The following is a 56,460-nucleotide window of genomic DNA, read 5'->3' on the forward strand; positions in this document are numbered from 1 at the left end:
GCGTGGTCGCCGATCCGCTCGATGTTCTTGGCGCAGAACATCAGATGGATGCAGAACGAGATGTTGCGCGGATCCTCCATCATGTAGGTGAGGAGCTCGCGGAACAGCGAGGTGCAGATCGCGTCGACTTCCTCGTCGCCCTTCCACACCGCCATCGCCGCCGGCAGATCGTGCGCGGCGTAGGCGTCCAGCACCGACTTGACCTGCTGCTGAACGAGGTCGGTCATGTGCTCCAGGCCGCGGAACAGTTTCAGCGGATGGAAATCCGTCTCCAGCGCGGCGACGCGCTTGCCCATGTTCTTGGCGAGGTCGCCGATGCGCTCGAGGTCGGTCGCAACGCGCATGGCGCCGACGATCTCGCGCAGATCGACCGCCATCGGCTGACGGCGGGCGATGGTGAGCACGGCGCGCTCCTCGATCTTCTTCTGCAGCGCGTCGAGTTCGGTGTCGATGGTGACGACGCGCTGGCCGAGCGCGACGTCGCGGCGGATCAGCGCGTCGACGGATTCGACGATCATGCGCTCGGCGATGCCGCCCATCTCGGCGACCAGTCGGGTGAGCTCCTGGAGGTCGGTGTCGAAAGCCTTTGCGGTATGTTCAGTACCCATGTCCCGTCTCCTCAGCCGAACCGGCCGGTGATGTAATCCTGCGTGCGCCGGTCGGTCGGCGACGTGAAGATCTTGCTGGTGTCGTCGAACTCGATCAGCTCGCCGAGATACATGAAGGCGGTCTTGTCGGAGACGCGCGCCGCCTGCTGCATGTTGTGGGTGACGATTGCGATCGTGTAGTTCTCGGACAGCTCCTGGATCAGCTCCTCGACCTTGGCGGTCGAGATCGGGTCCAGCGCCGAGCAGGGCTCGTCGAACAGGATCACCTCGGGCCGCACCGCGACGGTGCGGGCAATGCACAGGCGCTGCTGCTGGCCGCCGGAGAGCGACAGGCCGGAGGCGTTGAGCTTGTCCTTGACCTCGTTCCACAGCGCGCCGCCGCGCAGCGCCTTCTCGACGCGGCCGTCCATCTCGGACTTCGAGATCTTCTCGTAGAGACGGATGCCGAAGGCGATGTTCTCGTAGATCGTCATCGGGAACGGCGTCGGCTTCTGGAACACCATGCCGACCCGGGCGCGCAGCAGATTGAGGTCGAGCCGGGGGTCGAGGATGTTGGTCTGGTCGAGCATCAGCTGGCCGGTGGCGCGCTGGCCCGGATAGAGATCATACATCCGGTTGAAGATGCGCAGCAGGGTCGACTTGCCGCAACCGGACGGGCCAATGAAGGCCGTGACGCGGTTGGTGCCGAGCGCCAGATTGATGTTCTTCAGCGCGTGGTGCTCGCCGTAGTAGAAGTTGAGGTTGCGCGCGGTGACCTTGGCGGGTGCCTCGGGCAGCGGCTGCGAGCCGGGATGAACGGTCGGCGCGCTCACGGAAACAGACATTTCACTCATTTTGCAGTCCTCTCGGCGCCGATGATGCGCGCGCCAATGTTCAGGGCAAGCACGGTCAGGGTGATCAGCAGCGCGCCGCTCCAGGCGAGCTGCTTCCAATAGGCGTAGGGGCTCTGGACGAAATTGTTGATGGTGACCGGCAGGTTGGCCATCGTCTTGTCCAGGCCGAGGCTGAAGAACTGGTTCGACAGCGCGGTGAACAGCAGCGGCGCGGTCTCGCCGGCGACGCGGGCGGTGGCGAGCAGCACGCCGGTGATGAGGCCCGCGCGTGCCGCGCGATAGGCGATGCGCTTGATCACCAGCGAACGCGGGAGGCCCAATGCGCTGGCGGCTTCGCGCAACGGATTCGGCACCAGCAGCAGCATGTCCTCCGTGGTGCGCACCACGACCGGGATGACGATGACCGCGAGTGCCAGCGCTCCCGCGAGCGCCGAGAAGCCGCGCATCGGCACCACCACCGTGCCATAGATGAACAGGCCGATGATGATCGAGGGCGCCGACAAGAGGATGTCGTTGATGAAGCGGATCACCGAAGTCAGCCTGTCGTTGCGGCCGTACTCGGCAAGATAGGTGCCGGCGAACAGGCCGAGCGGCGCGCCGATGCCGACGCCGAGCACGGTCATGATGATCGAGCCGACGATGGCGTTGCGCAGGCCGCCTTCGGTCGAGCCGGGCGGCGGCGTGTCGGCGGTGAAGACCTGGAGGTTCAGGCCAGCCAGGCCGTTGTAGAGCAGCGTGATCAGGATCAGCGCGAGCCAGGTGACGCCGAAGGCGGCCGCGGCGATGCAGAGCCCGCGGATGACGATGTCCTTGCGGCGGCGGCGCGAATAGATCGGATTGAGGGCCATGACGTCAGTTCCCCGCTTTCTTGTCCAGCCGCATCAGCATCAGCCGCGCTGCGGCCAGCACGAAGAACGTCAACACGAACAGCAACAGGCCGAGCAGGATCAGGCCGGACTGGTGTAGGCCGTCGCTCTCGGCGAACTCGGAGGCGATCGCCGCCGAGATCGTGGTGCCGGGCGCGAAGATCGACGAGGAGATGCGGAACGAATTGCCGATGATGAACGTCACGGCCATGGTCTCGCCGAGCGCGCGGCCCAGCGCCAGCATGACGCCGCCGATGATGCCGACCCGGGTGTAGGGGATCACCACGCTGCGAACGACTTCCCAGGTGGTGCAGCCGACGCCGTAGGCGGCTTCCTTCAGCACCGGCGGCACCGTCTTGAACACGTCGACCGAGATCGAGGTGATGAAGGGCAGCACCATGATGGCGAGGATCAGCGCGGCGTTGAACGTGCTGAGATAGGACGGGGGACCTGCGAAGATCGCCCCGAGGACGGGAACGCCGTCGAAGACGCTGATCATGAAGGGCTGGAAGCTGTTGGCCAGGAACGGGCCCAGCACGAAGAAGCCCCACATGCCGTAGATGATCGAGGGAATTCCGGCGAGCAGCTCGACCGCCATGCCGATCGGCCGGCGCAGCCATTGCGGACAGAGCTCGGTGAGAAAGATCGCAATGCCGAGACCGACCGGAATGGCGATCAGCATCGCGATGAAGGAGGTGACGAGCGTGCCGTACATCGGCCCGAGCGCGCCGAGCACGGGCGGATCGGCCGACGGCGCCCAGCGCTGCGTCCACAGGAACGACACGCCGTATTCCTTCATCGCCGGGAACGCCCCGACGACCAGCGAAATGATGATGCCGCCGAGGATCAACAGCACCGAGATCGCGCTCAGCCGCGTGATCCAGTAGAAAGTGACGTCGCCGAGCTTGAACGCGCTCAAGGCCTTGGCGCGGTCATACGGTCCGGCATCGTCGATTACATCGCTCTGAACGGCCATCTCTGCCACGCCGATCCCCTGTGCCCGTTTTATATACGCTTGCTGTCGGTCTTGTTGCTGGTCTTGCGCCCCGGATGCGACGCGATGCAGATCCGGAGCGCAGGTCTCTTAGGGTCCCGGGCCGTGCCCGGGACAAGAGCGCGTTAGCTCTTGATCTCGGCAGCCCAGGTCTTCTCGATCTGCTTCACGACCGTGTCGGGCATCGGGATGTAGTCCAGCTCTTCGGCCATCTTGTCGCCCTTCTCGAAGGCCCACTTGAAGAACTTGATGGCCTCCTGGGACGCCGCCTTGTCGGTCGCATCCTTGTGCATCAGGATGAAGGTCGCGCCGGTAATCGGCCACGATGCTTCGCCCGGCTGGTCGGTCAGGATCACATAGTAGTTCTTGGATCCAGCCCAATCAGCGTTGGCAGCCGCAGCCTGGAAGGCCCCGACGGTCGGCTGCACGGTCTTGCCAGCCTTGTTGATCATTGCGCCGTAGGTCAGCTTGTTCTGCTTGGCATAGGCATACTCGACGTAACCGATCGAGTTCTTGGTCTGGCTGACATTGCCTGCGACGCCTTCATTGCCTTTGGCGCCAACACCCGTCGGCCACTCGACCGCAGTACCGGCACCGGCCTTCGTCTTCCACTCGGCATTGGATTTCGAAAGAAAATCGGTCCAGATGAACGTCGTGCCGGAGCCGTCCGACCGGCGCACGACGGTGATGGCATCCGAGGGGAGCTTCACATTGGGATTGAGCTTGGCGATCGCCGGGTCATTCCACGTCTTGACCTTGCCCAGGTAGATGTCGCCCAGCAGCTCGCCGGAGAAGACCAGCTCGCCCGGCTTGATTCCCTCGAGATTCAGGACGGGCACCAATGCACCCATCGCCTGCGGCCATTGAATCATGCCGTCCTTCTCGAGTTGCTCAGGCTTGAGGGGCATATCGCTGGCGCCGAAGGTCACGGTCTTGGCCTGGATCTGCTTGATGCCGCCGCCTGAGCCAATCGACTGGTAGTTCAGACCATTGCCGGTCTCTTTCTTGTAGGCGTCAGCCCATTTGGAATAGAGCGGGAACGGGAACGTCGCACCTGCACCGGTGATGTCGGCGGCAAAGGCCGCCGTCGCCGACGCGGCGACCAAGCCGGCTGCAACGATCGTTTTGAGGAAATTCATGCTGGTCTCCATACAGGGGAGCGAAGCGCCATCCGCGCCCGATCGCGCTCCCCACGCCGCCCCCTTTAGGAGCGGTCGGCTGTGCTTTTACGAAGGTTTCGTGACAGTCGGATGACAGGATCAAGCAGTTGATATCGCTTGATTTTCAGACCTGCGCCGGAGGCTTCGGTTGGGGAAAACAGGCGCTGAAAGTGGCGCCCTGCCGGGGCACGCTCTCGATCAAAAGCCGGCCGCGGTGACGGTTAAGAATATGTTTCACCAGCGATAATCCGAGCCCGGTCCCGCCTTGCGAGCGACTGTCGCCGATATCGACCCGGTAGAACCGCTCGGTCAGCCGCGGCAGGTGCTCGGGCGCGATGCCGGGGCCGAAATCGCGAACCAGGATCCGGATTTCCTGAGTTCCGTCAGCGGCCGCGCCCGAGGTCAGCGACACGATGACGCGTCCGCCGGAGGCGCCGTATTTGAGGGCGTTCTCGATCAAATTCTCGAACAGGCGGAGCAGCTCCTCGCGGTCACCCGCGATCATCACCGGGCTATCGGGCAAATGGATCTCGACCTCGACCTGCCGCTCGCGCGCCAGCGGCTCGAGCCCGTCGGCGACCTGACGGATGATCGGCAGCAGGTCGACCAGGGTGTCGGGCCGGACGTGAGCCGACAGCTCGACCCGCGACAGCGACAATAGATCGTCGATCAGGCGGGCCATCCGGGTGGCCTGGTTGTGCATGATGCCGAGGAAGCGCTCGCGCGCCTTGGGATCGTCCTTGGCCTGGCCCTGGAGGGTGTCGATGAAGCCCGACAGCGCAGCGAGCGGCGTGCGCAGCTCGTGGCTGGCATTGGCGACGAAGTCGGCACGCATCTCCTCGACCCGGCGCAGCGGCGTCTGGTCGTGAAAGGTCATCAGCATGCATTTGTCGGCGCCGCCGAAGCTGGTCGGCACCGGCACCGGCGTGATCATGAGCTCCATCCAGCGATCCACCGGGACGTGATCGAGATAGGTCGCGCGCCGCGGCTCGGTGGTCGCGATCGCTTCGCGCAGCGCGGTGATGATCTCCGGCGAGCGCAGCGCGAACTGGGCGAGCTCGTTCCGGCGCAGCGCCGGCGCGAGCTGGGCGGCCGCGGCATTGAGGTGGATGACGCGGCCGGCGCGGTCGAGCAGGACCGCCGGATCCGGCATGCCGGCGACGACCGCAGCCACCGCCGCGCTCTCGACCGGGTTGGTGCGCCTGACGTCGTCGCGCGAAGCTGCAGGATCATGCAGACGCCACGGGATCAGTGCAGCGGCGGCGATGCAGAGGAACACGATCGCGGCGTGCAGTGCCGTCAATTCGCCGAGGGAGACGACGACGGACAGCGCCAGCGCCGCAGCGATCAGGATGATGGTCGAGTGCCGGAGCCGGTCGGACCAGGGCCGGGCGGAGGGAGAAGATGGGGCGTCGATCGCCATCGGGGCGGACTTCTCCTGGAGGCTGGTCCCAAAGCTTGGCGCCGTCAGGCACCGCCGTCGCTGCGCTCTCTCACATAGGCGGCTTCACGCGCCGGACCGGGGTCGAGCTTGAGCGCCGCCTGCTGCAGGCGCTTCGATCGTGCGCCGATCATAACTTCGCGAAACGTCAGCAAGATTACAGATAGGATGAAGGGGGCCAGATAATAGAGGACGCGGAACAGCAGCATGCCGCCCAGAAGCTCCTCGCGGTCCATCTGCCAGAGGCCGACCAGCATGGCGGCGTCGAACACCCCGAGCCCGCCGGGCGAATGGCTGGCGAACCCGAGCAGCGTCGCCGAGACGAAGATCACCGCGACCACGACGAAGCCGAGATTGGGCTCGTCCGGGACCAGGACATACATCGCGAGCGCGCAGAAGCCGAGATCGATGATGCCGATCGCGATCTGGAGCAGCGTCAGGGGGCCGCCCGGCAGCACCACGGTCCAGGGCCCGCGGCCGACCACGCGCGGCCGGGTCCAGACCCAGACCACATAGCCGATCAGCCCCACGATGATCGTCAGCGCCAGCGTCCGGTTCAGCCACGGCGGAAGCTGGTCGATCGAGGCCGCGGCCTCTGGATGATAGGCGATGCCGAGGCCGAGCACGGCGGCGTTGCCGAGCCAGAAGGTCAGGCCGGCGAGGAAGCAGATCTTTGCGACGTCGATCGCATTCAGCCCGTAGGCCGAATAGATGCGGTAGCGCACCGCCCCGCCGGTGAAGACCGATGCACCGACATTGTGGCCGATCGAATAGCTGGTGAAGGCCGCGAGCGCGTTGATGCGGTAGGGCACATGGGCGTGGCCGATCGCGCGCGTGGCGAACAGGTCGTAGAAGGTCAGGGTGAAATAGCCCGCGGCGACGAACAGCGCCGCCATCGCGATCTGGCTCGGCTCGGTGCTCTTGATCGCTTCGAGGACCTCGTTGAAATCGATGCCTCGCAGCATGTGGTACAGCACATAGCAAGCGATGCCGATGACCGCGACGCTGATCACAACTCCAAGCTTATGCAGGATTTGCTTCTGGCGCAGAAACGTCGTCGCCCTGCGTATGGCTTCCAGCATCTAGACCTCGAACAACGCTTCAGCGACCAGGGTGGCCGGCGAACGGGCGGACGACGCACGGGCACTCAACGAACCTTCGCCGCCGGCTCCGGCATCGCGCATGCCCCCTGCCCCTCCACTAGCGCGTTTTCGGGCCGAGTGGAATTCGCCAATTCGAACAAAAACACGTGCATTCAATATTTTAGGCAGGGTTGCGGGCTCCTGATGCACGGTTTGGCGCCTTCGACGGCAGGACTTAAGTCGAATCTCCATGGCAATCCTGCGCAAGCGCCATGAAGGTTTGATGATTTCCGCCTTACAATGTTCCGTCACGCCTTAAGCCGACGTCAATCTATGGACGGCGTCTGCCTGTTGAAAGAGGGTGGCGACCCAGGCGTTGTTCACGGATATTCCGATGCGCCCGAAGGTCGCGGGGCGCTGACCAGCAGGGCAGCAGCGGCCAGACCGCCGCGCCGGCCTCCACCGGCCCGATCCCCGTGGGCTCAAGACTCAGGCCACCGGCATGCTGCGCGACACCACCCGATCCCGCAGCCAGGCGCCGATGGTGCAGCCGACCAGATAGCAGGCGAACATGATCAGGCCGAGGTCGAGCCAGTAGCCGAAGCGGCCAGGGACGACACGGGCGAACGAGGCCGCGACCAGGGCGGCGGCAAGCGCGGCGAGCCAGCGCGCCGTCACCTTCGAGGTGCCGTTGCCGCGCTGGACCACGGAGATCCAGCCCATGCAAAAGCCCAGCAACAGCGAGCCGATCAGCCAGCCCAGATGAAACGAGACGAGATAGGGCATCGTCACCTCACCAGAAATTCGATGCGGCGGTTCTTCGCCTTGCCGTCGTCGGTGTCGTTGCCGGCGACGGGCTGCGTGCTGCCATGGCCGACCGCGGTGAAGCGGCCGGGGGGCAGGCCGGCCTTGACCAGATAGTCGATCACCGCCTGCGCGCGCTTCTCTGAAAGAGCCTGGTTGAAGACGTCCTCGCCGTCGGCGTCGGTATGCCCGGCAACCTCGATATTGGTGGTGGGGCAGCGCAGCGCCGTCTCGATCAGATGATCGAGGATGGCGGCGGAGTCCGGATCGATTTCGGCGCGCTTGGCGGCGAAGCGGATCTTGCCCTTGGCCAGGAGGTCCGTGAACAATTGCTGGCACACGGTGCCGTCGACCGGCCCTGCGGCGGGCTTCACGGTGATCTCCGGCTTGTACTGCCAGTTCTTCGGGAAGTCCTTGCCGAGGCCTGCGCGGATGTCGTTGGCGGCCCCCTCGTAGAGCGCATCGCCCGACAGCTTCACTTCGCGGTCGGAGACGACGAGCGTGCCGGTCGACAGCCGCGACAGCGCGCCGAGCGCTGCGACCACGGCCGTGTTGAAGGTGCCGGGCGCGCCGATGCTGGCCTTGAGATTGTCGACGACCTTTTCGGTGAAGAATTTTCGCGAGGCGCTGGTTGCGATCGCCGCATGCACGTTGTTGTCCGGAACGTAGCCGGTCAGCGTCACCGTCGCGGCAACCGGATCCTTGTACGCCTGGAAGATATAGGGCGGCGCCTTGACGTCGTTGGCGGCGACCGAAAAGCCCTCGGGCAGGTTCTTCAGCGCGGCAGCGATCGCTTCGCGGCCGCCGAGCTCGCGTGCCATGCCCGACAGATTGACCTGGGTGTCCATGATCGTGATCTTGCCGTCCTTCAGCTTGCCGATCTGGTCCAGCAGCAGCGTGGCGGCGGCTTCGAACCGCGGCGGCGCACCGCGCGCCAGCCCCATCTGGTCTGCCACCTCGGCGCCGCCAACCTCCTTGCGGGCCGCCTCGGTCAGCCGGCCCTTCATCGAGGGCAAGGGCGCGGAGCCGGACAGCGTCACCCGCACCACGTCGCGCTCGGCGCTCCAGACGAAGGGTTTGGCCTCGGGAACAAGGCGGGTCCGGTCGTCGACCAGGCGCACGCCGGGCACGGTCTCGACCGCCGTCACGGCGTCGCGGCGCCCCTCCTCCGAGAAGGCTTCCGCGGCCAGGCCGACGTCCCGGCCGTCGACCGCGATCCGGGTCTTGTCCAGGACGGTCCCCTTGAGCGCGGCCGTGCTGCGGGCCGAAAGGTCGGCTTCGACCGGTAAAGTGTTATTCCAGCCCGCAAATCCCCACATGATGGCCAGGGGAATCAGCCCTGGCCACCATTTGCTGGCCCACCTGAAAAGCTTCTGCATTCGACGACCCGAACTCTGGAACCGGAGACAAAACAAACCCTTGGCAGGCTGTCAAACCGGAAATGGCGCCCTTCCGAAGGCACCGCCTGGACAATCGGAATAACTTTTTCTTCAAGGGTTCTTCCGTAAGTTGAAAGCGGAATGCGAGAGTCCGCCAGCCGGTCATGAAACAACTGCGTAACAACGTCATCCGCGCCGGGCTGGAAGCACTCTATTTCAGCGGCGCACACCATCTGCTGCGCCCGCTCTTGTCGGGCGTCGGCGCCATTTTCATGCTGCACCACGTTCGGCCGGCCCGCGAGGCCGCGTTCCAGCCGAACCGGCATCTCGAAGTCACCCCCGAATTCCTGCGCGAGACGCTGTGCCATTTGCGCTCGCGCGACATCGACATCGTCAGCATGGACGAGCTGCATGAGCGGCTGGTGCAGGGCCGGTTCGACCGCCGCTTCGCGGCCTTCACCTTCGACGACGGCTATCGCGACAATCTGGATCATGCCCTGCCCGTGCTGCGCGAATTCGACGCGCCCCTCGCTGTCTATGTCGCGAGCGACTTTGCGGAGGGTACCGGACGACTGTGGTGGGCGGCGCTGGAGGCTGTGATCGCCAAGGCCGAGCAGGTCGACGTCAGAATCGGTCATTCCGCGTTGCGGCTCGATGCGACGACGCCTGCGGCCAAGCAGGCAACATTCGACCGCCTGCACGACTGGCTGCGCGCGCTGCCGGGCGAGCACGACCTCAAGCGGGAGATCGAGGCGCTCTGCACGACGCACGACGTCGACATGGCCGCGCTGTGCCGCAGCCTCTGCCTGTCCTGGAACGAGGTGAAGACATTCGCCGCCGATCCGCTGGTCACGATCGGCGCCCACAGCGTCAGCCATTGCAACCTCGCCAAGGCGGCGGAAGACATCGCCGCGCAGGAATTGGCCACGAGCCGCGCGCGGATCGAGCAGGCGCTGGAGCGCCCCGTGTTGCATCTCGCCTATCCCTATGGCGACCGCGAGGCGGCGGGGGCGCGCGAATTCGGCCTTGCTGCAACGGCCGGGTTCAAGACCGCGGTGACCACGCGGCCCGGCATGCTGTTCGCCGAGAATGCCGGCCAGATGACGGCGCTGCCGCGCGTCTCGCTCAACGGCAATTACCAGGACGCGCGAATCCTGCCGGTGTTGACCTCGGGCGCCGCGACCGCGATGTGGAACGGCTTCCGCCGGATCGCGGCGGCATAGGCGCGCTCCAATCCCGCTGTCGTCCCTGCGAAAGCAGGGACCCGTACCGCGGAATTTATCGATCTCGGTTGGTAGCAGTCCCGATCGACGAATCTTCGCCAAACTACTCCCTGGGGTTATGGGTCCCCGCGTGCGCGGGGATGACATCGAGTGAGTCGAAGCGCCGTCGCGCCACGTTCCCCATCCCCTGCCCCTTCCTTGACTCCCCTCGCCTCCCCGCCCAAAACAGCGCCAACCAAGGGAGGCCCCATGTTCAACGACCTGTTTTCGCTCAAAGGCCGCGTCGCGCTGGTGACCGGCGGCTCGCGCGGCATCGGCAAGATGATTGCGGCGGGATTTCTCAGCGCCGGCGCCGCAAAGGTCTACATCACCGCGCGCAAGGCCGGACCGTGCGAGGCGACCGCCAAGGAGCTCAGCGCGCAATATGACGGCGAATGCATCGCGCTGCCGATCGACATCTCCACCGTCGAAGGTTGCGACAGGCTCGCCTCCGAAATCATCAAGCTGGAGCCGAAGCTCGACATCCTCGTCAACAATGCCGGAGCTGCCTGGGGCGCGGAGTTCGACGAGTTCCCCGAAAGCGGCTGGGACAAGGTGATGGACCTCAACGTCAAGTCGCTGTTCTTCCTGACCAAGGCCCTGGCGAAGCCGCTGCGCGCGGCCGCAAGCGCAGAACGTCCGGCGAAGGTGATCAACATCGCCTCGGTCGACGGCATCTTCGTCAATCCGGGCGAGACCTATTCCTACGCCGCCAGCAAGGCCGCCGTAATCCATCTGACGCGGCGCATGGCGACCAAGCTGATCAAGGACAACATCAACGTCACCGCGATCGCGCCGGGCGCGTTCAAGTCCGACATGAACCGGGCCGCGCGCGACCATTCGGACGAGGTCGCAAAGCGCATCCCGTCGCGGCGGATCGGAAGCGACGAGGACATGGCAGGGGTGGCGATCTATCTCGCCTCGCGTGCGGGCGATTACGTGGTCGGCAACACCATCGCCGTCGACGGCGGCGTGGTGTACGCGAATGCGGGGCTGGAGATCGCGGGGTAGAGGGCGGGGCTTGGCAAAGGCCACACCTCACACTCCGCTGTCATGCCCCGCGAAGGCGGGGCATCCAGTACGCCGCGGCCTACCGGGCTGAATTACGACTGTCTCTGGAATACTGGATCACCCGCTTTCGCGGGTGATGACACCGTTTGTGCGGCAAAAGCGTCTGCCCCTGACGCTTACGACTCGATCTTCACGTATTCGAAATCGCCGGGCTTGTTGTCGATGCCGACTTTCGGCGGCGAGATCCAGGAGGCGAACTTGCCGGTCTCGGTGACGGGCTGCATCAGGGAGGTAATGAAGTCCCCGTCGGCAGTCGAGGGCAGCCACTCGTCCTTGCGCTTGGCCCAGGTGGCATCGTCGATCAAAATGCCGTCCGGCGTCGCATGCACGTCCTTGAACTCGCCGATGTGGCGGTGGAAGGCGACGTTGGGCAAGGTCAGCTTGAAGTCGTAGCCGGCAGTCGAGATCACCTTGTTCCAGCGCAGCATGCCCTTGACGCAATCCTGGCTGTAATCGTCGCGCAGGCGCATGTTGAGGGCGGTCAGCGCCGGCTCGTCCACCAGCTTGATCTCGCCGTTGATGAACTTCAGCACCGGATAGGTGGCGTTCTTGAGCTGGTGATCGTCCTCGATCTGGGTCTCGTGATAGCGGCCCTTGATGCCGGCGTTGAAGGCGTTCGCCGCGTTGGTCGAAACCTCCGAACCAAAGAGATCAAGCGACAGCGTGTAGTGCAGATTCAGCTTCTTCTGGATGGTGGGCAGGTCGATCACCCCGAGCGCGCGGACCTTGGCGATGTCGGTGGGGTCGGTGATGCCGGCCTCGCGCATCGCATCGCAGGTGCGCTGCACGACGCGGGTGATGCCAGTCTCGCCGACGAACATGTGGTGCGCTTCTTCCGTCAGCATGAAGCGGCAGGTGCGCGACAGCGGATCGAAGCCGGACTGCGCCAGCGAGTGCAATTGCATCTTGCCGTCGCGGTCGGTGAAGTAGGTGAACATGAAGAAGGACAGCCAGTCCGGCGTCGCCTCGTTGAAGGCGCCGAGCATGCGCGGTGCGTCGGCATCACCGGAGCGGCGGCGCAGCAGATCGTCGGCCTCCTCGCGGCCGTCGCGGCCGAAGTACTTCTGGAGCAGATAGACCATCGCCCAGAGGTGGCGGCCTTCCTCGACATTGACCTGGAACAGATTGCGCATGTCGTAGAGCGAGGGCGCGGTCTTGCCGAGATGGCGCTGCTGCTCGACCGAGGCCGGCTCGGTGTCGCCCTGGATCACGATCAGGCGGCGCAGCATGGCGCGATGCTCGCCCGGGACTTCCTGCCAGGCCGGCTCGCCATAATGCTCGCCGAACGGCACCACGCGATTTTCTTCCTGCGGCGCAAGGAGAATACCCCAGCGATAGTCGGGCATGCGGACATAGTCGAACTTGGCCCAGCCGCGGGGATCGACCGAATACGCCGTGCGCAGATACACCAGCGATTCCTGGAAGCCTTCCGGCCCCATGTCGCTCCACCAATCCATGTAGCCGGGATGCCAACCCTCGAGTGCCTTCAGCACCTGGCGGTCCTCTGCGAGATTCACGTTGTTGGGAATCTTGGTCGAGTAGTCGACGTTCATGATGTTCATGTTCATGGCCGTGCTCCTTGCGATCTCTTTCCGTCATGCCCGGCCTTGTGCCGGGCATCCACGTTCTTGCTTGGTCGCGCCAGGGACGTGGATGGCCGGGACAAGCCCGGCCATGACGCAGTGAATGTCGTTACACCCGCGTCATATCGAATTTCGGCTTCTGGCCGCTGCCGTAGCGGCGCAGCGCGCCTTCCTCGCCGACCGCGTTGGGACGCTGGAAGATCCAGTTCTGCCAGGCGGTGAGGCGCGCGAAGATCTTTGATTCCATCGTCTCGGGGCCGACGAAGCGCAGGCTCGCCTCCATGCCGGTGAGGCTGTCGGGCGAGAAGCTGGCGCGCTCCTCGAGAAACACACGGACCTCATCGTCCCAGTCGATGTCGTCGAGCGCGAAGGTGACGAGGCCGAGCTCTTCGGCCTGTTCGGCATCGAGCGAGGTCCCGAGCGTGGCTTCCGCCCGCTCGATGTCGGCCGGATCGGCCTGGAAGCGCGACTGAAGCCGCGTCAGGCCATGGCTCATCGGGTAGGGGCCGAAGTTCATGGCGGAGAGTTCGATCGACGGGGGCGGACGGTTGTCGCCCTGGCGCGTGCCGATCAGCATGTAGGAGCGGTCGGCGGCGAAGACGAGCTCGGCGAGCGTGCCGGCAAAGCAGGAGCCGGGCTCGACCAGCGTCACCAGCGTGCGCGAGGTGACGTCGATGCGCTTGAGCACGCGCTTCCAGTAGTGGCGGATCTCATTGACCAGCCAGTGCGCCTTGTTGGCTTCGAGGAAGGCATCGCAGGCCAGCACATGAGCGCGATCGCCATGACTCTTGAACACCAGCATGGCAATCTCGAGCTCGTTGATGCGCAAGTGCAGGATGGCGTCGTCGATCTCGCGCGCGACCTGGAGCGGCCAGAACGAAGCCCCCTGCGCCATCATGCCGTCGATGTCGGCGGGCGGCGCGGTCTCCGGCGCCTTGATCGAGATCGTGGCGATGCGGGCCGTGCGATCGATGTCGACGGTGACGAAGCCGTAGTGGATGCTGGTCTGGTCGATCAGGCGCTTGAGCGGCGTCAGCGCGATGCCCTTGCCGCTGCCCTTGCGCTGCGATTGATCCGCGAATTCCCTAGCGCGCTCGGCGATCCTGGCCTCGAGCTTCGAGTTCGGCGCGATCTCGTCGACGAGGCGCCATTGCACGGCGCGCTTGCCCTTCACGCCCTCCTCGATGGTGCAGAAGAAATCGGCGTGGTCGCGGCGCACCTTGCGCTTGTCGACGACGCGCGTGAGTCCACCGGTGCCCGGCAGCACCGCGAGCAGCGGCACCTCGGGCAGCGCGACGGCGGAGGAGCCGTCGTCGGCGAGAATGATATGGTCGGTCGCAAGCGCCAGCTCGTAGCCCCCGCCAGCGGCGGAGCCGTTTACGACGGTGATGAAGCGCTGGCCGGAATTCTCCGAGGAGTCTTCCATGCCGTTGCGGGTCTCGTTGGTGAATTTGCAGAAATTGACCTTGTGGGCGTGCGTTGAGCCCGCGAGCATGCGGATGTTGGCGCCGGCGCAGAACACGCGGTTCTTGGCCGAGCGCATCACCACGACCTTCACCTCCGGATGCTCGAAGCGCAGCCGCTGGACCGCGTCGGCAAGCTCGATGTCGACGCCGAGATCATAGGAATTGAGCTTGAGCAGATAACCTTCGAACAGGCCGCCGTTCTCGTCGACGTCCATGGTCAGCGTCGCGACGTCGCCCTCGACCGCCAGCTTCCAGTGCTTGTAGCGGGACGGTTCGGTCTGGAAATCGATGAATGTCGCGCCGCCTGCGAGGCGCCGATCTTCCCCGGCCATGGGTCATCCCTGAGCTTGATTATTGCATTTCGCCGTAGCGTTAGATGCACAATAGTGCATCTTTTCGAGCGCGTCCAGCCCTTAACCAGGCTCACATGCATTTTGTTTCATGGCGCCTCAGGACCGCCCGGTCGCCCCGAGTGCGATCCAGTCCGCCTTGGAGAGCTGGGGACGGCCGAGCTTGGCTTGCAACAGCGCGACTAGGGCCGGGACAGGGAAGGTCTCCACGAAGCCGTCGCCGGCCGCAGCCGCCTTGCGGGAATTCAGCGTGCGCAGTTCGCCGAGCGCGTCCCCGAACAGCCGCGCGGCCGAGCGCGCGCGCTGCATCCGCAGCCGCAAATTGGCGTTGGCGATGTGGATGCAGGCGCGCAACAGAACGCGCTCGCGGCCGCCTTGGGGCGCGGCGGCCCATACCGCCTCCAGCACTTCCTGTGCTTCCCAGAAATAGCCGCGGTCGTTGAGTGCAAGCCCGTAGCGCAGCGCCGGATGGCGCGCCGGCACGTAGCCGCGGAAGGCCGATGGCACCATCGCCTTGGCCAGACCAAGCGTCTCGAAATCGGCATCCACCGCACCGGTCTCGCCCGGGACATAGGCCCATTGCGGCCACGGCAACGGGCGGGTCGCATGTGAAGGCACATTCATCGATGTGCCTCCGCATGGTCATGCCGCGCGTCCCTGGAGTCCCTGATCGTCGCGCAGGGCCGCTTTTGCAAATTGCTCAATCGCGTCAAGCGTCGCCCCCGGCGCTTCACGATGCGGGGAATGTCCCGCGTCTGAAATGACTTTAATATCTACCGGACAGTAACACTCTTCCTGCGCGATTTCGACCTGCCGCAATGTCCCATATTGGTCGTTTTCGCCTTGCAGGATCAGGACGGGAACGCGGATATAGGCAAGGTATTCCGAGATGTCCCAATCGCGGAACTCCGGATCGAGCCAGGCGCCGTTCCAGCCATAGAAGGCGTTGTCGACGTCCTTGTGCCAGCGCGCGAGCTTGGCCTTGAGGTCCGTGGTCTCGTAAGCAGTCTTGATCGCGGCGATGGACGCGACCGAGATGTCCTCGACGATGAAATGCGGCGCAATCAGCACGAGGCCGCTCAGGCGATGATCCTGGTGCGCGCCGGCATAGATCGTCGCGATCGAGGCGCCGTCGGAATGGCCGAGCAGCAGGCCGCACCTGAAGCCGATCGCATCGAGCAGCTTCGGCAGCACGTCCAGCGCCTCGCGCTGCATGTAATCCAGCGGTCGCGGCAACGTCACCTTGCTCGATTGGCCGTAGCCCGCACGCGAATAAGCGAAGATGCCGGCACCGGTGGCTTGCTGGAGCTTTTCCAGAAAGTCGCCCCACTGTCCGACCGAGCCGAGGCCTTCGTGGAGCATGACGATGGTGGGGGCGTCCGCAGAGGCCGGCGCCAGCCATTTGTATTCGAGGCTGGCGTTGCCGATGCTGAGGAAGCCGGTGGGGGTGAGGTTGGTCATGGTGTCACTCTTCTTCCGTCGTATCCAACGTGGGACGCAGTCACGCGCCACTCGCTCAGTGGTTCCCCTCCCCCTTGCGGGGGAGGGAGCGCAACGGAGTTTGCGGTGACCGCTCTCGGCACAGCATGTGCAATCTCAATTCGCGCCCTCACGCAATTTGAACCGCTGGATCTTCCCCGTCGCCGTTTTCGGCAGCGAGTCCACCACGTCGATCCAGCGCGGATATTTCCATGGGCCGATCTTCTGCTTGACGTGCTCCTTGAGCATGTCCTGCAGATCCGTCGTCGTCGCGCCAGGACGCAGCACGACGAAGGCCTTCGGCTTCAGCAATCCTTCCGGATCGGCCTCGGGCACGACGGCGGCTTCCAGCACGGCGGGATGGGTGATCAGCGCGCTTTCGACTTCGAACGGCGAGACCCAGATGCCGGAGACCTTGAACATGTCATCGGCGCGGCCGCAGAAGGTGTAGCGGCCCTCGCCGTCGCGGACATATTTGTCGCCGGTGCGGGTCCACGGCCCCTCGAAGGTGCGGCGGCTTTTGTGGCGCTGGTTCCAGTAGCCCTCGCCGGCCGACGGCGCATCGACCAGCAGCTCGCCGACCTCGCCGTCGGCGACGTCCTGGCCGGCCTCGTTGACGAGCCGCACCGCATAGCCCGGCACCGGCTTGCCTGATGAGCCGTATTTGATGTCCCCCGGCGCGTTCGACAGGAAGATGTGCAACAGCTCGGTGGAGCCGACGCCGTCGAGAATGTCGACGCCGAAACGCGCCTTCCAGCTGTTGCCGACGGATTCCGGCAGTGCCTCGCCGGCCGAGGTGCAGATGCGCAAGGCCTTGCCGCCGCGCTCGGCCTTCATCGTCTCGTCGTTGAGCATCGCCGCGAACAGCGTCGGCACGCCATAGAAGATCGAGGGGTTGTAGCGGTTCATCAGGTCGAACATGCGCGCCGGCGTCGGCCGCTCGCTGTTGAGGATCACGCTGGCGCCGACCGACATCGGGAAGGTCAGCGCGTTGCCGAGACCATAGGCGAAGAACAGCTTTGCGGCGGACAGACACACATCGCTCTCGCGGATGCCCAGCACCTGCTTGGCGTAGGTGTCCGCAGTCGCCTGCAAATTGGAATGGATATGGCGCACGCCCTTGGGCATGCCTGTCGACCCCGACGAGTAGAGCCAGAACGCGGGCTCGTCCGGATGCGTCACGGCGGTGGTGAATTGGTCGCTCTCGCCGGAGATCTCCTCAGCGAGCTGCTTGTGGCCGTTCTGCTTGGCGCCGGAGACCACGACATGCTCGAGATCGGGCATGCGGCCGACCACGTCCTTGATGACGGGATAGAGTGCTTCGGAGACGAACAGCACGCGCGCGCGGCAATCGGCGAGGATGTAGGCGTATTGATCCGCGGTCAGCAGCGTGTTGAGCGGCACCGGCACGATGCCGGCGCGGATCGCGCCCAGGAACACGATCGGGAAATCGACCGTATCGAGCATGATCATCGCCACGCGCTCCTCGCGGCGAACGCCGAGCCGGCGCAGCATGTTCGCCGCGCGGCGGGTCTGGCGCTGAAGCTCGCCATAGGTGAGCTGCGAAACGGTGTCGTCGAAGGCCAGCTTGTTGCCACGGCCCTCCTCGACGTTACGGTCGAGCAGCCAGGTCACCGCGTTATAGGATCCCTCGCTCACGGACGTCCCCCTCGAATTTAGAATTATAATTCATAGAAAGACACTGCGGCGGCTTGCTGTCAATGCCAGCAGGCATTATGTTTCATTAAAACGCGCCGCAGGACCTCCTTCAAGAAGACATCCCCTCAAAGAAGGCTCATGACCGACAGTCCCGACGCCGAATCCCGATTCCTCGAACAGCTCGGCCAACGCGTGCGCACCATGCGCGCGTTGCGCGGCATGTCGCGCAAGGTGCTCGCCAAGGTATCAGGAATCTCGGAGCGCTACATCGCGCAGCTCGAGAGCGGCAAGGGCAATGTCTCGATCGTGCTGCTCCGCCGCGTCTCCGACGCCATGGGCGCTCATCTCGAAGACTTGCTTCCCTCCGCCGAACCGACACCGGACTGGCAGATGTTTCGCGATCTGTTGCGCAAGGCAACGCCGGCGCAGATCGCGCAAGCAAAAGATCTGCTCGCGGGCGGCAGTGCAACCGCGCCGCGGCGCGCGCCGTTCTGCGGCATCGCGCTGATCGGCCTGCGCGGCGCCGGCAAATCGACGCTTGGCCGAATGCTGGCGAAGAAGATCGGCTGGAGCTTCGTCGAGCTCAACAAGGAGGTCGAGCAGCAGAACGGGCTCTCCGTCGCCGAGATCATCGCGCTCTACGGCCAGGAAGGCTTTCGCCGCATGGAGCAGGCGGCGCTGCAGCAGCTGCTCGCGCGCAACGAGCTGATGGTGCTGGCGACCGGCGGCGGCATCGTCTCGGAGCCCCTGACCTTCGACCAGATCCTGACCTCGTTCTACACCATCTGGCTGAAGGCCGAGCCGGAAGAGCACATGGCCCGCGTCCGCCGCCAGGGCGATTTGCGGCCGATGGCCGACGACCGCTCCGCGATGGCCGAGCTGCGCAACATCCTGCTCAGCCGCGAGCCGCTCTATTCGCGTGCGACGGCGGTGGTGGATACCGCGGGGCTCAGCGTCGATGCGGCCGCCGCGCGGTTGATCGATGCAGTGCGGCCGGTGCTGCAGAACGAAGCCCGCAGCTTCGGTCTGCGCAGCGTGGCGCTGTAGCGATGACCTCCACCGACGTCACCACCTCCATGTTCGAGCGGATCGGCGGGAGCAGCACGATCGACGCCCTCGTGGATCGCTTCTACGACCGCATGGATACGCTGCCGGAGGCGAAGCTCATCCGCGCCATGCATGCGGACGACCTCGGCCTGATCCGAGACGTGCTGAAGCGCTATCTCACCGAGTGGACCGGCGGTCCGCGGCTCTATACGCCCGAGAAGGGTCATCCGCGGCTGCGCCAGCGGCACATCGGCTTCGCCATCGGCGATGCCGAGCGCGATGCGTGGATGCTCTGCATGCGCGGCGCGATGGAGGAAACGGTGACAGATGCCGCCACGCGGCGGGAGCTCGACAAGGCGTTGTCAGGCCTCGCCGACTGGATGCGCAACCGGCAGTGAGATGGCTGCAGCGCCCCGGTGCCATTCGAAGGCGCGATGCACTCCATCCCGTCATTTGAGTTCCGCGGCGATCGCCTGCTAAGCTCTGGATATGACCGACATCCTTCCCGACACGATCCGCCGCCTCTACACCGATCCCGGCGAGTACATCGACAGCGATCATCCGGCCGTGCAGCAATTCGCCAACGCCTCCGTAGGTGCGGATGCGAGCCCACGCGAAAAGGCGAGCGTGCTCTACAAGGCGGTGCGCGACGGCATCCGCTATAATCCCTACGTCAGCATGCGCGTCGCGGAAACGTTTCGCGCCTCGAGCGTGCTCGCCGCAGGACAAGGCTATTGCGTCGGCAAGGCCGCGCTCTATGCCGCCGCCTGCCGCGTCCATGGCATCCCCGCCCGGGTCGGCTTTGCCGACGTGAAGAACCATCTCACCACCGAGAAGCTGCGCGCGAGCATGGGCACCGATATCTTCACCTGGCACGGCTTTACGGAGGTGCACGTGGATGGTGCCTGGCGCAAGGCGACTCCGACCTTCAACGACACGCTCTGCGCCAAGGTCGGCGTGGCCCCGCTCGATTTCGACGGCCACACCGACGCGCTGCTGCATCCATTCGACGGCGAGGGCCGCGCCTATATGCAATATGTCAACGACCGCGGCACCTATCATGACGTGCCGGCGAAATTCCTGATGCGCGAGATGGCGCGGGATTACGTCAACATGCAGGGCGAGGACCTGTCGGGCCGCGACATGGAGCGCGAGGCTGCGGAGCGATAGAGCACGATGGGCGCGCCTCCCGATGTCGTCCGTCGACCGGCCTCGCCGCTCCTCGCGCAGCTGGTGTCCAGCATCTCGTTCTATCGCGAGCGTGGCCTCGGCCTCGTTGCCTTCCGGCACGCCGCGCCGCTTGCGCTGCCTCTGCTGGTGAATTTGGGAACGCCGTTCCGCATTGCGCTCGGTCACCACCCCGACAGCGCCGACGCGCGGCCGAGTTTCGCGGCGGGTCTCTTTCCCGGCCCCGTCATGATCGAATCCGATGGGCGCGCCGAATGCGTTCAGGTCGATTTCACGCCGCTCGGGGCTTATCGCTTCTTCGGAGGAGCCGTGCCCGATCTGACCGCGCGCATGGTCGGCCTTGACGATATCCTTGGACAGGACGGCGAGAATCTCCGCGCCAGGGTGGCTGAAGCGGCGGGCTGGCAGCGACGCTTCGAGATCGTTGAAGACTTCGTGCTTCGGCGCGCCGTGCACGAGCCTTCGCCTGCGGTCGCGTTTGCCCTGGAGACGCTCTGGCGCGGCGCAGGGGCCGTCAGGATCGCCGACATCGCCGCCGATATCGGCTGGAGCCGCAAGCATCTCACGCGTCGCTTCCACAACGAGATCGGCGTTCCGCCAAAGACGCTGGCCCAGATGCTGCGCTTTCATCGCGCTTGCGTTCTGGCCCGAAGGGACGGCACAGGCGGCTGGGCGGCAATTGCCGCGGAGGCCGGCTATGCCGACCAGGCACATCTTGCCCGCGATTTCCGGGTATTGAGCGGCGAGACGCCGACCGGATGGGCCGCGCGGCTCGACGTCGTCGATCCACGTCTGATGCGAGACGGCGGGGGCTAGCGCCAGGGCGGCGCGCGACAGGGCCAGGTCCCATTTGTTCAAGCCGGCCACCATGATCCGAACTAGGATCGGCTTCGCAACGGGGCTTGCACCGAATCTGGAGAGTATCATGAACCAGCCGAACGGCTACGAAGCGCCGCGCCTCTACCACACCATGCGCTGCAAGGATGCGGAGGCGATGATCGCCTGGCTGACGAACGTTCTCGGCTTCACCGAACGCGTAGTGTATCGCAAGGACGACACTGTCGTTCACGCCGAGCTGGCATTCGGATCGTCGATCCTCATGCTGGGCGCGCATCGCGACGACGCCTACGCCAAGCAGGTCGGCGACATCGGCGGACGGCGGACGGATGCCGTCTATCTCGCCGTCGATGATCCCGACGCGCTCTACACGAAGGTGAAAGCCGCCGGTGCGCAGATCGAGATGGAACCCTACACGACCGATTATGGCAGCCGGGATTTTGCCGCACGCGATCCGGAGGGCGGCCTCTGGAGCTTTGGCACCTATTGGCCCAAGGCCGACGAGCAGCCGCTGCCGGGTTAGCGGGACTGCAGCTACAGAAGTTGCGACCGCAACGACGCCGCCCCTTCTTGCAGCAGCGGCAGGAAACGATCGATAAATTCATGTTCCGGCACGCGGTCGACATGGGCGCCCATGTTGATCGCGGCGATGATGACGCCGTCATAGCGGCGGACGGGAACGGAGATCGAGCGGAAATGCGGCTCGGCTTCGCGGTCGACCAGCGAATAACCCTGCACGCGGTCGGCCGTGATGCGCGCGAGCAGTGCTTTCGGGTCCGTCACCGTCTGCGGCGTGAGCGGCTCGCGCTTCATGGCCTTCAGGCGTGCGGCAAGCTCGGCATCGTCGAGCTGAGCGAGCATGGCGCGGCCGACCGAAGTGCAGAAGGCCGGCAGGCGATAGCCGATTTCGAGGCCGCCTGAGAACATCCGCGCCGGACTGCTGCGTGCGACGAACACGACGTCGTTGCCGTCGAGCACGGCGAGCGAAGAGATTTCGTTGGCCGCCGTCGCGACGCGATCAAGCACCGGCTGAAGCACCGCGACGAGCTGATTGGAGCGCAGATAGGACGCTGCCAGCGTCAATACATGCGGCGTCAGCGAGAACAGCTTTCCATCACCGGAGACGTAGCCGCCGCGCTGCAGCGTAAACAGCATGCGCCGGGCCGTCGCGCGCGGCAGATCGGCGGCACGAGCGAGATCGCTCAGCGTCATCTGGCCTGCCGTGGTGCCGAAGCATTGCAGCAGGCGGAGGCCACGATCGAGGCTCTCGACGAAATCCGTCGCGCGCTCCTCGCTCTCGTTCCGCTTCAGCTTGGGCATAGGGAGGGACAATCCTGCAAAATAGTGCTTGCTGACAATTCAAGTCATGTCATAATTCGCCCATTCGTTCAATAGGCGAACAATCGCCACTCCATAAGGATGCTACTGCCATGATGAGCCAGGAGCAGAACGACTTGATCACCCGCACCGGACCGAAAGACCCTTGCGGCAAGCTGATGCGGAGCTACTGGCAGCCGGCGGCGCTGGTGGATGAGCTGGAGGGCGCGCGGCCGATCCGTCCCGTCAAACTGCTCGGCGAGAATTTGGTGCTGTTCCGCGACGAGACCGGTCGCTACGGCCTGATCGACCGCCACTGCGCGCATCGCGGCGCCGACCTTGCCTTCGGGCGGTTGGAGCATGGCGGATTGCGCTGCGCCTTTCATGGCTGGCTGTTCGACGCGACCGGCCAGTGCATCGAGACGCCGGCCGAGCCGAAGGATTCGAAGCTCTGCCAGAACATCCGCCAGCGCTCCTATCCCGTGGTCGAGAAGAGCGGCATCCTCTGGGCTTATCTTGGCGAGGGCGCCCCGCCTGCATTCCCGGAGATCGACTGTTTCGTCGCCCCCGATACTCACACCTTCGCGTTCAAGGGCCACATGGCCTGCAACTGGCTGCAGGCTCTCGAAGTCGGTATCGATCCCGCGCACGCCTCCTATTTGCACCGCTTCTTCGAGGACGAGGACACCTCCACCGCCTACGGCAAGCAGTTTCGCGGCGCCTCGGCCGGCTCCGATCTGCCGATGACGAAAATCCTGCGCGAATACGACCGCCCAATCATCAATGTCGAGCACACTGAATATGGCCTGCGGCTGATTGCGCTGCGCGAGATCGACGAAGAGCGCACCCATGTGCGCGTCACCAACCAGCTCTTCCCCCACGGCTTCGTCATTCCCATGAGCACGGAGATGACGATCACGCAGTGGCACGTGCCTCTCGACGACGAGAACTGCTATTGGTACGCGATTTTCACCAGCTATTCGAACCCGGTCGACAAGAAGAAGATGCGCGACCAGCGGCTCGAGCTCTATGAGCTGCCCGACTACAAGTCGCGCAAGAACCGGGCTAACGATTACGGCTTCGATCCGCACGAGCAGCAGACCGCGACCTATACCGGCATGGGCACCGACATCAACGTCCACGATCAATGGGCGGTGGAATCGATGGGTGCGATCCAGGACCGCACCAAGGAGCATCTCGGCTCGAGCGACAAGGCGATCGTGCAGTACCGCCGATTGTTGCGGCAGGAGATCGAGAGGGTCTCGGGCGGCGAGAAGCCAATGCTCCATCTCGACGAGAGCAACGCTCGTTCGATCCAGGGACCGGCGACCATGGACGGCATCGGCCCGACGCGGGGCTGGGAAACCTACTGGATGGAGGTCGACGTCAAGCGCCGCCGCGGCGCGCCCTGGACCGCGCCGGTGCCGAAGGAGATCGCCGACAACGTGCACAAGCTGACGGCGGCGGAATAAGAGTGACGGCCCAACCTCGTCATTGCGAGCGCAGCGAAGCAATCCAGTCTTTCACCGCGTATGCATTTCTGGATTGCTTCGCTGCGCTCGCAATGACGGAGAATGTGGCAGGCGTCTTGCACATCGAGCATCGGTGACTGAGGAGCAACAAAAGTGACTTTCGTCGTGCGTCATGCGCTGTGGTCGGATGAGCAGAAGGACGCGGCGGCGCGCATGCGGCGCATCGTCGAGGAGAAAAATCTCGAGGTCCTCCGCCTCGCCTTCCCCGACCAGCACGGCATCTTGCGCGGCAAGACCATCATCGCCTCGGAGGCAATCGCCGCGCTGGAAAGCGGCTGCTCCATCACCACCACCATGCTCGCCAAGGACACCTCGCACCGCACGGTATTTCCGGTGTTCACGTCAGGCGGCGGCTTCGGCATGAAGGAGATGGAGGGCGCGGCCGACGTGCTGATGGTCGCCGATCCCACCACGTTTCGCGTCTTGCCCTGGGCGCCGGCCACCGGCTGGGTGCTGTGCGATCTCTATTTCAGTGACGGCCGTCCGGTGCCGTTCGCGACGCGCTCGCTCTATCGCAAGGTGCTCGACGAGCTCGCCGGCCGCGGCCACGACTTCGTCGCCGGCCTCGAGGTCGAGTTCCACATCTTTAGGCTCGACGACCCGCATATGCGGCCTGAGGATGCCGGCCAGCCCGGAACACCGCCGTCGGTGAGCCTGCTCAGCCACGGCTATCAATACCTCACCGAGCAGCGCTTCGATCAGATGGAGCCGGTGCTGGAGATCTTGCGTCGTGACATCGTCGCGCTCGGCCTGCCCTTGCGCTCGGTCGAGGTCGAGTTCGGACCGAGCCAGTGCGAATTCACCTTCGCACCGAGGAAGGGCCTGGAGCCCGCCGACAACATGGTGCTGTTCCGCTCCGCCGTGAAGCAGATCGCGCGCCGCCACGGCTATCACGCCACCTTCATGTGCCGGCCGAAGCTACCGAATGTGTTCGCCAGCGGCTGGCACCTGCATCAGTCCATCGTATCTCGTGCTACGGCTGAAAATCAGTTCATGGCGAAGGACGGCGGCGAGCCGCTCAGCGCGTTCGGCCGCGCATATCTCGCCGGCCTGCTCGACCACGCCCGCGCCTCCACCGTGTTCACGACGCCGACCATCAACGGCTACAAGCGCTACCGCTCCTATTCGCTGGCACCGGACCGCGCGATCTGGGGCCGCGATAATCGCGGCGTGATGATCCGCGTGCTCGGATCGGCCGGCGATGCCGCCACGCGCCTGGAAAACCGCATCGGCGAGCCCGCCGCCAATCCCTATCTCTACATGGCCTCGCAGATCCTCTCGGGCCTCGACGGCGTCGACCGCAAGCTCGATCCCGGCCCATCCGCCGACACGCCCTACGAGACCAAGGCGCCCCTGCTGCCGAAGAGCTTGCGCGATGCGGTCAGCGCGCTGAAGGACGACCCGTTCTTCCGCGAGAAGTTCGGACCTGAATTCGTCGACTACTACACCCACATCAAGAACGCCGAGATCGACCGCTTCCTGTCCGAGGTGACCGACTGGGAGCACCGCGAATATTTCGAGGTGTTTTGAGGGGTAAACATCTCACGCGGGCGTGAGGTGACTTCGTCCGGACTGTTCCGACGACATCACTCCGCTTGTCAACGAAGCCGTTTTCCCTGCACCTCGAAAACCGCTTGAAAGATGCGTGGTCTAGTTTGGCACCCATGATCAACAGTGGAGTTCGATCATGTTGGGTCAATTGTTCAGTCTGATCTATCGCCTGTCCTGCCGGGCCACCCTCATCGAAATCGGCACACATCGGCTGGCGCGTTAGCAGCCAAGCGGAGCCGATTTAGGTAAGGCGGATTGACCGGATATTGGGGATGGCCATGCGCAAACTCATCCTGATTGCCGTTATGTCGCTGCTCGCAAGCCAGGCCTGTGCCGGTGGCTCGCGCAGCCTGAGCCTTGCGGCGAGCCCGCCGGATCAACAGGCGACCGAGCAACCGGCAGCCGCGCAGCCGGCGACCACGCAAACGGCAACGACGACGCCGGCTGCACCCGCCGCAACCGCGTCAGCCGCATCGAGCCCGGCCGCGACCAAGCCGAAGCGCCGTCAGCCGTCCACCGAAGCCCGCGTGATCCGCGAACTGCACCGCCACGGGATCTATTGGTGATCGCTCACCAGCGATAGCCGAGCGTGGCGATGACGGTCAGCGGTGCGCCTCGGTAGCAATAGCCGACCTGGCATGTCGTGTAGTGCAGATTGAACAGGTTCTTGGCGTTGACCTGGAACGAGAGCCCCTTCAGCTCCCTCGCCGCCTGACCGAAATCATATTTCAACGCCGCATCGACCAGGGTCACCGAGCTGTTCTTGAACGTGTTCAGATCGTCGCCGTAGCTCCAGGACATGTGACGCGCGCCGCCACCGATGCTCAGCCCAGCAAACGGGCCTGCCAGCGGCAGGGCATAGTTCGCCCACAGCGTCGCTGTATGGGGCGGATTGCCCGACGGAAACTTGCCGACCAGCGAGCTGTCGCCGGCCTGCCTGGTGGCCATGTCGAGATAGGTGTACGACGAGGTGATGTCGAAACCGCCGCCGAGGCTCGCGAGCCCCTGCAATTCGAAGCCGCGGCTCTGGATCTCGCCGCGCTGGACTGTCACGCCCGTTCCCGTCGTCACCAGGCCGCCGTCCTGGGTCAGGTCGAACACCGCAGCGGTGATGAAGCTCCTCGTCCCCGGCGGCTGATATTTGACGCCGATTTCGGTCTGCTTGCCGGTGGTCGGCTTGAAGAACGCGCCCGAGGGATCGACGCCGAGATTGGGAAAGAACGAGGTCGAATAGGCGACGTAGGGTGCGATTCCGGAATCGAACACGTAGGTCAGCCCGGCCCGGCCGCTATAGGCCTGTTCGGACTGCTGCTGCCGGGTCAACGCGAACAGATTCTCACCGGAGGTGCTGACCCAGTCGCTGCGGCCACTCAGCGTCAGGATCCAGCGATCGAGCCTGGCCTGGTCCTGGATGTAAACTCCGGACTGGGTTTGCCGCTGCCGCGTCGAAGACGAGATCGCGGGATCGGGAATCGATTCCGGCACGTAGGCCGGCGCGGCCAGATTGAGATCGGAGACGCCGAAGCCGAATCCCTGCTTGTCGGTGAACTTCGACGAGGTGTAGTCGGTGCCGACCAGGAGCGTGTGCTGCACGGGCCCGGTTGCCAGCCTGGCCTCCATCTGGTTGTCCATGATGGCCGATTGCAGCGTGTCGTGGACGTAGCCGGTATAGCGCGAGACGACATTGCCGACGGGCGCGCCGAGAAAGCCGACATAGCGGGTGACCGCGTCGACATCGACGTAGCGGAATTTCTGGCGAACGGTCACCGCGTTGTTGAAGGCATGCTCGAACAAATAGCCGATGCGTCCCTGTTCCTGATCGAGCGAATTGTAGGACGGGCTGCCGGTGAAGATGTCGGTGGTCGTGCCGGTTCCCGTAGAGTAGGTGAACATGGATCCCGGCGTCTTCGATTTCTGATAGGCGCCGAGAATCGTGAGGGTCGTCGACTGATCCGGTTTCCAGGTGACGGCGGGCGCGACGTAGACGCGATTGTCCTTGCCGCCGGGCACGAACACATCGGCATCGCGCACGACGCCGGTCAGCCGGTAGGAAAACTGACCGTTGGGATCGACCGGCCCTGACAGATCGAAATTGCCCTGCACGCGATCGCGGTCGCCAAACAGCGTCTGCACCTCGTGGAACGGCTGGCTGGTCGGCAGCTTGCTCTGCAGGTCGATCAATCCGCCGGGCGAGCCGAGGCCGTAGAGCGCCGAACTCGGGCCGCGCACCACCGTGATGCTGTCGGCGCCATAAGGCTCGGTCTTGAACACGCCGAGACCGGCGCCGACCAGACGTAAGCCATCGAGATAGACGCCGTTATAGGTGATGTCGAAGCCGCGGATCGCAATGGCGTCGAAGCGCGGATCGTAGCCGGAGGCATCGATGCGGACGCCCGGTTGGTAGCCGACGGCTTCCGTCAGCGTCTGCACGGCGCGATCGTTGAGCTCCTTGCGCGTCACGACCGAAATCGACTGCGGCGTCTCGAGCAGCGGCGTATTCGTCTTCGTGCCCGCCGAGCTTCCGCTTGCAACATAGCTGTTCTCGCCCGACGCATTGGCAGGGCCGCCACCTGCCTCGCGCGTATCGGGGTTTCTGGCTTGGCCTGCTGCGGCATTGCGCGGCGGCGTGGCGCGGCCACGCTGCGATTGCGCGGCGCGCTGGGCAGATTGAGGCCGCGGACGCGCCTGGTTCGGCGCCTCGACCGTGACGGGAGGCAATGTCGCCGCGCTCGATCCCGAATTGGTCCCGGAAACCTGTGCGAGCGACGGCGTCGCATGCAGCATCACGCCCAAACCGGCCGCCCCCAGGCCGGCCATGCCCCGGCCAGCCTTCAGCATTCGTTCCCAGCCGGGCATTTGCCCGTCGTTGCGCCTCATCATCTTCCCCGAGTTCCGTAGTTTGATACCCGGGAGTAATCAGATCGAGACGCTCACCGCCTTTGCGCACGCGCAAATCACCTTTGATCGCGCGTGGAGGCTTTCGAGTTTACTGACAGCTCTTCGGCGAATGGCCGAAACGCCTGCGGAAGGCCGTCGCGAAATTGGCGGGATGGGCATAGCCGACCCGATAGGCCGCTTCGGTGATGGACAAGCACTGATGAATCAAAAGGGCACGTGCGGCATCGAGCCGCTGCGCCCGCAAATAGTCGATCGCGCTTGCGCCATACGCGATCTGGAATTTCTGGTTGAAGGACCTGCGGCTCAATCCTGCGCTCCGCGCCAGCTCGTCGATGCTCCAGGGGTAGGCGAGATCGGCATCCATCCGCTCCTTGACCGATTGCAACCGCATCCGTTGGAGGTCGGCAGCCGGGTCGAGCGCGATCCGGCCGCGCTCACTGAACAAGGCGTGGACGATGATCTCGGCGGCGTGCGCCGACAGCAACAATTGGCCGGCGTTTCCCGCGACCGGCAGCGAGAACATTTCTGCCGCGACGGCCTCGATGCGCGGCGATGCCGTCGAAGAGACGACGGCCGTGCCTGCCCCGCCGTTCTTGAACAGCGCCTCAAACTCGTTGCCGAGTCCAAGCTCAAAGATGGAGGCCCGGGGAACAGCAAGACCGATGGCAGAACGATCGCCAGGGCGTGCCGCGCGCCCGACGGTGCAGTCTCCGCGCACGGCAATTGCCGTCATTTGCCTTTCACCGCTGACAGCGCGCGCCAGAATGCCACGGCCGGCACTGTCGTCGAATGCCACGGAGACGAACAGGCCCGAAGCTGCGATCGCAGGGCCGCCCGCATCGGCGCGAAACTCGCCCCTGACAAAGACGCAGCCCGGAAAATCCAGCCACTGGCCCGCTGTCGAAGCGTCGGGCTGTGCGGAACCCATGTCGTCCTGAGGCCGTCCGACAATTTGCTCGTAGAAGTCCCGCATTGAATTCCGCTTGCGCAGCGGCCTCTTTGACGGCTGACGTCGCCGCACTCAAGAGTGAAGCGCGCAGTTTGGAGGATTTCGAAACTGGATTTGCTCGAAGAGGCTGCGCGGCTTGCGCGCGATGGCGGCGAACGCGTCAGATGCCCAGATATTTGTGCTGGAGATCCGGTTCCGCCATCAGCTCGTCAGAGGTGCCACTCCACACCGTCCTGCCGCGCTCGATGATGGTGTGGCGATCGCAGATGCGCGCGAGGTGGTCGACGTTCTTGTCGACGACCAGGATCGACTGGCCCCGGCTCTTGAGCAGCGACAGGCAGTTCCAGATTTCTTCGCGGATCAGCGGCGCGAGGCCCTCGGTCGCTTCGTCCAGAATCAGGAGCTTCGGGTTGGTCATCAGGGCGCGGCCGATCGCGAGCATCTGCTGCTCGCCGCCGGAGAGCTGGTTGCCCATGTTGGCCGCGCGCTCGGCGAGGCGCGGGAACAGCACATAGATCGCGGCCAGCGTCCAGGGATTGGGGCTGCCGAAACGATCGGCCGCGGCCGCGACCAGATTTTCGCGGACGGTGAGGTTCGGGAAGATCTGACGTCCCTCGGGGACCAGGCCGACGCCGAGTTTTGCAATTCTGTAGGACGGAAGCTGCCTGACCTCGGCGCCCGCGAAACGGATGCTGCCGGCGCGGGCCGGCGTCAGGCCCATGATGGAGCGGATCGTCGTGGTCTTGCCCATGCCGTTGCGTCCCATCAGCGAGACCATCTCGCCCGGCTTGATCGATAGCGACAGACCGAACAGCACCTGGGATACGCCGTAGCAGGTTTCGATGCCTTCGACGTCGAGCAGCGTGTCAGCCATGATGCGTCACCACGTGCTGATCGCCGAGATAGGCGCGCTTGACGTCCTCGTTCTGGCGGATCGCCGCGGGATCGCCGGAGGCGATGACGCGGCCATAGACCAGCACCGAGATGCGGTCGGCGAGCGCGAACACCGCCGCCATGTCGTGCTCGACAAGCACGATCGACACTTCCTTCCGCAGCTCCTGGAGCAGCTTCACCATGCGCTGGGATTCGGTAACACCCAAGCCGGCCATCGGCTCATCCAGCAGCAGCAGTTTCGGCTTGCTCGCGAGCGCGACCGCGAGCTCGAGCTCGCGACGCTCGCCATGGCTGAGCCTGGACACCACGACATCGGCGCGATGCAACAGGCCGACGCGATCGAGCGCGGCATGCGCGGCGTCGCGCAAACCTTTCTCCTTGCGCGCATTGGCGAAGAAGCGGAACGAGGTGCCGGCATGCGCCTGGGCTGCGAGCGCGACGTTGTCCGCGGCGGTGAAGTCGAGCAGCAACGAGGTGATCTGGAACGAACGCGCAAGGCCCAGCGCGCAGCGGCGATAGGCCGGCAGGTAGGTGATGTCGCGCCCGGCCAGCGAGACGCTGCCGGAATGCGGCTCGAGGTGCCCGGTGAGCTGGCTGATCAGCGTGGTCTTGCCGGCCCCGTTCGGGCCGATGATGGCGTGCAGCTCGCCGCTGGCGACGTCGAGCGAGACGTTGTCGGTTGCGATGATGCCGCCGAAGCGGCGCACCAGCTTTTCGACGCGGAGCAGGGGTTCAGCCACGGCCGGCCCTCCCGAGCATGCCCATGATGCCGCCGCGACCGAAAAGGACGATCAGCAGCAGCAGCGGGCCCATGATCAGCGCCCAATATTCGGTGATCTGCGACAGGAATTCTTCCAGCAGCAGGAACACGACCGAGCCCATGACCGGGCCGAACAGCGTGCCCATGCCGCCCAGGATCACCATGACCATGAGATCACCGGAGCGGGTCCAGTACATCACGGCCGGGCTGACGAAATCGGTGTTGTTGGCGAGCAGCGCGCCGGCGAGCCCGCACATGGTGCCCGAGATCACGAAGCAGACGAGCTGGTAGCGCTTGGCGGGGAAGCCGATCGCCTGCATGCGCTGCTCGTTGGAGCGCAGGCCCTGCACGACGAGGCCGAAGCGCGAATTGACGATGCGCCAGATCAGGAAGATGACGGCGAGCAGGCAGGCGAGGCAGAGATAATAGAACTGCGTGCGGTTGCCGAGATCGATCAGCCCGGAGAAGTCGCTGCGCTTGTAGACGGTGAGACCATCGTCGCCGCCGTAACGCGCGAGGCCCGAGGCGACGTAATAGGCCATCTGGGCGAAGGCCAATGTGATCATGATGAAATAGACGCCACGGGTGCGAAGGGAGAGCGCACCGATCACGAGCGCGTAGATCGCGGAAGCCGCGAGCGCGACCGGGAACTGGATGAAGCCGCTCCCTACGCCTTCCTGCGCGAGCATGCCGACCGCATAACCGCCGATGCCGAGATAGGCGGCGTGGCCAAAGCTCATCATGCCGCCGAAGCCCATGATGAGATTGAGGCTCGCGGCCGCCAGGGCCAGGATGATGATGCGGGTGAACAGCGTCAGGATGAAGATGTTGCCCGACATTTGCGAATAGAGCGGCAGCAGCACGAGGCCCGCCAGCACCAGGACCGTGACGGCCTTGCTCACCGTGAAAGCCTTCATCGACGGTTGGCCGGAAACAGCCCCTCCGGCCGAACCACCAGCACGATCGCCATGAGGAGATAGATCAGCATGGACGACAGCGCGGGCGCGGCGGTGGAGGCAGCGGCGCCGCTCAGCACCTGCCGCAGCAGATTGGGCAGGAAGGCGCGGCCGAGCGTGTCGATCATGCCGACGAAGATCGCGGCGAGGAAGGCGCCACGGATCGAGCCGATGCCGCCGATCACGATGATGACGAAGGCGAGGATCAGGATGTTCTCGCCCATGCCGATCTGCACGGTGAGGATCGGCGCCTGCATCAGCCCGGCAAGGCCGGCGAGCGCGGCGCCAAGCCCGAACACCAGCGTGTAGAGCAGCTTGATGTTGATGCCGAGCGCGCCGATCATCTCGCGGTTGGAGGCGCCGGCCCGGATCAACATGCCGATGCGGGTGCGCATCACGCCGAGATAGAGCAGCAGCGCGACCAGCAGCGCGACGACGATGATGGCAAGGCGATAGGCGGGATAATGGATGCCGGGCAGGATCGGCACCGGCACGGTGAGCCAGGCCGGCAGCGGCAGCGCCAGGCCCGCCGGGCCCCAGATCAGCCGCACGGCCTCGTTGAAGAACAGGATCAGGCCGAAGGTCGCGAGCACGTGGTCGAGATGGTCGCGGCCGTAGAGATGCCGCAGGGCCGACACTTCGAGCACGATGCCGAGCACGAGCGTGGCCCCTAACGCCATCAGCGCACCGAGCAGGAAGCTGCCGGTCCACGCCGCGAAGGTCGCGGCGAAATAGGCGCCCATCATGTAGAGCGAGCCGTGCGCGAGGTTGACGAGATCCATGATCCCGAACACCAACGTCAAGCCGGCTGCGAGCAGGAACAGCAGCAGGCCGAACTGCAATCCGTTCAGGAACTGTTCGACGACGAGCAGCATCAAGACTCTTTCAGGCGCACGCGGTGTCGCGCCGATGTTCGAGCACGGTCGCCATCAGTGAAAGAGCTCCCCCTGCCTGTTCAAGGCGGAAAAATGGGTAATGGCAGTATCGTTCCGAGGCAAGAGCGATTCGACATTCAACATGCACTTTGTTGCATCCCGGCGCAGGCGAGCCGAAACCTGCCCTGCAATGCAAAAAGGTTGCCGCGCGACATGGGTCAAGCTGCCGCACCCAAACGATCACCCTCCCCCGGGCGGGCCGAGGGAGGGTGCGACGTTCGTTGGAATGTGAGCGTCTAGTGCGACGTCATCCGCTGGGGAAGGTCATCCGGTTCGGCGAGCACGCTATTGGCCGTCGAGGCCTCCAGCGCCGCCATCCGGAACAGATAGGCGAGCGTCGCCAGTCCGGTGTCTTCCGCCATCTGCGCCAGCTCGATCGCCATGTCGGACATGTAGCCGAGATTCTCGTCCTTGATCTGCGCCATGATCTGGCTGTCCCGCATCATGTTCGACATCTCAGGCGCTCTTTCGTTGCGCGGCAGCAGCGCCGCAGAGGTTGGCACGGGCAATGCAGTCGATCCGCGGACCGTCCTGCTGGACGACGCTCGTCATCCCGATACGGTCACGCACGACATCGAGCGACTCCTGACGGATCTCGATCGTTGCCGCCATGGTCCAGGAATTCTCCACCAGCGCGGGCAATCCCAGCGGCACCACGAGGAATCCGATGTCGTGGAAGCGCGGCAGCCACCAGGTCTCCATCACGAGGCAAAGCCGCTCGATGCCCTGGTCGAGACAGAACTCCTGCGCAGCCGCCATCAATTGCAGATTGAATGCGCCGTCGCGGCGCTCGCGCGAGACGAAGAAGCGCGACCACTCCCAGACCAGCGGATGCGAGGGGCAACCGCGCACCGTGGCGAGATGCGGGAAGACCTCGCTCATCATCGTCGGCCTGGTGGTCGGATAAAGGCGCGAGCCGCCGAGGACCCGGCGGTTCTCGAGAGCCAGCAGGTAGACCGCGTCCTCATTGTCGTAGGTATCGATCTCGCGGCCATCGGGCTTGCGCAACGCCTCCCATTTCCGCTCCTCGACGAAAATCTCGTGACGAACCCGAAAATGCTGTTCGAGGACGTCCTCGTACAGGTGCCGGTTAACGGCTGAAATCACATGAATCATGAACTCCCCCATGGCTTGAAATGAGGGGAGCCTCGGCGAAAAAGGCAAAACCGACTATTGGGAAATTTCCCAGTAGGCGAGGATTTCAGGGATTGATGATTCTGTGGCGGATCGCGATCGCGACCGCATGCGTCCGGTTGACGGCGCCGAGCTTGCGCGCGGCGGTTGAAAGATGCTCTTCCGCCGTGCGCTGCGTGATGTGCAGGATCTCGCCGATCTCCCACGCCGACTTGCCCTGCGAGGCCCAGGCGATCACCTCGCGCTCGCGGGGGGTGAGGCGCATCGATGGATGCGGCGCCGGATCGAGCAGACGGCGAATGTGGTCGAAGCCGTACATCCCGATCAGGTGCAACGCCGGCTTGCTGCGCGCATTGAGATCGAGGTGGACGCCACTGAGCGAGACGCCGGCCTCGTAGCCGGTCAGGCCGTGGATCGGCACGACGAAGCCACGCGACATGCGGAAATCGGCGGCGCGCCGCATCACCTCCACCGCACCCGGCTCCAGCTCCGCATCGTACGGCGCTTCAGACCATTCGAACGGGTTCACCGTCTGCCGGCATTTGCGGATCACGGGATCGACACGGTCGTAGCTCTTTTGGGTGTAGAGGCTGAACCATTCCGCCGGCCACTTCTTGGCGAGCACCATCTGGGAAAAGCGTTGCTCGGGATTGGGCAGGCCCGTCACGATGATATGTTCGAAACCGTAGCGGCCGAACGCGGCTGCAAGCGCGTCCATGGCGTCCGGAACCTTGGTGTAGGCTCCGAGCCCTTCGATGAAGTCGAGCGCCTCCCGGCCATAATCAACGGCGTCTGCGGCGGACATCGGTGCGTTTCCTGACCCTCGCCCCTCCGTATAGCACGTATTCGGGAGCGGCCTCAAATGCGCTGCGGCCGTAGTTTCCCGGTGCTCATCTGCTCGGAAGATTTCAGCTACTTGTGGCAGAATAGGCATCAAGTTACACCTGAGCGGTCCGCAGCGGGAAAAACAGATGGAAGACGAGGACATTGCCCTCAACAGCGTGCTCGGCCTCGAATTGAACCGCGTGTTTTTCGCCGTCCACGAAACGGCGAACAAGCAGAAGATCATCGAGTTCGCGCGCGAGGTGCTGCAAGGCGAGCGCGAGGCGCTGGCCGACAGCGTCTCGCCCGAGGAACCGGCAAGCTGAAGCGCGGTTGCGGCGAACGATGCCGATGCAACAGATCACGCGACGCCGCCGTCCATTCGAAACGCGTTGTTTTAGTCGAAACAATCTGAACGAGAAGTTGCCTTTGCTTCTCCCCTTGTGGGAGAAGGTGGCGAAGCGCCGGATGAGGGGTTGTCTCCGCGCACTCATCGCGGCAGGATCATTCGCGGAAACAACCCCTCATCCGTCTCGCCGCTGAGCGGCGAGCCACCCTCTCCCACAAGGGGAGTGGGAAGGCAGCGCCGCCATGATGGTGTCGGGATGCCCTCTTCATGATGACGCTGCGCCAGGTTGAAGTGATCCGGGCCGTGATGGTGACGGGCACCATCGGCGGTGCGGCGAAGCTGCTCAACGTCTCGGCGCCGGGCATCAGCCGCCTCGTCAAATACACCGAGCGCTCACTCGGCATCCGCTTCTTCCAGCGCCAGAACGGGCGTTACTTCCCGACGCCGGAAGCCGAAAATATCTTCGAGCAGATCAACGGCGTCTACAAGAAGGTCGACGATCTCTCGGAGATCATCTCCAAGATCGGCCGCGGCGGGTTGTCCGAACTGCGGATCGGCTCGGTACCCAGCATCTCGCAGGTGATGGTGCCGCGCGCGATCGAGCGTGTCCGCCGCCGCTATCCCGACCTCGGTATCGACATCAACATCCTCAAGCTTGAGGAGGCCATCGACTATCTCATGCTCGGGCGCGGCGAGTGCGTGGCGATGAGCTACCGGCTGGAGCATTCCGCGCTCGACTTCATGCCGCTCGCCTCGGGCGAGCTGTACTGCATCGTGCCACCGGGACACGAGCTCGCCGGCCGCAAGCAGGTCTCGGCCGCCGAGATCACCCGCTACCCGCTGATCGGCATCGATCCCAACGATCCCTACGGCCGGATCATGGCCGAAATCTTCGCGCGCAACCGGCTTGACTACGACATCACCATCCGCGCGCGCTTCGGTACCACGGTCTGCGCGCTGGTGAAGGCCGGACTCGGCATCGCCATCATCGACCAGTTCACGGTGGCCCATGGCGGCTATCCCGGAATCGAGCTCTTGAAGATCGCCGAGCCGACGCGGTTCGACACCTACATCGCGGTCAAGCGCGGCGCGCCGCTGTCGCTCCATGCCGAGTATTTCATCGAGGCGCTGCGCACCGAGATGCGCGCGGTCGAGCCGTCCCGCGGCAATGGAAAGGCGGCGCCGGGGCGCGGGCGAAAGAGATAACATGATGTTAGGTTTGCCGGATAAAAGGGTAATTGTGTTAGGCAACGGAAAGGCTATCGTCGCAGCTGGAAGCTCCCTTGGAGTTGCGCGGATTTTCCCGCTAATGACCGGGACCGAACGCTCCCTTTGAGACGATAGCGAACCATGTCGAAGCGCGGATACGCCGCCAGCCAGAAGCTCCTCACCGGCCTGATCGGCGCGCCGATCGCGCATTCCGCGTCCCCTGCCATGCACGAGCGCGCCGCCGAGGCGCTCGGCCTGCGCGGCCACTACCAGCTCATCGAGGTCGCCGGCGCCGACGCGGCCGGGCTGCGCATGATGCTCGAAGGCGTGCGGCGGCTCGGCTTTGCCGGCGTCAACATCACCTATCCCTACAAGGAAGCGGTGGTCCCGCTGCTCGACGCGCTGGCGCCGGGCGCAGCCGCCATGGGCGCGGTCAACACCGTCGTCGTCAGAGACGGCCGCCTGACCGGCCACAACACCGACACCACCGGCTTTGCGCGCGCGGTGGCGCCGCTGCTGGCCGCGTCCGCCAACGCCGTGGCGGTGATCGGCGCCGGCGGCGTCGGCAAGGCGATCGCGTTTGCACTGGCGAGCCTCGGCGTGACCGACATCCGCATCGTCGACAGCGAGCCGGCGCGCGCCGAAAAGCTGGTTTCCCTGCTCGCCCCGCGCGGCGGCGCACGCGCTGCCGCCAGCGTCGAGGATGCACTCGATGGCGCAACCGGCCTCGTCAACGGCACGCCGGTCGGCATGCTGCCGAACCGGGACACGCCGGTGCCGGCGGCACTGCTCAGGGCGGACCTGTGGGTCGCCGACGCCGTCTATTCGCCGCTGATCACGCCGCTGCTGGCCGCAGCCCGAGAGAAGGGCGCCCGGACCATGACCGGCCGCGAGCTCGCAATCTACCAGGCGGCGGATGCCTTCGAACTGTTCACCGGCCTTGCCCCATCGACGGAAGTCATGGGAGAGGCTTTCGATGCCGTGATGGCTGCGCGCAGCGCCGCCTATCAGGCAGCTTGAGACGAGGCGGCCGGATACAAGGCCGCTTGCAAAATTTGAAACGTGAGGAGACGACGATGAAATCAACGCTACTGGTGGGCGCGCTGCTCACCGCCATGACCGCAACCAGCGCCTTTGCCCAGGCGATCAAGCTCGCCGACGTCGCCGAGCTCTCGGGTGGCGGCGCCACCGTCGGCACCAACTGGAAGAACGGCATCGATCTCGCGATCGAGGAGATCAACGCCAAGGGCGGCGTGCTCGGCCGCAAGCTGGAGGTGACCCACGCCGACTCGCAATCCAATCCGGGCGTGGCGCGTGCCCAGGTCCAGAAGGCGCTCGACGCCGAGCCCTACGTGCTGCTCGGGCCCGGCTATTCTGGCTCGGTGAAGGTCACAGCCCCGCTCGCGGCCGAAGCCGGCATCGCGCAGATCATGGGCGGCGAAGCGGCCGAGCTGACGCAGGGCGGCAACAAGTTCCTGTTCCGCACCTCGTTCGGCCAGCAATCCTCGATGCCGAAGGTTGCGAAGTACATCCACGACGAGATGAAGGCGAAGACGGTCGCAGTGGTCTGGGTCAACAACGACTTTGGCCGCGGCGGGCGCGATGTCGTCATCAAGGAGCTGGACCGGCTCGGCTCGAAGGTGGTCGCCGACCTCTCCACCGAAGCGGGTCAGGCCGATTTCGCCGCTGACGTCGGCAAGATCAAGGCTGCCAATCCCGACGCCGTCTTCGTCTATCTCAACGAGGAAGAGAGCGCGCGCATCCTGAAAGAGCTGAAGCGCCAGGGCGTCAGCGCACCGCTGATGGGCGAGACCACGCTGATCGGCCAGAAGGTGATCGAGCTTGCGGGCGATGCCGCCAACGGGGCACGCGGCCATGTCGGCCTCACCACCGATGCGCCGGTCGACCTGATCAAGCAATTCCGCGAGAAGTTCTCGAAGAAGTACAATTACGTCCCCGACCACAACGGCCTGAAGGGCTATCTCGCGGTCTACATGGTGAAGGCCACCACCGAGAAGATGGGCAAGGTCGACCCGAAGAAATTCGCCGACACGCTGCACGGCCTCACCATCAAGGCCGCGGACGAGCCGGGCATCCTGATGGACGTCACCTTCAGCGAGACCGGCGACATCGACCGCCAGAGCTTTCTGGTGGAGGTGGTCGAGGGCAAGCAGGTCGTGAAGCAGGTGCTGCCTAAGGTGAAGTGAGGTCTTCCCTTCTCCCTCGCCCCGCCCTTGGCGGGGAGAGGGAGTGATAGGCCTGAATTCGCGTGGCGTTCACTCGGGCTCTAACGATCAAAGAGAACCCATGTCCAACCTATTCGATCTTCTGGTCGCAGGACTTGCCACCGGCGCGATCTATGCGCTGGTCGCGGTCGGCTTCACGCTGCTGTGGCAGACCTCGCAGACCATCAATTTCGCGCAGGGCGAGTTCGTGATGCTGCCGGCCTTCCTGATGCTGGCGGCGATGCATGTCGGCGCGCCGTTCTGGCTCGCGATCATCCTCGGCATCCTCTTGTCGATGATCCTGCTCGGCCTCGCCTTCAAGCTGCTGCTGGTGGACCCCATGATGCGCCACGGCGTGCTGCCACTCGCGATCGCAACCATGGCGTTGGCGATCGGCATCAAGGAATCCGTCAAGCAGTTCTTCAGCGCCGAAGCCCAACCCTTTCCATCCATCGTGCCGACCGGTGACGTCTCCATTTTCGGCTATGCGGTGTCGCTGCAGAGCATCGGCGTGCTCATCGTCGCCATCCTCGCCGTGGGCGGCCTGACCACGCTGCTCAACCGCACCTCGCTCGGCCACCAGATGCAGGCGGCTGCCCAGAACCCGACGGTGGCGCGCATCATCGGCGTGCCGGTCGAGCGCATGATCCTGCTGACCTTCCTGATCAATGCCTTCCTGGTGGCGCTGGCTTCGTTGCTGATCACGCCGATCTATCTCGCCAAATTCTCATCCGGCGAGGTGCTGGGCCAGGCCGCCTTCATCGCCGCGATCGTCGGCGGCTTCAACCAGGTGCGCGGGGCGATCGCGGGCGGCCTGCTGATCGGCGTGCTCGACAATCTCGCGGCCGCCTATGTCTCGACGCAGTACCGCGCCGCCGTGCCGATGCTCTTCCTGATCGCCGTCATCCTGTTCCGGCCGCAGGGCTTGCTCGGCCGCGCCGAGGAGCGCACGGTATGACCGGCTTTGCCAAACCCCTGAAGATCGCGCTCGGCCTTGCCGTGATCGCCGCGCTGATCATCGTGCCCATGAACTTCAACCGCTACGGCCTGTTCATCCTGAGCCAATGGGCCGTGATGAGCATCGCCGCGATGGGGCTCAATCTCACGCTCGGCTATGCCGGCCAGGTCTCGCTGGCGCAGGGCGCCTTCGTCGGCATCGGCGCCTATGCGTCCGCCATCATGACCACGCACGGCTGGCCGTTGCCGGCGGCTATTCTGGCCGCGATCGCCTTGAGCTTCGCCGTCGGCTGGGTGCTCGGCTATCCCGCGCTGCGCGTGCAGCATCACTATCTCGCCTTCGTCACGCTCGCCTTCTCCACCCTCGCCTTCCTGGTGTTCCGCAACGAGAGCTGGCTCACCGGCGGCATCTACGGCATCTCCAACATCCCACGCCCGCACATTTTCGGCATCGCGACCAACAAGCCGCTGCCGTTCTATTATGTCTGTCTCGGCGCGCTCGCGATCGTGTCGCTGGCGGTGTGGTGGCTGATCCGTTCGCCCTGGGGCCGCGCCTTCATGGCGCTGCGCGAGAACCCGCTACGCGCGCAATCGCTCGGCATCGACACGCGACGCTACACGCTGATGGCGTTCGCGATCGGCTCGGCGCTCGGCGGCGTCGCCGGCGCGCTCTATGCGCCGTTGACGCAATATATCGATCCGGTGCCGTTCAACCTCTCGCTCTCGCTCGACCTGCTGATGATGGTGATCGTCGGCGGCGCCGGTTTCTATTTCGGGCCGTCCCTCGGGGCGATGATCGCCGTGCTGCTGCCGGAATGGCTGCGCTTCACCGACGGCTATTATCTGATGCTCTACGCGGTGGCCGTGATGCTGCTGCTGATCTGGTCGCCGACCGGCATTCTGGGGATCCTCGACCGTTATCTTGCCGAACGCCGTACCAAGGCAGCGTCCGCGCTGCGCGCCGTCGCAAAATCCCGACTGGAGGCAGCGCAATGAGTGCGGTCCTCGAAGTCACCGACATCAGGAAGAACTTTGGCGGCATCAGCGCCGTCGACGGCGTTTCCTTCGACGTGCGCGAGGGCGAGATCCTCGGCCTGATCGGACCGAACGGCTGCGGCAAGTCGACCCTGTTCAACTGCATCCTCGGCCAGCTCACTCCAAGCGGTGGCGAGGTCAAGCTCGACGGCAAGCTGGTCACCGGCCTGCGTCCCGCCGAGCTCAACAAGCTCGGCGTCAGCCGCACCTTCCAGCTCCTTCAGGTGTTCCCAAAACTCTCGGTCCGCGAGAACCTGATCCTCGCAGGGCAAGAGCATCAGGGCAACATGGCCTCGCGCCTCGTCGGCCGCTCCGATGCCGGGCTCACCGAGACCGCCAACCAGATGATCGGCTTCTTCAAGCTCGACCATCTCGCAGACGAGCCCGCCGGCGGCCTCTCCTATGGCCAGCAAAAGCTGCTCGACGCCGCCATGGCCTTCATGGGCGGCCCGCGCCTCGTGCTGCTCGACGAGCCCGCCGGCGGCGTCAACCCGTCGATGCTGGCGGATCTGAAGGACCGCCTCGTCGCGATCAATCGCGAGAAGAACGCCACCTTCGTCGTGATCGAGCACAACATGGAGTTCGTGATGTCGCTGTGCTCGCGCGTGATGGTGATGGCGGAAGGCAAGGTGCTGGCGATGGGACGGCCGGACGAGGTGCGCAAGAACCCCGCCGTGATCGAAGCCTATCTCGGACATTAGGAAGCGCGAGCCATGAGCGACCCGATCCTCTCGGTTCACAATCTCGTCGGCGGCTACGGCAAGATGACGATCCTGAACGGCACCACGTTCTCGGTGCCGCCGGCGACCATCACCACCATCATCGGCCCCAATGGCGCCGGCAAATCCACCGTGTTCAAGGCGATCTTTGGTCTCTTGAAGCTGCGCGAGGGCAAGATCAGCTTTGCCGGCCGCGACGTCACCAACTTAAGCCAGCGCGCGCTGCTCAATGCCGGCATCTGCTACGTGCCGCAGGGCCGCAACATCTTTCCCGAACTATCGGTGCGCCACAACATCGAGCTCGGCGGCGTCGCCGCCGGAAAGGGTCTCGACCTGCCCCGGCGGATCGAGGCGGCCCTCGACCTGTTCCCGGCGCTGCGGCGGAAGTCGACGCAACAGGCCTCGACGCTCTCGGGCGGCGAGCAGAAGCAGCTCGAGATCGCGCGCTCGCTGTTGCTCGAGCCGAAGCTGGTGTTGGTCGACGAGCCTTCGATCGGGCTATCGCCCCTGATGGTGCAGCAGACCTTCGATATCCTCAAAAGCCTGCGCGACCGCGGCGTCACGATCCTGATGATCGAGCAGAACGCGCGGTCGGCGCTGGAGATCTCGGACATCGGCATCGTGCTCGAGCTGGGCCAGACCCGCATGGTCGACGACGCCAAGCGCATTCTGAACGATCCGCGGATCGGCCAGTTGTTCCTGGGCGGCGCCATGGAGGAGAGCGCGGCATGAACGCGAAAATGCGCATCGCCGTCGCCGGCGCCGGCCTGATCGGCCGCCGCCATATCGAGCTGATCACGGCATTCGAGGACTGCGAGCTCGCCGGCATCGCCGATCCCTCGCCCGCCGCGAAGGATTATGCACTGGCGCACAATTTGCCCTGCTATCCAGACCATCGCGCGCTGCTGGCACAGGAGAAGCCGCACGGTCTCGTCATCGCCTCGCCCAACACGCTGCATTTGCCGATGGCCCTTGATTGCGCCGCGGCGGGCGTTCCCGCGCTGATCGAGAAGCCGGTGACCGAGACGGTTGCCACCGCGCAGCGCCTGTGCGCCGCGGTGAAGCGCACCGGCGTGCCGATGCTGGTCGGTCACCACCGGCGGCACAATCCGATCATCAAGTCGGCCCGTGAGACGGTGGCAAGCGGCAAGCTCGGCCAGCTCACCGCAGTGGCCGGACTGTGGCTGCTGAAAAAACCGGACGATTATTTCGATGTCGCCTGGCGGCGTGAGGCGGGCGGCGGTCCGCTGCTGATCAATTTGATTCATGACATCGACAATCTCCGCTTCATCTGCGGCGAGATCGTCGAGGTGCAGGCGCTGACCTCGAACAAGGTGCGCGGCTTCGCGGTCGAGGACACCGCGGCGCTCCTGCTGCGCTTCGCCAACGGCGCCCTCGGCACGGTGACCGTGTCGGATGCGACGCCGGCACCATGGAGCTGGGAACTCACCTCGGGCGAGAACGCGGTCTATCCCAGACAGGACCAGCCCTGTTACGTCTTCGCCGGAACCAAAGGCTCCCTCTCGGTGCCCGCCATGGAGCTGTGGTCGTATCGACAAGATCCCGGCTGGCACGCGCCGCTGGTTCGCGAGCCCGTCGCACTCTCGGCTTACGATCCGCTCGCCGAGCAGCTTCGGCATTTCCTGGCCGTGATCGCCGGCCGCGAGCAGCCTCTGATTTCGGTCGAGGATGCAATGGGCACGCTCGCCGTCGTCGAGGCCGTCAGCGAAGCGGCGCGCACGGGACAAAAGATCTCCCCGGGGCAGATCATGGAGCAGGCCGCATGAACAAGCGTTCGATCGCCACCGTCTCCCTCTCGGGCTCCCTCGACGAAAAGCTCCGCGCCATTGCAGCGGCCGGCTTCGACGCGGTCGAGATCTTCGAGAACGATCTGCTGTCGTTCGGCTCAGGCCCGCGCGAGATCGCTATGCTCTGCAAGGACCTCAATCTCGAGATCTGCGCGTTCCAGCCGTTCCGCGATTTCGAAGGCATGCCCGAGCCGCAGCGCGCCCGCAACTTTGCCCGCGCGGAACGAAAGTTCGATCTGATGCAGGAGCTCGGCACCGACCTGCTGCTGATCTGCTCCAACGTCTCGCCCGTCTCGCTCGGCGGCATCGACCGCGCCGCCGATGATTTTCGCGAGCTGGGCGAACGCGCGGCCAAGCGCTCCGTGCGCGTCGGCTACGAGGCATTGGCCTGGGGACGCCATGTCAACGACTACCGCGACGCCTGGGAGATCGTACGGCGCGCCGATCATCCCGCGATCGGGATCATCCTCGACAGCTTTCACGCGCTCGCACCGGGCTTTCCAACCCGCGCGATGGCCTCGATCCCCGGCGACAGGATCTTTCTGGTGCAACTCGCGGACGCGCCGAAGCTCGAGCTCGATATCCTGTCCTGGAGCCGGCACTTCCGGTCCTTTCCCGGCCAGGGCGATCTGCCGGTCGGCGAGTTCATGGCGGCGATCGCAGCAACCGGCTATGCCGGACCGCTGTCGCTGGAGATCTTCAACGACCAGTTCCGCGCCGGCTCGGCTGCGCAGACCGCGGTGGACGGCCTGCGCTCACTGATCCTGCTGGAGGACCAGCTTGCACCGGATTGGCCGAAATTCGCCGCCGAGCCGCTGGCGCCGAAGGCGAAGAGTCGCGGTACCGGGTTCATCGAATTTGCCGTCAACGAGACCAAGGCCGGCGAGCTCGCCCGTCTGTTTTCGCAACTCGGCTTCCGCAAGACGGGCGCGCATCGCAGCAAGGCGGTGGAGCGCTGGTCGCAGGGCAAGGTAGAGCTCGTCATCAACAGCGAGACCGACGGGTTTGCCCATTCCCACTACGTCACGCACGGCCCCGGCGTCTGCGCGATCGCGCTCGACGTCGACAATGCCGGCCTTGCCATGCAGCGTGCCGAGACGCTGAAGGCGCGCACCTTCTACCAGCCGGTCGGGCCGGGCGAGCTGGAAATCCCCGCGATCCACGGTGTCGGCGGCAGCCTGCTCTATTTCCTCGACCAGGCCGGCAAGAACTGGGACACGGATTTCGAGCCTGTTGCGAGCGATGCGGGGGCGGATGCGCTGCTCGCCGTCGATCACATCGCGCAGTCGATGCCCTATGACGAGATGCTGTCCTGGCTGCTGTTCTACACCGGCATCCTCGACCTGACGCGGCTGCCGCAGATGGAGATCGCCGACCCCAGAGGTCTGGTGCAGAGCCAGGCCATCATCAACGCCGACCAGAGCCTGCGCTTCGTGCTCAACGGCTCTTCCGCCAACCGCACGCTGCCGGCGCGCTTCATCTCGGAGTTCTTCGGATCAGGCGTGCAGCACGTCGCATTCGCGTGCCCGGACATTTTTGCGGCGGTCGCGGAGATGCGCAAGCGCGGCGCGGATTTCCTGGACATCCCCGATAATTACTACGACGACATCGAAGCCAAATACGACCTCGCGCCCGAGCTGATGGCGCAGTTGCGCGTCAACCACATCCTCTACGATCGCGAGGGCGACGGCGAGTTCTTCCAGGTCTACACCCACATCTTCGACGAGCGCTTCTTCTTCGAGATCGTGGAGCGGCGGGACTACCGGGGCTTTGGCGCGGCCAATGCCGGAATCAGGCTCGCAGCGCAAGCCCGCGAGGTGCGGCCGGCGAGCATGCCGAGGGTATAGGTGTCTCTTTCTCGCACGTCGTTCTCCTCATCGTCATTGCGAGGAGCCCTTGCGACGAAGCAATCCAGACTGCCTCCGCGGAGGGATTCTGGATTGCTTCGCTGCGCTCGCAATGACTGTGCGGAGGCTATCGAGGAACATAGGGTGGGCAAAGGCGCGCTTGCGCCGTGCCCACCACCTCGCCGATTATGCGGTGCGAATGGTGGGCACGCTTCGCTTTGCCCACCCTACGATACTTACAATTGAAGGGGCAGAAGAGCCCCCTCATTCGGCGGCTACGCCGACCTCACTTCATCTTGCACTTCTCGTGGAAGCGATCCTGGTCGTTCTCGACGATGGTCGCGACCGTCTTGAGCGCGAGCTGGCCTTCGGCGTCCTTGACCACGTCCTGCAGGTAGAAGTTCTGAATCGGGATGTGGTTGTTGCCGAACTTGAACGCGCCGCGCACCGACTTGAAGTTGGCCTTCTCCATTTCGGCCTTCATTGCGTCCTTCTTGCTGGTGTCGCCCTTCACGGCGACGACGGCGCTGTTGATCAGGTTCGCAGCGTCGTAGGACTGCGCGCCATAGAAGGTCGGACGCAGGCCGGGATACTTCTTGCGGTAGTCGGCGACGAAGCGCTTGTTCTGTTCGTTGGGGAGGTCGTTGACCCATTGCTGCGCGCCGGGCACCCCGAGCGCGTTCTCCTTCTGGAGCGGCAGCGACAGCTCGTCGATGGTGAAGGCGGTGTAGAGCGGCATCGTGCTCTTCAGCCCGGCCTGAGCATATTGGTTCAGGAATTGTACGCCCGCAGCACCTGGATAGAACACGAAGATCGACTCGGCGCCGGAGGCACGCGCCTTGGAGAGCTCGGCCGAGAAGTCGAGCTGGCTCGGCCACACCGTGTATTCCTCACCCACGACCTGCCCTTTGAAGGTACTCTTGACACCAGCCAGCATGTCCTTGCCGGCGGCGTAGTTCGGGCCGATCAGGAACACCGACTTGACGCCCTTCTGGTTCATATAGGTGCCGACCGCCTGCGGTGTCTGGTCGTTCTGCCAGGAAGTCGAGAACACGTAAGGCGAGCACAGATCGCCCGCGAGCTGCGAAGGGCCGGCATTGGCCGAGATCAGGAAGGTCTGCGAATCCACCGCGGTCTTGAGCGAGGCCAGCAGCACGTTCGACCAGATGTAGCCGACGATGAAATCGACCTTGTCGGACTGTACCAGCTTCTCGGTCTTCTGCTTGCCGACGTCGGGCTTCTGCCCGTCGTCCTCGTAGATCACCTCGACCGGCTTGCCGTCCATCTTGCGGCCGAGATGATCGAGCGCGAGCTCGAAGGAGTTGCGCATGTCGTTGCCGATCACGGCGGTCGGGCCGCTGAAGGTCGAAACGAAGCCGATCTTGATGGTGTCGCCGGCGGATGCCTGATTTGCCAGCACGAGCGCCGCTGCGCCCGCCAGCCAGAATGCCGTCCTCATAACCACTCCCCTCCTTAATTATTGAGCCCGCAAGCGGGGTGATCGCCGCCCGGGTCGTCTCTATTGAACGCAAAATCCATCGAGCCGCCAATGGCTCAGCGCCTGCCCTGCACCATATTTCGCGCCCGTCGCGGATGGCAAGAAATATAATTCTACTTACTTCGGCCCAAGGTCCAAGGTTGGCCCAAGCCCGGTCCGGGGGCTGCGGCGCTTTTTCCGCGCCGGACCGATACGTCCGGCCTATCCGACCATTGATGACGGCTATTGGACCGCGACACCCAATTCGCACTTAAATGAGCAGGAAGAGCAGCGAGATTCGAGGGTACATCATGACCACGACACCGCACCGCGTCGTCATCGTCGGGGCCGGCTTCGGCGGGCTGGAGACGACCTACCGGCTCGCTGGCGCCCCGGTCGAGATCACGCTGATCGATCGCCGCAACCATCATCTGTTCCAGCCGCTGCTCTACCAGGTTGCGACCGCCTCGCTCGCGACCAGCGAGATCGCCTGGCCGATCCGCCATCTCATGCGCGACCGGCGCGAGGTGACGACGCTGTTTGCGACTGTCAGCGGCGTCGATGCGGCAAGGCGCTGCGTCCTGATCGACGACGGCAGCGAGGTGCCCTACGACACGCTGGTGCTGGCGACCGGTGCGCGTCACGCCTATTTCGGCCATGACGAGTGGGAGCAATGGGCGCCGGGCCTGAAGACGCTGGAGGATGGCACCACCTTGCGCCGTCATATCCTGGTGGCGTTCGAGCGCGCCGAGCGCGAGACCGATCCGGCGAAGCGCGCGGCGCGGCTGACCTTCGTCATCGTCGGTGCCGGCCCGACCGGCGTCGAGCTCGCCGGCACGATCGCCGAGATGGCGCATCACACTCTGCCCGGCGATTTCCGCAACATCGACACCACCAAGGCGCGCGTGGTGCTGATCGAGGCGGGGCCGCGCGTGCTCGCGGGCTTTGCCGACGATCTCTCGGCCTATGCGCAGGCCTCGCTGGAGAAGATCGGCGTCGAGGTCGTGCTCGGGCAGGCCGTGACCGAGATCAACCGCGAGGGTGTGGTGTTCGGCGGCAGGCTGCTCGAGGCAAAAACACGTATCTGGGCCGCCGGTGTGCGCGCCTCGCCCGCCGCCGAATGGCTGGACGCACCCAGCGATCGCGCCGGACGCGTGCAGGTCGAGGCCGACCTGACCATTCCCGGTCATCCCGAGATCTTCGCGATCGGCGACACCGTCAGCATCAACGCCTGGGACGGCAAGCCGGTGCCGGGCATCGCGCCGGCTGCCAAGCAGCAGGGAAAGCACGTCGCCGAGACCATCAAGGCCCGGCTGCGCGGTGCTGCGACCGGCCCATTCCGTTACAAGCACGCCGGCAGCCTCGCCCAGATCGGCAAGCGGCTCGCCGTCATCGATTTCGGCCGCTTCAAGCTGCGCGGCACCATCGCATGGTGGATCTGGGGCATCGCCCACATCTACTTCCTGATCGGCCTCCGCCACCGCCTCAGCGTCGCCTTGAGCTGGCTCTGGATCTACGCGCGCGATCAGCGCGCGGCGCGGTTGATCACACAGGGAAGCAGCAAGGTGGTGTAGTGCTCTTCCTTCTCCCCTTGCGGGAGAAGGTGGCGCGAAGCGCCGGATGAGGGGTATGTCTCCACTCGCGAGATCGTCCGTGAGGAGAGAACCCTCACCCGGCTTCGCTTCGCGAAGCCACCCTCTCCCGCAAGGGGAGAGGGCGCAGCGACGCTTGCCGCAACAGCGGCAGCTACTTCACCAGCTCGCACCCGCCCTCCGCCAGCGGCCTGAACGCCTGCTCCGCGGGGATCGTCGAGACCAGCTTGTAATAATCATACGGATATTTCGACTCCTCCGGCTTCTTCACCTCGAACAGGTACATCGGGTGCACGACGCGGCCGTCCTGGCGGATGGCGGTGTCGCCGAAGAGCTTGTCCTTGCCCTTGAATTTCTTCATCTCGGGCACGACGTTCTTGGCGTTGTCACTGCCGGTGGCGGCGACCGCGTTCAGATAAGCGAGCGTGGAGGCGTAGACGCCCGCCTGGTTGCCGCTCGGCATCTTGCCGTTCATGCCGGGCCGGGCGGCGAACCGCTTGGCGAACGCGCGGGTGTCGTCGTTCATGTCCCAGTAGAAGGCTTCCATGAGCTGGAGCCCCTGCGCGACCTTGATGCCCATGCCGTGGACGTCGTTGATGAAGAGCAGGAAGGCGACGAGCTTCTGCCCGCTCTGCTGGATCCCGAACTCGGCGGCCTGCTTCACGGCGTTGATGGTGTCGCCGCCGGCGTTGGCGAGTCCGATCACCTGCGCTTTCGAGCTCTGCGCCTGCAACAGGAAGGAGGCGAAGTCGGAAGTGCCGAGCGGATGCTTCGATGAGCCCAGCACCCTGCCGCCGTGCCCTTCGATGTGCTTCTGCGCCTCCGCCTCGATGCCCTTGCCCAGCGCGTAATCGACCGTGAGGAAATACCAATCCTTGCCGCCGCGCGACATCATCGCGGCTGCGGTGGTGTTGCCGGTTGCCCAGGCGTCGTTGACCCACTGGATGGTGTTGGGCGAGCAAGCCTTGCCGGTGAGATCCGAGCTCGCGGTCGAGGAGGCCAGAAAGGTCATGCGGCCGTCGCGCAGCAGCGCGTTGATGGACAGGCCGACCGCCGAATTCGGCACGTCGACGATGGCGTCGACGCCCTCGACGTCGAGCCATTTGCGCGCGATGGCGTTGCCGACATCGGCCTTGTTCTGGTGATCGGCATAGACGATCTCGACCTTGATACCTTTGCCGCCGCCATTGAAGTCCTCCGCCGCCATGCGCGCGGCTTCCACCGAGCCCATGCCGTTGGTGTCCTGGAAGATGCCGGAGATGTCGTTGAGCACGCCGACGCGCACGACATTGTCGGATATCTCGGCGCTTGCCGCGCCGCTCGCCAGGCTCGCCGCCAGTGCGAACGCCCATTTCAGATGCTTCATCGTTCCCTCCCGTGTTGTATGTGTTGTTTGCGTCGCCGGCGGCGTCAGGCCGGCGTGATGGTCACCGGCAGGCTGTCGAGCCCGCGCAGCGTGTTGTTGAAGCGGCGCCTCGGCTCGCCGGCGATCTCGATGCTGGCAACACGGCGAGCCAGCGCCGAGAGCATCGTCTCCCCTTCGAGCCGCGCCACGAGCTGGCCCACGCACATGTGGATGCCGGAGCCGTAGCCGACATGGCCGGAGGTGCGGCGGCCGATGTCGTAGCTGTCGGGCTCGTCCCAGCGCCGCGGATCGCGATTGGCGGCGGCAAGGAACATGAGCACCTTCTCGCCCTCGCCGATGGTCGCACCGGAGAGCTCGACTTCGCGGGTGGTGGTGCGGAAAAACGTCTGCACCGGGCTCTCGAAGCGCACCGCCTCCTCGAAGGCATTGCGCGCAAGGGTGAGATCGCCGCGCAGGCGCTGCCACTGGTCGGGAAAACGCGCCAGGCAATAAACGGCGGCGCCGATGCCGTTGACGGTGGTATCGAGGCCGGCGGAGAGCAGCGAGCGGACCAGAAGCGGCGCTTCGGTCGCGGTGATCGCGCCCTCGTCGACATGGGCGTGAATGCAGGCGCCGATGCCGCCGGGCGTGAGATTTTCGCGCTGACACTGCGCGGTGACGTAAGCCTGATGGGGCGCCGAGCGCTCGATCGATTCCTGGCGCAATTGGTTGGGCGGCCCGAACGCGTTGAAGACGACGCTCGCGTAGGGGATCAGATGTTCGCGGCCCTCCGGCTTCAGCCCGAGCGCGTCCGGGAAGATCGAGAGCGGATAGGCTTCCGCCAGATCAGCGATCGCGTCGAAGCTGCGTTTCTCCAGCAATTCGTCGACCCGCTGCTCGGCCGCTGCGGCGAAGCGGTCACGGAGCCCCTTCATCACCGTCGGCGACAGCACCTTCGACAGCACGGCGCGGGTGCGGGTGTGCGCGGGCGGATCGGCTTCGAGGATCAGGCTCGGCGGTCGCCACGGCGTCTCCTTCTTGAAGTCGGACAGGCCGACCCCGCGGCTGGAGCAGAAGGTCGCGGGATCGTTCAGCACCGCATGGACCTCGGCATAGCGGGCCACGCCATAGACGTTCCACTTGTCGAGATAGACCACTGGCCCGGCCTCACGCAGCCGCTGATGCGTGGGGTAGGGATCGGCAAAAAACTTCATGTCGAAGGGATCGACGTCGAGATGCGGAACGGCCGCAGAGCCAGTCGATACAGGGGAGTCGGATGCGGTCATGGTAGACCTCCCTCATTTTGATCTTGTGAAAGAGCGGCGCATGCCCTTAGGTCAACCGGCCCGCCGCGAGATAGAATCCCGATATGCCCGCGCCATCGACCAGAATCCGCCAAAAGCCTGCGCTCAACGAGGCGGGACCGACGCTCGACCTCGACCGTTACGTTCCGGCGTTCGTCACCTTCATCGCCAACAAGCTCTCGAACAGCGCGACCGCGTTCTATCAGCGGCAGTTCGGCGTCAACGTCACGGAATGGCGGATCATGTCGCTGCTGGCGATCGAGCCCGGCATTCCGGCCTCGCGCATCTGCCACGTCATCGGCTTCGACAAGGGACCAGTGAGCCGGACGCTGGCGGGGCTCGAGAAGCGCGGGCTGGTGTCGATCCGCACCGATCCGAACGACGGCCGCACCCATTCGATTTCGCTGACGGCGAAGGGCCGCGCGACCCACGACAAGGTCATCGTCGCGGCGCTCGAGCGCGAGCGGCGGCTGTTGTCCTGCCTCAGCAAGGACGAGCGTGAGGTGTTGATCGATCTCTTGCGCCGGCTCCACGAAAACCTCGGCGCGGTCACCGGCGGCGCTGAGCCCTGACGAGCCGCGCGCCGGGCGCCACCTTCCATCACATCCAGGCATGCGCCGGCGTTTGCCGGCGGCACCGTGCGGGCCGAGCATCGTTTCCTCCAGAGAAGTCGCGGCGGTTCGCCCGCCGTCGTCCTTGTCCGGAACGGTTCGCACAAATTAGTTGCTTAAGCAACAAAAGAATCGGCAAGATAATGCGGCAGGGCTGTTGGCCTACTTCGAACATTGCGGCGTCATGAAAGCGAGATGAGCTACGCGCCCTCTTTTGCGGCGGCTTCGTCAGCTCAGGCGCTGCAACCGATCCATTCGCCCGACGCGTCGTCGTTCAGCCGCGCCACCGCGTCCGCTCGCCGCGTCAGCACGGCGCGCTGGTTGATGTAGCCCTTGTCGGTGATCTCGCCGCCGTCGACCGAGGGCGGCTCGGCGAGGAGCAGCGCGCGCGTGGCGTGACCGGAGGAGTGGGGGCCCTGCTGCTTGAGTTTCGCCAGGCCCTGCGCGATTGCGGTCCTGACCTTGTCATGCGCCAGCACCTCGTTCACACCTGCCGTCTCGGACAGACCGGCGTGGACACGGCAGGCGACAACATTGGGAAACACCAGAAAGCGCACCTCGTCACCGCCATGACCCGACACGACGATGTCCTGCGCCAGCGGCGAGAGCGCGGCAATGCCGGCAACGCGCAGCGTGCCGACGTTGACCCAGGTGCCGGAATTGAGCTTGAAGTCCTCCGCGACGCGGCCGTCGAAGAACAGGCCGCGCTCCGGCCTGCCGTTATCGGCCAGCTTGACCGCGTCACCGATCAGATAAAAGCCCTCCTCGTCGAAAGCCTGCTTCGTCAGCTCCGGCGCTTTCCAATAGCCGGGCGTGACGTTCGGCCCGCGGACGCGCACCTCCAGCTTGTCGCCGGTCGCGACGAGCTTCAATTCGGTGCCGGGGATCGGCACGCCGATATTGCCGGAACGCTCGGCGAGAAAATGGCAATCGGTCGCGAGCGGCGACGTCTCGGTCGAGCCCCAGGCCGAAACCATCGGCAGCGTACGGCCGACGGTTTTGATCGAGAGCTCCTCGAGCGCGTCCCACAGATTCTGCGGCAGCGCGGCGCCGGCATAGAAGGCGAATTTCACCTCGTTGAAGAAGCGGCGGCACAGCTCCTCGTCCCCGCGCAGCGCCGCGATCAGCATGTCGAAGCCGCGCGGCACGTTGAAATAGACCGTCGGCATCACGCTTTTCAGATTGGCCAGCGACGTCGCGAAGAGACCGGGCGCGGGCTTGCCGCCGTCGATATAGAGCGAGCCGCCATTGCGCAGCACGAGATTGAAATTGTGGTTGGCCCCGAAGGTGTGGCTCCAGGGCAGCCAGTCGAGAATGACCAGATCGTCGCGCTCCTGCTCGAGAAATATCCAGGTCTGGGCCTTGGCCTGCTGGCTCGAGGTCAGCATGCGCTGGGTGTTGATGACGGCCTTCGGCGTGCCGGTCGACCCTGACGTGAACAGGAATTTCGCGATCGTGTCCGGCGTCACCGCGGCGAAGGCAGTTGCGACGCCGGGACTCTCTTGCGTTCCCGCTACAGCACGGAAGGCGAGCGCACCGGCGTCGTCCTCGTTGCCGCTGATGATGCGCGCCCGGTGCAGCGGCGCGATCGCCTTCAGCGCCGCCGCAAAGGGTTTTGTCGCAGCGACGTAGATCGCGCCCGGATCGAGCAGCGTGATCATGCTCTTGAGCTTCTCGAAATCCCGGGACATCAGCGAATAGGCCGGCGAGATCGCGGCAGAAGGCACGCCGACATGCTGAGCGGCAAGCGCCAGCAGCGCGTGATCGATGCTGTTGTCGGACAGGATCGCGAGCGGGCGCTCTGCGCTGAGGCCCTGCGCCAAAATCCAGGACGCCGCCGCACGCACCTGGTGCAGCGCCTGCGCATAGGTGGCGGTGGTCCAGGGCGCATCGACATTGCCGCGCTCGGCAAGGAAGATCGCATCCGGGGTTTGCCGCGCCCATTGCTCCAGCCAGTCGCCGACGCAACGCGCGCCTTCACGCAACGGATCGGGCGAGCGCAGCACGATGCTGCCGTCGGCGCGATGCTCTGCGACGGTCCGCGGGCTTGCGAACAGGCCTGCAACGTCACTGCGTGGAGCGACTGTCATGTGTTTCCTCCCTCCGCCCGGATACCGGATCGGCCGCAGCTTCGTTCCAGGCTGCCTTGGCCATAATGTTGGGTATGACAATTGTTGTCGTCAACAACAAACTTTCGCTCAGGCCGCCGAGACGCTAAGGTTGCGCGGCAGGAGACCTTGACGTGACAGCCAGTGCAGCCCGGGCCGATACCCGCCCCTCCCCACGCAAGCGCGCCGGCAATGGCGCGGCGCCCCGCGATATTGCCGATGATGTCGGCCTCGACGCCCTGGTCGGGCACGCCGGCTATGCGGTGCGACGCTTCCAGATCTGGATCTTTCAGGATTTCATCAGGACGCTCGGCGATGTCGACATCCGGCCGACGCAATATTCGGTGCTGACGGTGATCGGGGCCAATCCGGGCCTGTCGCAAATGGCCGTGGCCAAGCGCCTGGGCATCGAGCGCGCCAGGCTGGTGCATCTGCTCGACAGTCTCGAACAGCGCAGGCTGGTCAAGCGGGTCAAGTCGAAGGCGGACCGGCGCTCGCATGCGCTGCATCTCACCGCGCAGGGCGAGACGGCGCTGGCGAAGTTCAAGCGGCTCGCGGCCGAGCACGAGCGGAACGTCGAGGCGAAGATCGGCAAGGAGAACCGGGCCCACCTGCTCCGGATCCTCGCTGGCTTCACCTGACCTCGGCTGCCCATGATTTAGGCATGTGCCCGTCACAGGGCGCCGCCGCGGCCGCCCATCTGCCGGTCGAAATATCTCCCAAGCCACTGATCGCACGATAATATCCGGAGCAATGGTACTGCCCGGATATTGTACACAATGGCACATCGCTTGCTTCACTCCGGCGAAGACAAATTGCCGGAGTTTTGTCGCCATGAGGGCTGAAATGGGGGCCGAGCAGCCTGAAACGATCGCCGCGATTGTAGCCGCGCATCGCGCGGGGACGCTGACGCCGGCGCAGACGATCGCGCGGACCTATCAGCGCATCCGCGACCGCAACGATCCTGCCATCTTCATCAGCCTGCGCGAGGAGACGGACGCGATCGCGGAAGCCGAGACGCTTGCCGCGCGCGCGGAGGCCGCCGACCTGCCGCTCTACGGCGTGCCGGTCGCGGTGAAGGACAATATCGACGCGCTGGGCTTTCCGACCACCGCGGCCTGCCCGGCCTTCTCCACCACGCCGGCGCACGATTCGACCGCGGTAGCGCGCCTGCGTGCCGCCGGCGCCATCATCATCGGCAAGACCAATCTCGACCAGTTCGCAACCGGCCTCGTCGGGGTGCGTTCGCCCTACGGCATTCCCAAGAACGCAATTCGCGACGATCTCATTCCCGGCGGGTCGAGTTCGGGCTCCGCGGTCGCCGTCGGCGCCGGCCTCGTGCCGCTGTCGCTCGGCACCGATACCGCAGGCAGCGGCCGCGTGCCGGCCATGCTCAACAACATCGTCGGCCTGAAACCGAGCCTCGGCATGATCTCGAATGCGGGTCTCGTGCCGGCCTGTCGCACGCTCGACTGCATCTCGGTGTTTGCGCTGACGGTGGATGATGCTGCGCTCGCTTTGTCGGTGATGGCGGGGCCGGACCAAGCCGACCCGTTCTCGCGCGACCGGCCGCTTCAGCCGCTCACGCCGTTCCCGGCAGGCTTGCGCCTCGGCGTGCCGCGCAACGGACAGCTGATCTTCTTCGGCGACAAGACATCGGAAGCTGCCTACGCCGATACGCTGAAGCGCTGGACCGCGCTTGGCGCCGAGTTGATCGAGTTCGACCTCGAGCCGTTCTACGAGACGGCGCGGCTGCTCTATGAGGGCCCGTGGGTCGCGGAACGCTATCTCGTGATCAAGGATCTGCTGGCCTCCGCGCCGGATGCGATCCATCCCGTGACGCGCGAGATCACCGCGGCGGGCGCGCGGCTGACGGCGGCAGACACGTTCTCGGCGCTCTACCGCCTGCAGGGCCTGCGAAAGATCGCCGAGCGCACCTTTACCAATATCGACGCGTTAGTGCTGCCGACGGCGCCGACGGCCTATACGACGGCGCAGGTGCTCGCCAACCCGATCGAGCTCAACAGCCGGCTCGGCACCTACACCAATTTCGTCAACCTGCTCGACCTCTGCGGCCTTGCCGTTCCGGCCTCGATGCGCGCCGACGGCATTCCGTTCGGCGTCACGCTGCTCGCGCCGGCAGGCCGCGACGGGCTGCTCGCCAGCATCGGCCGCGTCTTCCATGCCGATACGAAGCTGAGTCTCGGCGCAAAGAGCGTAGCGCAAGCACCGCTCGCACCCTTGCCGGCGAGCAGCGCCGACGAGATCCCGATCGCCGTGGTCGGCGCGCATCTGTCCGGCATGGTGCTGAACGGCGAGTTGAAAGCGCTGAACGGCCGCCTGATCGAGGCAACCAGAACGGCGCCGGACTACAAGCTCTACGCGCTCAAGACCACGCCGCCAAAGCCGGGCATGCTTCGGGTCGAGGCCGGCAAGGGCGCCGCGATCGAGCTGGAGATCTGGTCGTTGTCGTCGTCCGCCTTCGGCAAGTTCGTCGACGCGATCCCCGCGCCGATGGCGATCGGAACGGTGCGGCTGGCCGACGGCCGCAGCGTGAAGGGGTTTCTGGTCGAGCCGGAAGCGCTGGGCGATGCGCGGGATATCACCGCGTATGGCGGCTGGCGGAAGTATATGGCGGAAGCCGCAACAAAATAGGTCTCGTAGAGCGGGCAAAGCAAGGCGTGCCCACGATCTCGTCCTTCATGAGAAGATCGTGGGCACGGCGCTTTGCGCCTTTGCCCACCCTACGACACTACACCGACACCGCGTAGATTTCGTACTCCCCGCGCACCAGCTCGATATGCGCGCGCATCGCGGCGGCCGCGCCCTGCTTGTCGCCGCGCATGATGGCGACGACGACGCGGTCGTGCTCGGCTTGGGATTTGGCGAGACGTCCGAGGTTGCGGAACTGGGCGCGGCGGAACGGCTGAACGCGCACGCGCGTCGCCAGCGTGATCTCGGCGATATAGCCGTTCTGCGATCCCGCATAGATCGCGTTGTGGAAGCGCTCGTTGACC

Annotated in this window: 53 protein-coding genes (2 of these 53 only partly in view); 24 read left to right on the forward strand and 29 right to left on the reverse strand. The window is 65.0% G+C overall.

What is annotated here, in order from left to right; translation table 11 throughout:
• From phoU to ACFDR6_RS04090, 9 genes are all read right to left on the reverse strand, one after another.
• On the reverse strand, positions 1–608 hold the 5' portion of the coding sequence (phoU, locus tag ACFDR6_RS04050; RefSeq protein ID WP_212084098.1) for a phosphate signaling complex protein PhoU. The gene continues 109 nt to the left of window position 1, outside the view; only the first 608 of its 717 coding nucleotides appear in the window; the start codon lies at positions 606–608; its stop codon lies beyond the left edge, outside the window.
• A gap of 11 nt (positions 609–619) precedes the next feature.
• Positions 620–1,441 (reverse strand): phosphate ABC transporter ATP-binding protein PstB, encoded by an 822-nt coding sequence (gene pstB, locus ACFDR6_RS04055; protein WP_212084096.1) that lies wholly within the window; start codon positions 1,439–1,441, stop codon positions 620–622.
• The gene (gene pstA, locus ACFDR6_RS04060) at positions 1,438–2,289 is read right to left on the reverse strand and encodes a phosphate ABC transporter permease PstA (protein WP_375857481.1); all 852 of its coding nucleotides are present in this window, start codon (positions 2,287–2,289) and stop codon (positions 1,438–1,440) included. Before pstA ends, pstB begins: the two co-directional genes overlap by 4 nt.
• Positions 2,290–2,293: 4 nt before the next feature.
• On the reverse strand, positions 2,294–3,283 hold the full coding sequence (gene pstC / locus ACFDR6_RS04065; RefSeq protein ID WP_317244028.1) for a phosphate ABC transporter permease subunit PstC: 990 nt from the start codon (positions 3,281–3,283) through the stop codon (positions 2,294–2,296).
• 143 nt (positions 3,284–3,426) lie between these two features.
• Positions 3,427–4,440: a phosphate ABC transporter substrate-binding protein PstS gene (gene pstS / locus ACFDR6_RS04070; protein ID WP_317241466.1), complete on the reverse strand. Its 1,014-nt coding sequence runs from the start codon at positions 4,438–4,440 to the stop codon at positions 3,427–3,429.
• A gap of 145 nt (positions 4,441–4,585) precedes the next feature.
• Positions 4,586–5,884 carry an ATP-binding protein gene (locus tag ACFDR6_RS04075; protein WP_375857482.1) on the reverse strand — a complete coding sequence of 433 codons (1,299 nt, stop codon included), beginning with the start codon at positions 5,882–5,884 and terminating at the stop codon, positions 4,586–4,588.
• 44 nt (positions 5,885–5,928) lie between these two features.
• On the reverse strand, positions 5,929–6,984 hold the full coding sequence (locus ACFDR6_RS04080) for a lysylphosphatidylglycerol synthase domain-containing protein (protein ID WP_212084088.1): 1,056 nt from the start codon (positions 6,982–6,984) through the stop codon (positions 5,929–5,931).
• 489 nt (positions 6,985–7,473) lie between these two features.
• The gene (locus ACFDR6_RS04085; protein WP_212084086.1) at positions 7,474–7,770 is read right to left on the reverse strand and encodes a hypothetical protein; all 297 of its coding nucleotides are present in this window, start codon (positions 7,768–7,770) and stop codon (positions 7,474–7,476) included.
• 2 nt (positions 7,771–7,772) lie between these two features.
• On the reverse strand, positions 7,773–9,167 hold the full coding sequence (locus tag ACFDR6_RS04090) for an OmpA family protein (RefSeq protein ID WP_375857483.1): 1,395 nt from the start codon (positions 9,165–9,167) through the stop codon (positions 7,773–7,775).
• A gap of 164 nt (positions 9,168–9,331) precedes the next feature.
• Here ACFDR6_RS04090 and ACFDR6_RS04095 point away from each other — a divergent pair, with 164 nt between their 5' ends.
• Positions 9,332–10,390: a polysaccharide deacetylase family protein gene (locus ACFDR6_RS04095; protein ID WP_317241469.1), complete on the forward strand. Its 1,059-nt coding sequence runs from the start codon at positions 9,332–9,334 to the stop codon at positions 10,388–10,390.
• Between the two features lie 249 nt (positions 10,391–10,639).
• Positions 10,640–11,440, forward strand: a complete 801-nt coding sequence (locus ACFDR6_RS04100; RefSeq protein ID WP_317241470.1) for an SDR family NAD(P)-dependent oxidoreductase — start codon at positions 10,640–10,642, stop codon at positions 11,438–11,440.
• A 176-nt stretch (positions 11,441–11,616) separates the two neighbouring features.
• Here the strand turns inward: ACFDR6_RS04100 and boxB are convergent, their stop codons facing one another.
• The 5 genes from boxB to ACFDR6_RS04125 form a co-directional block, all read right to left on the reverse strand.
• Complete coding sequence (gene boxB, locus ACFDR6_RS04105) at positions 11,617–13,068, reverse strand: benzoyl-CoA 2,3-epoxidase subunit BoxB (protein ID WP_025575561.1); 1,452 nt, start codon at positions 13,066–13,068, stop codon at positions 11,617–11,619.
• Positions 13,069–13,192: 124 nt separating this feature from the next.
• The gene (gene boxC / locus ACFDR6_RS04110) at positions 13,193–14,881 is read right to left on the reverse strand and encodes a 2,3-epoxybenzoyl-CoA dihydrolase (protein ID WP_375857484.1); all 1,689 of its coding nucleotides are present in this window, start codon (positions 14,879–14,881) and stop codon (positions 13,193–13,195) included.
• Positions 14,882–14,998: 117 nt separating this feature from the next.
• Positions 14,999–15,523: a DUF309 domain-containing protein gene (locus ACFDR6_RS04115; protein ID WP_375857486.1), complete on the reverse strand. Its 525-nt coding sequence runs from the start codon at positions 15,521–15,523 to the stop codon at positions 14,999–15,001.
• A gap of 18 nt (positions 15,524–15,541) precedes the next feature.
• The gene (locus tag ACFDR6_RS04120; protein ID WP_375857487.1) at positions 15,542–16,360 is read right to left on the reverse strand and encodes an alpha/beta fold hydrolase; all 819 of its coding nucleotides are present in this window, start codon (positions 16,358–16,360) and stop codon (positions 15,542–15,544) included.
• 135 nt (positions 16,361–16,495) lie between these two features.
• A complete protein-coding gene (locus ACFDR6_RS04125) occupies positions 16,496–18,037 on the reverse strand; it encodes a benzoate-CoA ligase family protein (protein WP_375857488.1) in 1,542 nt (513 codons plus the stop codon).
• An 84-nt stretch (positions 18,038–18,121) separates the two neighbouring features.
• On the opposite strand from ACFDR6_RS04125, the gene ACFDR6_RS04130 reads away from it, so the two are divergent.
• From ACFDR6_RS04130 to ACFDR6_RS04150, 5 genes are all read left to right on the forward strand, one after another.
• Positions 18,122–19,084 carry a helix-turn-helix transcriptional regulator gene (locus ACFDR6_RS04130; protein ID WP_349643039.1) on the forward strand — a complete coding sequence of 321 codons (963 nt, stop codon included), beginning with the start codon at positions 18,122–18,124 and terminating at the stop codon, positions 19,082–19,084.
• 2 nt (positions 19,085–19,086) lie between these two features.
• The gene (locus tag ACFDR6_RS04135) at positions 19,087–19,482 is read left to right on the forward strand and encodes a group II truncated hemoglobin (protein WP_375857490.1); all 396 of its coding nucleotides are present in this window, start codon (positions 19,087–19,089) and stop codon (positions 19,480–19,482) included.
• Between the two features lie 91 nt (positions 19,483–19,573).
• On the forward strand, positions 19,574–20,254 hold the full coding sequence (locus ACFDR6_RS04140; RefSeq protein ID WP_212084059.1) for a transglutaminase-like domain-containing protein: 681 nt from the start codon (positions 19,574–19,576) through the stop codon (positions 20,252–20,254).
• Positions 20,255–20,260: 6 nt separating this feature from the next.
• Entirely contained in the window at positions 20,261–21,088 is an 828-nt protein-coding gene (locus ACFDR6_RS04145; RefSeq protein ID WP_375857491.1) for a helix-turn-helix domain-containing protein, read from the forward strand.
• A 109-nt stretch (positions 21,089–21,197) separates the two neighbouring features.
• Entirely contained in the window at positions 21,198–21,632 is a 435-nt protein-coding gene (locus tag ACFDR6_RS04150) for a VOC family protein (protein ID WP_212084055.1), read from the forward strand.
• 11 nt (positions 21,633–21,643) lie between these two features.
• Here the strand turns inward: ACFDR6_RS04150 and ACFDR6_RS04155 are convergent, their stop codons facing one another.
• Entirely contained in the window at positions 21,644–22,429 is a 786-nt protein-coding gene (locus ACFDR6_RS04155) for an IclR family transcriptional regulator domain-containing protein (RefSeq protein WP_212084053.1), read from the reverse strand.
• A 110-nt stretch (positions 22,430–22,539) separates the two neighbouring features.
• Between ACFDR6_RS04155 and ACFDR6_RS04160 the strand changes: the two genes are divergently transcribed.
• The 3 genes from ACFDR6_RS04160 to ACFDR6_RS04170 all read left to right on the forward strand — a co-directional run bounded on the left by ACFDR6_RS04160 (position 22,540) and on the right by ACFDR6_RS04170 (position 26,075).
• Entirely contained in the window at positions 22,540–23,898 is a 1,359-nt protein-coding gene (locus ACFDR6_RS04160) for an aromatic ring-hydroxylating dioxygenase subunit alpha (protein WP_317241479.1), read from the forward strand.
• A 153-nt stretch (positions 23,899–24,051) separates the two neighbouring features.
• Complete coding sequence (locus ACFDR6_RS04165) at positions 24,052–25,488, forward strand: glutamine synthetase family protein (RefSeq protein WP_375857492.1); 1,437 nt, start codon at positions 24,052–24,054, stop codon at positions 25,486–25,488.
• 299 nt (positions 25,489–25,787) lie between these two features.
• Positions 25,788–26,075 carry a hypothetical protein gene (locus tag ACFDR6_RS04170; RefSeq protein ID WP_375857494.1) on the forward strand — a complete coding sequence of 96 codons (288 nt, stop codon included), beginning with the start codon at positions 25,788–25,790 and terminating at the stop codon, positions 26,073–26,075.
• Positions 26,076–26,079: 4 nt separating this feature from the next.
• Here ACFDR6_RS04170 and ACFDR6_RS04175 read toward each other — a convergent pair whose 3' ends face one another.
• The 9 genes from ACFDR6_RS04175 to ACFDR6_RS04215 form a co-directional block, all read right to left on the reverse strand.
• Positions 26,080–28,386, reverse strand: a complete 2,307-nt coding sequence (locus tag ACFDR6_RS04175) for a TonB-dependent siderophore receptor (RefSeq protein ID WP_375857495.1) — start codon at positions 28,384–28,386, stop codon at positions 26,080–26,082.
• Between the two features lie 109 nt (positions 28,387–28,495).
• Positions 28,496–29,203 carry an AraC family transcriptional regulator gene (locus ACFDR6_RS04180; protein WP_375857497.1) on the reverse strand — a complete coding sequence of 236 codons (708 nt, stop codon included), beginning with the start codon at positions 29,201–29,203 and terminating at the stop codon, positions 28,496–28,498.
• A gap of 313 nt (positions 29,204–29,516) precedes the next feature.
• Positions 29,517–30,230: an ABC transporter ATP-binding protein gene (locus tag ACFDR6_RS04185; protein ID WP_212084037.1), complete on the reverse strand. Its 714-nt coding sequence runs from the start codon at positions 30,228–30,230 to the stop codon at positions 29,517–29,519.
• On the reverse strand, positions 30,223–30,990 hold the full coding sequence (locus tag ACFDR6_RS04190; protein ID WP_212084035.1) for an ABC transporter ATP-binding protein: 768 nt from the start codon (positions 30,988–30,990) through the stop codon (positions 30,223–30,225). The genes ACFDR6_RS04185 and ACFDR6_RS04190 overlap by 8 nt, the downstream gene beginning before the upstream one ends.
• Positions 30,983–31,927 carry a branched-chain amino acid ABC transporter permease gene (locus ACFDR6_RS04195; protein ID WP_212084033.1) on the reverse strand — a complete coding sequence of 315 codons (945 nt, stop codon included), beginning with the start codon at positions 31,925–31,927 and terminating at the stop codon, positions 30,983–30,985. Before ACFDR6_RS04195 ends, ACFDR6_RS04190 begins: the two co-directional genes overlap by 8 nt.
• On the reverse strand, positions 31,924–32,841 hold the full coding sequence (locus tag ACFDR6_RS04200; RefSeq protein WP_212084031.1) for a branched-chain amino acid ABC transporter permease: 918 nt from the start codon (positions 32,839–32,841) through the stop codon (positions 31,924–31,926). The genes ACFDR6_RS04195 and ACFDR6_RS04200 overlap by 4 nt, the downstream gene beginning before the upstream one ends.
• Positions 32,842–33,137: 296 nt before the next feature.
• Positions 33,138–33,356 (reverse strand): hypothetical protein, encoded by a 219-nt coding sequence (locus ACFDR6_RS04205; RefSeq protein WP_212084029.1) that lies wholly within the window; start codon positions 33,354–33,356, stop codon positions 33,138–33,140.
• Position 33,357: 1 nt separating this feature from the next.
• A complete protein-coding gene (locus tag ACFDR6_RS04210) occupies positions 33,358–34,017 on the reverse strand; it encodes an acyl-homoserine-lactone synthase (RefSeq protein WP_212084027.1) in 660 nt (219 codons plus the stop codon).
• An 85-nt stretch (positions 34,018–34,102) separates the two neighbouring features.
• Positions 34,103–34,840 carry a helix-turn-helix transcriptional regulator gene (locus ACFDR6_RS04215; protein WP_212084025.1) on the reverse strand — a complete coding sequence of 246 codons (738 nt, stop codon included), beginning with the start codon at positions 34,838–34,840 and terminating at the stop codon, positions 34,103–34,105.
• 166 nt (positions 34,841–35,006) lie between these two features.
• On the opposite strand from ACFDR6_RS04215, the gene ACFDR6_RS04220 reads away from it, so the two are divergent.
• The 10 genes from ACFDR6_RS04220 to ACFDR6_RS04265 all read left to right on the forward strand — a co-directional run bounded on the left by ACFDR6_RS04220 (position 35,007) and on the right by ACFDR6_RS04265 (position 45,006).
• Positions 35,007–35,183, forward strand: coding sequence for a hypothetical protein (locus ACFDR6_RS04220; RefSeq protein ID WP_212084018.1), 177 nt, complete (start codon positions 35,007–35,009; stop codon positions 35,181–35,183).
• A gap of 290 nt (positions 35,184–35,473) precedes the next feature.
• On the forward strand, positions 35,474–36,412 hold the full coding sequence (locus tag ACFDR6_RS04225) for a LysR family transcriptional regulator (RefSeq protein WP_212084016.1): 939 nt from the start codon (positions 35,474–35,476) through the stop codon (positions 36,410–36,412).
• 144 nt (positions 36,413–36,556) lie between these two features.
• Positions 36,557–37,435: a shikimate dehydrogenase gene (locus tag ACFDR6_RS04230; protein ID WP_375857498.1), complete on the forward strand. Its 879-nt coding sequence runs from the start codon at positions 36,557–36,559 to the stop codon at positions 37,433–37,435.
• Between the two features lie 56 nt (positions 37,436–37,491).
• Complete coding sequence (locus ACFDR6_RS04235; protein ID WP_212084005.1) at positions 37,492–38,622, forward strand: ABC transporter substrate-binding protein; 1,131 nt, start codon at positions 37,492–37,494, stop codon at positions 38,620–38,622.
• A 100-nt stretch (positions 38,623–38,722) separates the two neighbouring features.
• Positions 38,723–39,598: a branched-chain amino acid ABC transporter permease gene (locus ACFDR6_RS04240; RefSeq protein ID WP_375857499.1), complete on the forward strand. Its 876-nt coding sequence runs from the start codon at positions 38,723–38,725 to the stop codon at positions 39,596–39,598.
• Complete coding sequence (locus ACFDR6_RS04245; RefSeq protein WP_375857500.1) at positions 39,595–40,593, forward strand: branched-chain amino acid ABC transporter permease; 999 nt, start codon at positions 39,595–39,597, stop codon at positions 40,591–40,593. The genes ACFDR6_RS04240 and ACFDR6_RS04245 overlap by 4 nt, the downstream gene beginning before the upstream one ends.
• A complete protein-coding gene (locus ACFDR6_RS04250) occupies positions 40,590–41,333 on the forward strand; it encodes an ABC transporter ATP-binding protein (protein WP_212083998.1) in 744 nt (247 codons plus the stop codon). Before ACFDR6_RS04245 ends, ACFDR6_RS04250 begins: the two co-directional genes overlap by 4 nt.
• 12 nt (positions 41,334–41,345) lie before the next feature.
• Entirely contained in the window at positions 41,346–42,083 is a 738-nt protein-coding gene (locus ACFDR6_RS04255) for an ABC transporter ATP-binding protein (RefSeq protein WP_375857502.1), read from the forward strand.
• Positions 42,080–43,138 (forward strand): Gfo/Idh/MocA family protein, encoded by a 1,059-nt coding sequence (locus tag ACFDR6_RS04260; protein ID WP_375857503.1) that lies wholly within the window; start codon positions 42,080–42,082, stop codon positions 43,136–43,138. The genes ACFDR6_RS04255 and ACFDR6_RS04260 overlap by 4 nt, the downstream gene beginning before the upstream one ends.
• A complete protein-coding gene (locus ACFDR6_RS04265) occupies positions 43,135–45,006 on the forward strand; it encodes a bifunctional sugar phosphate isomerase/epimerase/4-hydroxyphenylpyruvate dioxygenase family protein (protein ID WP_375857504.1) in 1,872 nt (623 codons plus the stop codon). The genes ACFDR6_RS04260 and ACFDR6_RS04265 overlap by 4 nt, the downstream gene beginning before the upstream one ends.
• Before the next feature lie 286 nt (positions 45,007–45,292).
• On the opposite strand, the gene ACFDR6_RS04270 is transcribed toward ACFDR6_RS04265, so the two are convergent.
• Positions 45,293–46,465, reverse strand: coding sequence for an ABC transporter substrate-binding protein (locus ACFDR6_RS04270; protein WP_212083990.1), 1,173 nt, complete (start codon positions 46,463–46,465; stop codon positions 45,293–45,295).
• A 329-nt stretch (positions 46,466–46,794) separates the two neighbouring features.
• Between ACFDR6_RS04270 and ACFDR6_RS04275 the strand changes: the two genes are divergently transcribed.
• Positions 46,795–48,057, forward strand: coding sequence for an NAD(P)/FAD-dependent oxidoreductase (locus ACFDR6_RS04275; protein ID WP_317241498.1), 1,263 nt, complete (start codon positions 46,795–46,797; stop codon positions 48,055–48,057).
• Positions 48,058–48,229: 172 nt separating this feature from the next.
• Here the strand turns inward: ACFDR6_RS04275 and ACFDR6_RS04280 are convergent, their stop codons facing one another.
• Together ACFDR6_RS04280 and ACFDR6_RS04285 are read right to left on the reverse strand one after the other, a co-directional pair.
• On the reverse strand, positions 48,230–49,441 hold the full coding sequence (locus ACFDR6_RS04280) for an ABC transporter substrate-binding protein (RefSeq protein ID WP_375857506.1): 1,212 nt from the start codon (positions 49,439–49,441) through the stop codon (positions 48,230–48,232).
• Positions 49,442–49,485: 44 nt separating this feature from the next.
• On the reverse strand, positions 49,486–50,706 hold the full coding sequence (locus ACFDR6_RS04285; protein ID WP_375857507.1) for a cytochrome P450: 1,221 nt from the start codon (positions 50,704–50,706) through the stop codon (positions 49,486–49,488).
• An 83-nt stretch (positions 50,707–50,789) separates the two neighbouring features.
• Between ACFDR6_RS04285 and ACFDR6_RS04290 the strand changes: the two genes are divergently transcribed.
• Positions 50,790–51,296 (forward strand): MarR family winged helix-turn-helix transcriptional regulator, encoded by a 507-nt coding sequence (locus ACFDR6_RS04290; protein ID WP_375857509.1) that lies wholly within the window; start codon positions 50,790–50,792, stop codon positions 51,294–51,296.
• Positions 51,297–51,568: 272 nt separating this feature from the next.
• Here ACFDR6_RS04290 and ACFDR6_RS04295 read toward each other — a convergent pair whose 3' ends face one another.
• Positions 51,569–53,425, reverse strand: coding sequence for a feruloyl-CoA synthase (locus ACFDR6_RS04295; protein WP_375857510.1), 1,857 nt, complete (start codon positions 53,423–53,425; stop codon positions 51,569–51,571).
• A gap of 152 nt (positions 53,426–53,577) precedes the next feature.
• Here ACFDR6_RS04295 and ACFDR6_RS04300 point away from each other — a divergent pair, with 152 nt between their 5' ends.
• A complete protein-coding gene (locus tag ACFDR6_RS04300) occupies positions 53,578–54,084 on the forward strand; it encodes a MarR family winged helix-turn-helix transcriptional regulator (RefSeq protein ID WP_212083978.1) in 507 nt (168 codons plus the stop codon).
• Positions 54,085–54,289: 205 nt separating this feature from the next.
• Complete coding sequence (gene atzF / locus ACFDR6_RS04305; protein ID WP_434056900.1) at positions 54,290–56,098, forward strand: allophanate hydrolase; 1,809 nt, start codon at positions 54,290–54,292, stop codon at positions 56,096–56,098.
• 97 nt (positions 56,099–56,195) lie between these two features.
• On the opposite strand, the gene ACFDR6_RS04310 is transcribed toward atzF, so the two are convergent.
• Positions 56,196–56,460 carry the end of a GntR family transcriptional regulator gene (locus ACFDR6_RS04310; RefSeq protein ID WP_375857513.1) on the reverse strand. 458 nt of this gene lie beyond the right edge of the window, so the window shows 265 of its 723 coding nt (coding positions 459–723); the start codon falls outside the window, past its right edge — the gene reads right to left on this strand; its stop codon occupies positions 56,196–56,198.

Origin of the sequence: Bradyrhizobium tunisiense, assembly GCF_042263385.1 — a bacterium.
GTDB lineage: Bacteria > Pseudomonadota > Alphaproteobacteria > Rhizobiales > Xanthobacteraceae > Bradyrhizobium > Bradyrhizobium tunisiense.

Bases quoted from the DNA above. Each gene is read 5' to 3' on its own strand.
- pstB (WP_212084096.1), bottom strand. From the start codon at position 1,441: ATGAGTGAAATGTCTGTTTCCGTGAGCGCGCCGACCGTTCATCCCGGC.
- pstA (WP_375857481.1), bottom strand. From the start codon at position 2,289: ATGGCCCTCAATCCGATCTATTCGCGCCGCCGCCGCAAGGACATCGTC.
- pstC (WP_317244028.1), bottom strand. From the start codon at position 3,283: ATGGCCGTTCAGAGCGATGTAATCGACGATGCCGGACCGTATGACCGC.
- pstS (WP_317241466.1), bottom strand. From the start codon at position 4,440: ATGAATTTCCTCAAAACGATCGTTGCAGCCGGCTTGGTCGCCGCGTCG.
- ACFDR6_RS04075 (WP_375857482.1), bottom strand. From the start codon at position 5,884: ATGGCGATCGACGCCCCATCTTCTCCCTCCGCCCGGCCCTGGTCCGAC.
- ACFDR6_RS04080 (WP_212084088.1), bottom strand. From the start codon at position 6,984: ATGCTGGAAGCCATACGCAGGGCGACGACGTTTCTGCGCCAGAAGCAA.
- ACFDR6_RS04085 (WP_212084086.1), bottom strand. From the start codon at position 7,770: ATGCCCTATCTCGTCTCGTTTCATCTGGGCTGGCTGATCGGCTCGCTG.
- ACFDR6_RS04090 (WP_375857483.1), bottom strand. From the start codon at position 9,167: ATGCAGAAGCTTTTCAGGTGGGCCAGCAAATGGTGGCCAGGGCTGATT.
- ACFDR6_RS04095 (WP_317241469.1), top strand. From the start codon at position 9,332: ATGAAACAACTGCGTAACAACGTCATCCGCGCCGGGCTGGAAGCACTC.
- ACFDR6_RS04100 (WP_317241470.1), top strand. From the start codon at position 10,640: ATGTTCAACGACCTGTTTTCGCTCAAAGGCCGCGTCGCGCTGGTGACC.
- boxB (WP_025575561.1), bottom strand. From the start codon at position 13,068: ATGAACATGAACATCATGAACGTCGACTACTCGACCAAGATTCCCAAC.
- boxC (WP_375857484.1), bottom strand. From the start codon at position 14,881: ATGGCCGGGGAAGATCGGCGCCTCGCAGGCGGCGCGACATTCATCGAT.
- ACFDR6_RS04115 (WP_375857486.1), bottom strand. From the start codon at position 15,523: ATGAATGTGCCTTCACATGCGACCCGCCCGTTGCCGTGGCCGCAATGG.
- ACFDR6_RS04120 (WP_375857487.1), bottom strand. From the start codon at position 16,360: ATGACCAACCTCACCCCCACCGGCTTCCTCAGCATCGGCAACGCCAGC.
- ACFDR6_RS04135 (WP_375857490.1), top strand. From the start codon at position 19,087: ATGACCTCCACCGACGTCACCACCTCCATGTTCGAGCGGATCGGCGGG.
- ACFDR6_RS04140 (WP_212084059.1), top strand. From the start codon at position 19,574: ATGACCGACATCCTTCCCGACACGATCCGCCGCCTCTACACCGATCCC.
- ACFDR6_RS04145 (WP_375857491.1), top strand. From the start codon at position 20,261: ATGGGCGCGCCTCCCGATGTCGTCCGTCGACCGGCCTCGCCGCTCCTC.
- ACFDR6_RS04150 (WP_212084055.1), top strand. From the start codon at position 21,198: ATGAACCAGCCGAACGGCTACGAAGCGCCGCGCCTCTACCACACCATG.
- ACFDR6_RS04155 (WP_212084053.1), bottom strand. From the start codon at position 22,429: ATGCCCAAGCTGAAGCGGAACGAGAGCGAGGAGCGCGCGACGGATTTC.
- ACFDR6_RS04160 (WP_317241479.1), top strand. From the start codon at position 22,540: ATGATGAGCCAGGAGCAGAACGACTTGATCACCCGCACCGGACCGAAA.
- ACFDR6_RS04170 (WP_375857494.1), top strand. From the start codon at position 25,788: ATGCGCAAACTCATCCTGATTGCCGTTATGTCGCTGCTCGCAAGCCAG.
- ACFDR6_RS04175 (WP_375857495.1), bottom strand. From the start codon at position 28,386: ATGAGGCGCAACGACGGGCAAATGCCCGGCTGGGAACGAATGCTGAAG.
- ACFDR6_RS04185 (WP_212084037.1), bottom strand. From the start codon at position 30,230: ATGGCTGACACGCTGCTCGACGTCGAAGGCATCGAAACCTGCTACGGC.
- ACFDR6_RS04195 (WP_212084033.1), bottom strand. From the start codon at position 31,927: ATGAAGGCTTTCACGGTGAGCAAGGCCGTCACGGTCCTGGTGCTGGCG.
- ACFDR6_RS04200 (WP_212084031.1), bottom strand. From the start codon at position 32,841: ATGCTGCTCGTCGTCGAACAGTTCCTGAACGGATTGCAGTTCGGCCTG.
- ACFDR6_RS04205 (WP_212084029.1), bottom strand. From the start codon at position 33,356: ATGTCGAACATGATGCGGGACAGCCAGATCATGGCGCAGATCAAGGAC.
- ACFDR6_RS04210 (WP_212084027.1), bottom strand. From the start codon at position 34,017: ATGATTCATGTGATTTCAGCCGTTAACCGGCACCTGTACGAGGACGTC.
- ACFDR6_RS04215 (WP_212084025.1), bottom strand. From the start codon at position 34,840: ATGTCCGCCGCAGACGCCGTTGATTATGGCCGGGAGGCGCTCGACTTC.
- ACFDR6_RS04220 (WP_212084018.1), top strand. From the start codon at position 35,007: ATGGAAGACGAGGACATTGCCCTCAACAGCGTGCTCGGCCTCGAATTG.
- ACFDR6_RS04225 (WP_212084016.1), top strand. From the start codon at position 35,474: ATGATGACGCTGCGCCAGGTTGAAGTGATCCGGGCCGTGATGGTGACG.
- ACFDR6_RS04230 (WP_375857498.1), top strand. From the start codon at position 36,557: ATGTCGAAGCGCGGATACGCCGCCAGCCAGAAGCTCCTCACCGGCCTG.
- ACFDR6_RS04235 (WP_212084005.1), top strand. From the start codon at position 37,492: ATGAAATCAACGCTACTGGTGGGCGCGCTGCTCACCGCCATGACCGCA.
- ACFDR6_RS04240 (WP_375857499.1), top strand. From the start codon at position 38,723: ATGTCCAACCTATTCGATCTTCTGGTCGCAGGACTTGCCACCGGCGCG.
- ACFDR6_RS04245 (WP_375857500.1), top strand. From the start codon at position 39,595: ATGACCGGCTTTGCCAAACCCCTGAAGATCGCGCTCGGCCTTGCCGTG.
- ACFDR6_RS04250 (WP_212083998.1), top strand. From the start codon at position 40,590: ATGAGTGCGGTCCTCGAAGTCACCGACATCAGGAAGAACTTTGGCGGC.
- ACFDR6_RS04255 (WP_375857502.1), top strand. From the start codon at position 41,346: ATGAGCGACCCGATCCTCTCGGTTCACAATCTCGTCGGCGGCTACGGC.
- ACFDR6_RS04260 (WP_375857503.1), top strand. From the start codon at position 42,080: ATGAACGCGAAAATGCGCATCGCCGTCGCCGGCGCCGGCCTGATCGGC.
- ACFDR6_RS04265 (WP_375857504.1), top strand. From the start codon at position 43,135: ATGAACAAGCGTTCGATCGCCACCGTCTCCCTCTCGGGCTCCCTCGAC.
- ACFDR6_RS04270 (WP_212083990.1), bottom strand. From the start codon at position 46,465: ATGAGGACGGCATTCTGGCTGGCGGGCGCAGCGGCGCTCGTGCTGGCA.
- ACFDR6_RS04275 (WP_317241498.1), top strand. From the start codon at position 46,795: ATGACCACGACACCGCACCGCGTCGTCATCGTCGGGGCCGGCTTCGGC.
- ACFDR6_RS04280 (WP_375857506.1), bottom strand. From the start codon at position 49,441: ATGAAGCATCTGAAATGGGCGTTCGCACTGGCGGCGAGCCTGGCGAGC.
- ACFDR6_RS04285 (WP_375857507.1), bottom strand. From the start codon at position 50,706: ATGACCGCATCCGACTCCCCTGTATCGACTGGCTCTGCGGCCGTTCCG.
- ACFDR6_RS04290 (WP_375857509.1), top strand. From the start codon at position 50,790: ATGCCCGCGCCATCGACCAGAATCCGCCAAAAGCCTGCGCTCAACGAG.
- ACFDR6_RS04295 (WP_375857510.1), bottom strand. From the start codon at position 53,425: ATGACAGTCGCTCCACGCAGTGACGTTGCAGGCCTGTTCGCAAGCCCG.
- atzF (WP_434056900.1), top strand. From the start codon at position 54,290: ATGGGGGCCGAGCAGCCTGAAACGATCGCCGCGATTGTAGCCGCGCAT.